The sequence below is a fragment of the Longimicrobium sp. genome (genome assembly GCF_048594345.1).
Classification (GTDB): Bacteria; Gemmatimonadota; Gemmatimonadetes; order Longimicrobiales; family Longimicrobiaceae; genus Longimicrobium.
This window is the reverse complement of the sequence record NZ_JBMDXM010000037.1, coordinates 1-53,769: the sequence shown is the minus strand read 5'-3', so window position 1 is coordinate 53,769 and position 53,769 is coordinate 1. Positions and strand designations below refer to the sequence as shown.

The window sequence follows — 53,769 nt, the reverse complement described above, 5'->3', positions numbered from 1 at the left end:
GTCGGTGCCGTCGATGATGGCGTTGGCCACGTCGCTGGCCTCGGCGCGGGTAGGGCGCGGGTTCTCGATCATCGACTCCAGCATCTGCGTGGCCGTGATCACCGGGCGGCTGGCGATGTTGGCCATCTGGATCATCCGCTTCTGCGCCAGCGGCACCCGCTCGAACGGCAGCTCCACGCCCAGGTCGCCGCGCGCCACCATGGCCGCGGAGGAAACCTGCAGGATGGCCTCCAGGTTCTCCAGCGCCATCCCCTTCTCCACCTTCACCACCACCAGCGGCCCGCCGGGGGGGATGCGGCTCACCAGGTCCTTTACGTCCTCGGCGGAGCGGACAAAGGAAAGGGCCACGTAGTCCACCTGCTGCTCCAGGGCGAACTCCAGGTCGCGCAGGTCCTTTTCGGTGAGCGAGGGGATGCTGACGGCGGTGCCGGGAAGGTTGATCCCCTTGTTGCTGGTCAGGGTGCCGCCGTGAATGACGCGCATGGCCACCCGCGGCGGCTGCACGTCTTCCACGATCAGCTCCATCAGCCCGTCGGCCAGCAGCACCACGTCGCCCACCTCCACGTCCTGCGACAGCCCCACGAAGGTGGTGGGCAGCTCGTCGCCCACGTGCTCGCCCTCGGGGGCAAACGTCAGGCGGTCGCCGGGATGCAGCTCCACCGGCGCCGGCAGCACGCCCACGCGGATCTTGGGGCCCTGCAGGTCGCCCAGCACCGCGATGGGGCGTCCGGCGCGCGCGGAGGCCTCGCGCACGTTGCGGATGGTTTCCGCGTGGCGCTCCAGGTCGCCGTGCGAAAAGTTGATGCGGGCCACGTCCATGCCGGCCGCGATGAGCGAGTCGATCCGCTCGGGCGACCAGCTGGCGGGGCCCAGCGTGCAAACGATCTTGGTGCGTCTATGCATTGCGTGAACGGACGTCCGTTTCTTTTTCTGGGCCTGTGGCGGCAAGGACCGGACCGCTGACCGTGCGCGTGCGTACGTGCGAGCCCGACAACTTGCCCCTTCTGTTCCGCCACGCAAGGGCGCGGCCGGACACCCGGCACGATTTCGTCAGAACCACTGACAAAAACGATGGCTCACACGGAGTCAACGGAGTCAACGGAGTTTGTTCGATCCGCATCCGCCTGTGCCGGTGCGAACCTCAGAATCCCGCAAAAGAGTGGCCTCACGCAGAGTTACCAGAGTCAAGTCAACACAGTTTGTTCGTGCCGTTTCCTCTGCACACGGGCGGGCGCGGGTTGATCGGGCGATCCTATGTCTCTCGCTTGCTCGGCAAGTTGCGCCGCTCCGTGCGGGGAGGCAGCGGCTTGATCTGGCCGCCGCTCGCACGGACCGCGCGTTCCAGCACCGCGTCGGGAAGCGCGCCATAAGATAGCCAGATGCAGCCGAGCGCCCAGCGGAACCGCGCGTCTTGCCGTGCCTCGGCTTCGATCTCATCGACCAGTTCCGCGCCCCGAAGGGCGACCAGGTCTTCCAGGGGCCCGGCTGCATGAAAGCTGAGCTCGTCGTCCTCCACCTGGCGCAGAAGGGTGCGGACCAGCTCCCAGACCACCGGCGCAGGGGCGCTGACGATGGCGTTGCGCACCGCATCGTCAGCGATCGTGTCTGGATGATCGTAATCGTATGCGTCGTCGTCGTCCCGAGGGCGGCGGCTGTAGCGCAGATAGCCGCTCACGACGGTTTCGATGTCCAGAGGACCCAGCCGCGATTCGAGCATCAACGCGGGGATGCTCCGGCGCTCCGGGCCCGCGCGACCGCTTCCACCAGGGCGGGAAGCACTTCGCCGGACGGGCCTTGCAGAAACACGTCGGCGGCGTGGGTGAGCTCGGAGGGCTCGGGGTTGACCTCGATGACGCGGGCGCCGTGGCGGCGGGCCACCAGCGGCAGCTCGGCGGCCGGCCACACCGTCCCCGACGTGCCGATGAGCAGCATGGCGTCGCACCGCTCCGCCAGCGACCACGCCCGCTCCGTCGCCTGCTTCGGCAGCATCTCGCCGAACCACACCACGTCCGGCCGCAGCGGCGAGTCGCAGATGGGGCAGGGCTGGGGATCCTGGTCGTCCGCGTACGGCGGCAGGGGGCCGTCGAAGGGGTGGCCGCGGTCCAGGCACTTTACGCGATGGATGCTGCCGTGCAGCTCTACCACGTCCGCCGATCCCGCCCGCGCGTGCAGCCCGTCGATGTTCTGCGTGACGACGGTGAGGCGGGGGACGATGTCCTGCAGCCGGACCAGCGCGTGGTGGCCGGGATTGGGACTCGCCTGGGCGATGCGCTCGCGGCGCCACGCGTACCACGTCCACACGCGGCGCGGGTCGGCGCGAAAGCCGGCTTCGGTGGCCAGCTGCTGCGGGTCGTAGTTGGCCCACAGGCCGTCCATGGCGTCGCGGAAGGTGGGGATGCCGCTTTCCTTGCTCATCCCCGCGCCGCTGCTGACGACCACGCGGTGCGCGCCCGCCAGGATCCGCGCCGCGCGCTCCATCCCCTCCGGCGTCATGCTCCCTCCCCGCGGAACTCCGCCACCACCTCGATCATGCCCACGATGGCGTCGTTGAAGGCGTCCATCTCCTCCGCCGGAATCCAGTACTCCTGGTGCTTCCGGGCGCCTGCCGTCTCGATTGGATAGCGCGCCAGGAAGTCGCTGCGCACCTCGAAGCGCGTGACGTATCCCACAAAGCCCGAAGCCGCGTCCTTTGCGTTCCAGTCGCGCGCGATCTGCACCGCGTACTCCTCGTTAAGGACGGGATAGAAGATCGGCTGATGCGCCAGCCGCGGCGGGAAGGCACGCCAGCCGCTCTGCTCGATCAGATCCAGCTCCGCCTGACCCACCGGACGCCAGAGAATCGTGGTTTCGGATGCGTCGTTCATCATTCTGCCACAAGCACTTCTATGAGGTTAAATAGATAGGATCAGCATGCTGATCTTATTCGGGTGTGAAGATCGATCGTTTGTTGTACGATCAGAATGTTGACCTTAGAGACAAAGTCTTCTATGTTGCCTAAGATCAGCATGGTGACCTTATTCTGGAGCTGTGGAGATGCGTACCATCTCGCGTGAGCAGGTCGTGAAGCGGCTCAAGGCCGAAAACCCCTGGTGGGATGCCAGGCGCACGGCATCGCTGCCGGCACGCGAGTGGAAGCCGCGGGCGTACTTCGACCTTTTCATGCCCCTGGTGACGCGCACCGAGATCCGCCGCGCCGTTGTGTTGATGGGTCCGCGCCGAGTCGGTAAGACGGTGATGATCCACCATTCCATCCAGCGCCTGATCGCGGACGGCATTCCCCCGCGCAGCATCTGCTACTTCTCCGTCGACCACCCTATTTACAACGGGCTTGGCCTGGAGGAACTCCTGGAGTTTTTCCGCGACGCCACCGGAACTGACTACGCGACCGAACCGAGCTTCGTGTTCTTTGATGAGGTTCAGTACCTCCGGGACTGGGAGATTCACCTTAAGAGCCTGGTGGATACCTACTCCCCACTCAAACTGGTCGCATCTGGCTCGGCCGCGGCAGCCCTCCGCCTGAAGAGTGGCGAGTCGGGCGCCGGTCGCTTCACGGATTTTCTGCTTCCACCACTCACCTTCTACGAGTATCTGGACCTCCTGGGTGAGGCCGACCGCGTGAAGGTCGAGGCCGGTGAGATGCGCACGGACGACATTCAGGGACTCAACGCCAGGTTCATGGACTACCTGAACTTCGGTGGGTACCCGGAGGTCGTGTTCTCAAAGGAAATCCAGGCAGATCCGGGGCGCTTCATCAAGAACGACATCATCGACAAGGTTCTGCTCCGTGACCTGCCGGGCCTGTACGGTATTCGCGACATCCAGGAACTCAACTACCTGTTCACCACGCTGGCTTTCAACACCGCCAACGAGATTTCGCTGGACGAACTCGCCAAACGCTCCGGTGTGGCAAAGAACACCATCAAGCGGTACATCGAATACCTGGAGGCAGCCTTTCTCATTCGCGTGGTCCACAGAGTGGATCGAAGCGCGAAGCGGTTTCACCGTGCCAACTTCTTCAAGGTATATCTTACCAATCCCTCCATGCGAGCGGCGCTGTTCTCTCCCATCTCAGCCGACGACGAGATGATTGGCGCACTGGCCGAAACCGCCATCTTCGCGCAGTGGTTTCACTCCAACCAGGCGTTGCACTACGCACGCTGGCAGGGAGGGGAGGTTGACATCGTGCTGCTGGGCCAGAAGCAGAAGCCCGAACTCGCGGTGGAGGTGAAGTGGTCGGACCAATACGCACGGAAACCCGGAGACCTTCGCAGCCTGCTTGCCTTCTGCGAGGCGAACGGGCTGACCGACGCCACGGTCACCTCGCGGACAAAGAGCGCCCACACGAACGTGCGGGGCGTTGACCTGACCTTCATCCCGGCCAGCATCTACTGCTATCTGATCGGAGCGCGAAACATCGCTGTCCGGTGGCTTGATGCGGAGCTAAGTGCCCGTGTGACAATCGATAACGCCACGTCTGAAGACTAAGGTCAGTATGCTGATCTTATCCAGAGACTGGTTTGCGGGTCGCATCAGGGGGCATCACACCCTCTGCACTACCTCGCCGCCCACCATCGTCAGCACACAGCGCATCTCGCGCACGGCGTCCGGCTCCGCTTCCAGGGGATCGACGTCCCAGGCGACCAGGTCGGCGTCGAAGCCGGGGAGCAGGCGGCCCTGGCGATGCTCCAGCCCGGCGGCGACGGCGGGGCCCTCGGTGTACGCGCGCAGCGCCTGCTCGGCGGTGATGGCGTTCTCCATCCACCATCCCTCCGCCGGCGCCCCGTCCCACCCCACGCGGCGCACGGCGGCGAAAAGGCCCAGGCGCGGATCGCACGATTCCACCGGCACGTCGCTGCCAAACGCCAGCGTCATCCCCGCGCGCCGCAGCGGCTCAAAGGCGTAGGCACCGCGGGTGCGGTCCCGGCCCCAGTGGCGCTCCGCGGCGGGGATGTCGGTCATCAGGTGGATCGGCTGCATCGACCCGATGACGCCGGAGCGGCCGGCGCGCTCCCACAGGTCCGGCGGGCACAGCTGCACGTGCTCGATGCGGTGCGGCATGGCGCGGGGCCGCGGCGTGGAGCCCAGCACGTCGATCGTCATCTCCACCGCCGCGTCGCCGATGGCGTGCACCGTCGAGGCGATCCCCGCGGCGGCGGCGCGGGCCACGTGCTCGCGAAAGTCCTCCGGCTCCAGCGTGCGGATCCCCACGTCGCCCACGGCGCCCTCGTACGGCTGCCGCATCCACGCGGTGCGCGAGCCCAGCGCGCCGTCCGTGAACATCTTTACCCCGCCGATGCGCAGCCACTCGCTCCCAAAGCCGCTGCGCAGGCCCACGGCGATGGCGTGGTCCAGCCGGGGGAGGGGGATGGACTGCAGCACGCGCAGCCGCAGCACGTCGTCCTGCTCCATCGCGGCAAAGTCCTCCAGCCCCGTGACCTCTACCGAGTGCACGCCGGTAAGCCCCAACTGGTGCGCCTCGGCCTGCGCCTCCAGCAGCGCCGCGCGCACCTCCTCGGCGGACGGATTGGGCAGGTGCACTTCCACCAGCCGCACCGCCTTTTCCAGCAGCACCCCCGTCGGCTCGCCCCGCGCGTCGCGGACGATCTCGCCGCCGGCGGGGTCGGGCGTGTCGCGGGTGATGCCGCAGCGGCGCAGCGTCGCGGTGTTCACCCACGCGGCGTGGATGTCGTGGCTCAGCAGGTACGCGGGGCGGTCCGGACAGACGCGGTCCAGCGGCTCCTTGCTGGGCAGCCCGCCCCAGCGGTGCTGGTCCCATCCCAGTCCGCGGATCCATCCCTCGCCCTCCCGCGCCGCCCGCGCCACCGCCGCCACGCCGTCGTCCAGCGTGGCGGCGGCGTTCAGGTCCACCTGCCGCCGGGCGAGCGCCCAGGTGGTCAGGTGCACGTGCGCGTCCGTGAGCCCGGGCGTCACGATGCCGTCCACGTGCTCCGTACGCGCGCCGGGGAGCGCCGCCGCGCGCACCTCGTCCGCCGTCCCCGCCGCGGCGATGCGCCCGGCGCGGATGAGCAGCGCCTGCACGGGCGCGCGGTCGCCCAGCAGGTGGATGCGGCGGGCGGTCAGGACCAGGTCGGTCGCGGCGTGCGAAGGCATGCGGATCGGGATCGGTTGGATGCGGAGGCTCCGTCGAGTCCGCCGAAGATGTGCCCGCGCCCCCGCGGCGTGCAACCCGCGACGGAAACAAGAAGGACGCAGGAGACCGGAATCGTCCCCTGCGTCCTTCACGTTGTCCGTCACGGCGTTGTCGATCCGTCCGCCGTCAATCCCCGTCAGGCGACCGGGCCCGCCGCGAAGTCAGGGCGTGAAGGAGAACACCAGGAACGGCGCTTCGCTGGCGGCCCTGGACTGGGCGATCTGCTCCGGCGTGTAGGTGGCCCGGTTGCCGGCGCCGTCCTCCACCTCCACCGACACCACGTCCCACGTGCCGCTTCCGGGCCGCAGCGGCAGAAGGCACACCCCTCCACCCACCTTGGCCAGCGCGCCGTACGAATGGGTCGCCTGGCAGCTGTGCGTTACCCCGCCCGGGCCGCGCACCGTGATCCGCGTGGCGCGCACGCCGGAGACGTGGTCGACGGTCCCGACGTCCAGGTAGTAGCGGTCCGGGTAGCGCGTACCCTGGTTGGGCCACAGCACGCGCACCAGCGGCGGCTGCGTGTCGGCGCCGGTGCCCAGCACGTCGAACTGGCGGCCCAGCGTGCCCATCGCCACCAGGTCCGCGTCTTCGAACACGGTGGTCTGCCCGTCGCGGGTGACCGTTACCCGGTCCACGCGCCACGTTCCCGGCTCCGATCCCCGGGGAAGGGTCAGGCGGCAGCGGAACTCGTTGCGGGACCAGCTCTCCGCGTCCATGTTGGTGCAGTCGATCGTCCGTCCCAGCGGGCTGCGGACGCGCATGGACATGGTGCTGACCTGGTACTGAGAGACGTGCAGCCACCAGTTGAGCTCCACGCTGCCTCTGGATGGGTCGATGCTGCCGCCGTACGACGCCACCCGCTTTTGCACCTGCGGGATGGTGAGCGCCCCTCGCGCCGGCCGCACCCGCACGGTCGTGGTGTCGGCGAGCGTGCCCCACCGCGCCACGATCCGGGCCGTGCCCGCCGCCACGGGGAGCAGGTTCCCACCTCCATCCACGAGCACCACCCCGTCGGCCAGGCTCGACCATTCCACGCGGTAGTCCACGATCGCCTCCCCGGACGCGTCGCGCGCCACGGGGAACAGCCGCCCCCAGACGCCGATGTCCAGCACCAGCGAGTCCGGCGAGATCTCCAGGCTGGGGAACCTGCCGCGCACCCGCACCGTGGCGGAAGCGGTGAGCGCGCCCACCCGCGCCGTCACCGCCGCCGTTCCGATGGCGATGCCCCGGACGTTGCCCTCCGCGTCCACGGCGGCCACGACGCAGTCGGAGGTGGACCACTGCGGCGTGTGCCCCGGCAGCTTTGCGCCGTTCTGGTCGCGCACCACCGCCGTGAAGCGGTCCGTCTGCCCCACGTCCAGCACCAGCGAGTCCGGCTCCAGGTGCAGCGTCGCGGGCTTGGGCACCGGCGTTCCGGGAACCGTGGCGGTGAACACCACGGAGTCGGCGCCCGGCGTGGACGCCACCACGGTGTGCACCCCCGGCTCCGCGCCCAGCGTCCACCGCACCCGCGCATCGCCCGCGCCGGTGGTGGCGGTGAGCGCGCTGTTCACGCGGCCGCCGCCGGCCGTCACCCGCCACGTTACCGGCGCCCGGGCCACGGCGGTGCCGTCGTCGCGCAGCAGTCGCACCTGCAGGTCCTCCGGCAGCCGCATCCCCGCCGTGCCCCGTTGCCCGTCGCCAGCCATCCGGACCAGCGTGAGGGTGCTCCCGTTCCCCGGCTGCGCCGTCGCCGTCACCGGCACCGTGCCGCCCACGCCGGACGCGCGCAGCTTCTGCGCGCCGCGAGCCAGCAGCGTCCACGTGGTGCGGGCGTAGCCGTCCGCGTCCGTGTCGGTCTGCCGCGGCTCCGCCAGCCCGCCCGCCTCGGCCAGAAAGTTGACGCGCGCGCCGGCGACGGGGGTGCCGCGCCGGTCCAGCACGCGCACCACCACGGGCTCGGCCAGCGCGTGGCCGGGCACGCCCACCTGCGCGCCGCCGCTCACCAGCACCAGCTGCACGCCGGTCTGCCGGGCGGCGAGCGCGTCGTCCGGCGGCGTGGCGGACGGGACGTCGTCGGCGCAGGCGGCAAGGAGGAGCAGGGAGGCCGCCAAGAGGCGGTGGATCCACGGAGCAGGCATGGAGGGGTGCGTCCGAGTGGGGAGTTGGGCCATGGCGAAACGCTGCCACCTGTCAGGGTAGCAGTGCCGTCATGCACGGCAACCGCCGCGCCACGCCACGGCCTTTTCCCAAATCCGCCTCGTTTTACAGCCAGTGGCGCAGCAGATGACAAAGAGGGCGGGGAGAATCTGTTCTCCACGCCCTCTCCGCAGATCCTCCTCGGCCGCCCCGTGCCGTGCCTCCGGCCCCGGAGGCGCGATCACATCCACGCGTAGCGAGCGGACCACGCCGTCGAACTGCGCCGGAATCCTCAGGAAATCGAGATTGGGGTCATCTGAAGGGCGGACTCTTCAACACCCTCTGGGGCCGCGCCCGCGCCTGGCCCGCACTTCACGGTCTGCCGAACTCCGGCGTACTCGAACGGCGATGAATGCGATGTGGAAACGGCGCATCACCGGGCCGTTGTGTGTGGGAAACAACGGCGGACGCGTGTTCTCGCTGCAACTGAGGATGGACAGCGCGCAGACCAGCGCACACCTTGGGGCAGACCCGTGCTTCCGGACAGCCCCCGCGGAAAGGAAAGGATGAGCGAGTCGTTCTACACACGGTCGGCGGAGTTCTACAACGTGATCCACGCGGGCAAGCCGTACGCGGACGAGGCGGCGACGGTGCACGCGCACATCCAGGCGCACGTGCGGTCGGGCGGCAACGCGCTACTGGACGTGGCGTGCGGCACCGGCAACCACGTGGCCCACCTGCGCCGGCACTACCGCGTTACCGGGGTGGACCTGGACGAGCGGCTGCTGCGCGTGGCCTCCGAGAGCATTCCCGACGCCACGTTCCACCAGGGCGACATGGCGAAGTTTGACCTGGGGCGCCGCTTCGACGCGCTGGTCTGCCTGTTCAGCGCCATCGGCTACGTGCGTACGGAGGATGCGCTGCGCCGCACGATCGCAAACTTTGCGCGGCACCTGCAGCCCGGCGGCGTAGCGGTGGTGGAGCCATGGCTCACGCCGGAGGTGTTCAAGCCCGGGATGCCGCGGCTGGACGTCACGGAATCCGCGGAGCTGAAGGTGGCACGGATGGGGCGCGCCGACTGGGAGGGCGACCTGTCCGTCATCGTCTACGTGTACATGGTGGGCCGCCCTGGCGGCATCGAGCACTGGGAGGACCGGCACCTGCTGGGCCTGTTCACCCATCAGCAGATGCTGGACGCGTTTGCGGCCGCGGGGCTGGAGGTGGTGGAGTACGATCCGCACGGCCTCATCGGCCGCGGCCTGTACGTCGCGCGCCGCCCGGAAGCCGGTCCATCCGCAAGGTCCTGAAGCCCGAGCGGAGTCATCCTGAATCCGGTGGCGGTGCCCACATCCTCACGCTCAAAGGGTGCGTTGCTGAAGCTCCGTAAAGCCAGTCATCCTGAGAGAGTGTTGAAAACCCCTGGAGGTCCCCACGGAAGCGCGGTGTCATCCCGAGGGGGCGCACATCCGCAACTTGCGCAACCACGGGAGCTTGCGCGCGACCAAAGGATCTCTGTCGGGTCGCGCGGGACCCAGCCCTCGGGAGCCGTTCAAGATTCCTGGTTCTGCGGGCAAGGTCCTTCGGCCGGCGCCCAGCTCTCGTGTACAGGCAGGCCGCGAAGCGGCGCCGGCCTCAGGATGACTGGTCGTCCGGGAACTCGGCGCATCCCCTGGCGCCGGGCGCGAGGGGATGGACAAGTCCGCGAAACGAGCCCGGACCTTGCGACTGCCGCGTCGCGCGGCGATTTTGCGGCTTCTTCGACGCCGAAAGCATGGATCACGAATACATCGAACGTCCAGACCGGCTGATCGCGCTGGTGGACGAGCTGCGGGGAGAGCCGCTGCTGGGGGTGGACACCGAGGCGGCGGGCTACCACCGCTACTTCGACAAGCTGAGCCTCCTGCAGCTTTCCTCGCGTACGCGCAACTACCTGGTAGACCCGTTCTCCGTTGGCGAGCTGGCGCCGCTGGGCGAGCTGTTCGCGGACCCCGGGATCGAAAAGATCTTCCATGACGCGGACTACGACGTCCGCATTCTGGACCGCGACGCGGGGCTGCACATCAGCGGGCTGTTCGACACGCAGATCGCGGCGGCGTTCCTGGGCGAGCGGCAGCTGGGGCTGGGCAACATCGCCGAAAAGTACCTGGGCCTGAAGCTTCCCAAGGAGTTTCAGCGCGCCGACTGGGCCGAGCGCCCGCTGTCGGCGGGGATGATGGAGTACGCCGCCACCGACACCGCCCACCTTCCCGCCCTGCGCGACCGGCTCAAGCAGGAGCTGGAGGCCAAGGGGCGGATGCACTGGGCGGAGGAAGAGTTCCTGCGCCGCGAGCAGACCCGCTGGACGGAGTCGGAGGACGGGCGCGAGGCGTACATGCGCACCAAGGGCGCGCGCGACCTCGCCCCGCGCGGCCTGGCCATTCTGCGCGAGCTGCACGAGTGGCGCGAGGGCGTGGCCAGGGAGCGCGACCAGGCCACCTTCCGCATCCTGGGCAACCAGGCGCTGCTGGAGATGAGCGCGTCGCCGCCCGCGGACGTGCGCGACCTGCCGCGCGTGACCGGCCTGTCGGAGGGGATGGCGCAGCGGCGCGGGCGCGAGATCATGGCCGCCGTCAAGCGCGGTCTGGCGGTGCCCGAAGAGGAACTGCCGCGCTGGCCCCGCTCGCAGCGCTGGGAGCGCGACCTGGAATTGGAGGCGCGCGTGGAGTCGCTCAAGGACGCGCGCACCCGCGTGGCGGAGCAGCTGGGGCTGGACCCCGGCTTCCTGATCTCCCGCGCCACGCTTGAAGAGATCGGCAAGGCGCAGCCGAAGACGCCCGAGGAGCTGGAGGCGGTGCCCGGTGTGCGCCGCTGGCAGGTTGAAGCCGCCGGCGAGGCGCTGCTCAAGGCGGCGCGGAGGAAGTAGGGGCAGGGGATAGCGGGCACGGCGAGGCGGCGACGGATTCCACGCACCGTGTGATTCCGAGGCTTGGCCGCGAAGATCCCTGCCCCGTTGCTCCGCCCGTTGCGGGCCGAGGAATCCAGCCTCGGAAGCAGCTCGCCACTATCATCGAAGAACCGATGCGCCGGTGGACGGCGATCAACAGGACCTGAGGATACGGACGATGCGCACCATCAACGACGACCATGGCCGCCCCTGGGAGGCCGTCGCCATCCCCACCAAGGTGGCGCACCTGCGCGACGGCGCGCAACTCGGCTTTCACCCCGGCGGCGATGCGGCCGCCGTGGTGACCGCGCCCATCGACTTCAACAGCATGGACGCAGCCGCCTTCGCCATCCGCACGATGAGCGAGAAGGAACTGCGCCGCCGCCTGGAACTCGCCAAGACCGCCGCCGGCGTAGTCTGAACGGCACCAATTGAAGTCAGCGCGGCGACGCGGGAAGAAGAGAACGAGGACGCAGTGGGAGCCAACCCGCTACGTCCTCGCTTTTTCTCCCAATCGATGCGGGCTACAGGGCCACGCCGGCCTGCCGAAGATGCGCCACCGTCTTCTTCAACCCGGTCCGGTCGAGCTGTTCGAGGTATTCGTCCACCGTCAGGGGCGGCTTGCGCAGCGCCGACCGGTGCGCGCGCACGGCCGCGTAAAGTGCCTCCGAATCGCGCGCCAGCAGTTCCACGACGAACGCATCGGGATCGCGGATCTGGATCCCGTGCCGGGCGACGGCTCGGGGCGGAAAGTCCTTTATGTTGAAGGTGACGATCACGTGCGCCTTTGCCTCGATTGCCGCGGCGAGCACGTGCCGGTCATCGGGATCGGGCAGATCGAGACTGGCGACGTGCCGCTCGAACCCTTCCACGACCGCGCTGGGAACGGCCGCATCCATCAAACGCCGGGTTCGCTCCAGTTGCTCCGCGGTCAGATCGGGGCGATTCACCAGCAGGTTGCGGATCCATTCATCATGAATCCGGTCCGACCATCGCGCACCCACCAGCCCTGACCTGGCGATCCGGACCAGAAAGTCGCGGAGCGAGGCGGGGTAGAGAACGTTGGCGTCGTAGACGGCGATGATCGGTGCGGAGACCGTCACTCGTAGCCCATCCCCAGTTCCTGCGCCTGCTCCACGAGCTCGGCGAACGCGCGCTCGGCTTCTGCGTCCATCCGCGCCTTGTATTCCAGCACGTCGGCAACCCGTACGCGCCGGTGCGAGCCGATCTTCCTGAACGGGATGCGACCCGACTCCAGCAGCTTGATCAGGTGCGGACGCGACACGTTGAGGAGATCCGCGGCCTGCTGCGTCGTGATCTCACGATCGACCGGCGACAGGGCGACGGCATGCCCCTGCGCCAGTTCGCTAAGGATCATCTCCAGCATGTGATACGCGATCGCCGGGATCTTCAGCTCTTCTTCCACTTCCCCCGCCCCCACCGTCAGCTTGAAGACGCGGCGGCCGTTCTTGAAGCGCCGGAGCTGCGATGCGCTTCGCCGCGCCAGGCGCACGTCCTGTTCATCGGGCCGTACCGGCGTCATCAGGGTTTCCGTCGCGGCGGCCATGGCTTCCTCACTGGTGGTTTGCTTCGGCACTCGGTTACGTCTCTCGAAAAGTAGCTGATAATCGAAATAAACGCAACGCATCGTGGCTCCATTCTCGCCGCCTGGGCGACGAAAAGACGAGGCGCGGAGATACTCCTCCGCGCCTCGCCTTTTTCTCCGCGCCTCCGCGTGAAATCCGCCGTGCGTTACCGGCCCGGGCGCACCAGCCAGCCGTCCATCACGTCGATGACGGCCTGCGAGGGTCCGCGCTCCCGCCGCAGACGCTCGGCCACCTGCTCGGCCTGGCGCATGGCGCGGATCAGGTTGCCGCCCAGCACCTTGCGTACGTCGTCGTCGCTGTAGCCGCGGCGCAGCAGCTCCGCCGTAAGGTTGGGGTAGCGCGACACGTCCTCCATCCCCACCGGAAGCGACGTCACGCCGTCGTAGTCGGAGCCCAGCCCCACGTGGTCGATCCCCGCGACCTTCACCACGTGGTCGATGTGGTCCGCCAGCGTGGCCGTGGTGCCGCGCGGGACGGGGTTGGCGCTGCGCCACTCGTCGTAGGCGCGCTGGGCGGCCTGCGGATCGTCCGGGTGCTGCTCGCGGAAGCGGCGCTGCACGTCGAACATCCCCCGCATCTGCCGCGCGGCCGCGGGCTCCACGAAGCCGGAGTAGAAGTTGATCATCACCACGCCGCCGTTGTCCCGCAGCATGGCCAGCACGTCGTCGGGGACGTTGCGCGGATGGTCCGCCAGCGCGCGCGCGGACGAGTGGGAAAAGATGACGGGCGCCGCCGAGGCGTTGATGGCGTCCTTCATCGACTCGGCGGAAACGTGCGACAGGTCCACCAGCATCCCCAGCCGGTTCATCTCCCGCACCACCTCTTCGCCGAACTTCGTCAGCCCGCCGTGGCGTGCGCTGTCGGTGGCCGCGTCCACCCAATCCAGGGTGTTGGCGTGGGTGAGCGTCATGTAGCGCACGCCCAGCTCGTGAAACTGGCGCAGCACGTCCAGCGAGTTCTCCATGGCGTGCCCGCCCTCGATGCCGATGAGCGAGGCCACCTTGCCGGAGCGGTGGATGCGGACGATGTCGTCGGCGGTGCGCGCGAACTCCAGCTCGGGCGACGCGTCCGTCATCCGCTTGATCAGCCCGATCTGCGCCAGCGCGAACGCCGCCGCCCCGTTGCCGATGCGGTCGACGGGGACGTACGCCGCCCAGAACACGCCGCCCACTCCGCCCGCCCTGAGGCGCGGCACGTCGGTGTGCTGCTGCGGCAGCGCCCCGTTGGGGTCCATGACGGACAGGTTGCCCTGCGCCTTTTCGCGGATCTCCCACGGCAGGTCGTTGTGCCCGTCGATGAGGGGCGCGCTGGCGTGGATGCGGCGCGCCCGCTCCAGCAGCGCGTCGTCCTGCGCGGCCGCGGGGTGAACGGCGGCGAGGGCCGCCGGAAGTGCGGCGGCCACGATCATCCGGTGCTTCATGCGATGGTGTCGGGAGCGAAGGGACGTCAACGCTGGATCATGCGGAGGAACACGGCGCCGGTGCGCAGGGCCAGCGTCTCGGAGCGGCCCACCCACTCCACCTCGGCCACCACGCGGCGCCGCTCCACGAAGTTGTCGTTCACCACCGGCGCGGCGGCGAACTCGTCGGCCTGCGCGGGGGGCACCAGCAGCAGCAGGTCTTCGCGGCGCGGCTCGCCGCTGGGGCCCCACTTGCACACCGCGGCGGGAACCTGGCCGCCCTGGATGAGCGTCGTCACCGAGGCCGGCGCCCGGTGGCCGGACACGATGGTGAAGTTCTGCGGGGTGGCGCAGAACAGCTCGGTGCGCACCGTCTTGCCCACGGCCGCCTCGCCCTCCACCACCAGCCGCTCGAAGCCGGCGGTGCCGTACGCGTCCTCCGGCCCGGCCGCGGCCACCCGCGGATCGGTGGGATCCACCTGCGTGGTCCCCTCGGCCGGGCGCTCCACCAGCGTTTCGTCGCGGGGCGCGGGGTCGTCGTCGCCGCCCAGGCCGTTCAGCAGCAGCACCAGCGCCAGCGTGCCCACCACGCCGTAGGCTACCAGCGCCCACGGCCTGCGCCAGGGCGGCACCGGCGCGCGGCGCTCCACCCGCCTGCGGTCGTTGCCGCGGCGGTCGCCCGCGCGCGGCGGGTGCTGCGGCCCCTCTTCGGTCTGCTGCGACATGCGGTGCCCGGTGCTGTGTGTATTCGGGAGAAACGGCCGGGTCCCGTGGAGACGCCCGGCCGCTGGTCTGCGTTGGATGCCCGCCACGCGGGCTTGGTTGTGTCCGCGGAGGAAACCAGGAAGACCGCCCCCCACCCTCCCCGTCATCCTTCCGTACTCCCGTACTCCCGTACTCCCGTACCTTCGTACCTTCGTACCCTCTACTCCCCCATCGACGCCGGCGGACGCGCCGGCAGCGTGAGCCGGAACGTGGTCCCCACACCCACGGCGGAGCTCATGTCCAGCGAGCCACCCAGGACCGCCGCCAGGCGCCGGGAGATGGGCAGTCCCAGGCCGGTGCCCTCGCGCCCGGTGGCCAGGTTGTCGCCGTGGCCCAGCTGCACGAACTCATCCCAGATGCGCGCCTGGTCTTCTTCGGGAATGCCGGGGCCGCCGTCGGTGACCTCGATCACCATCCCTCCGGCGCGCCCGTCGGACAGGTGCACCCACACGGGCGACCCCGCGCCGAACTTGATGGCGTTGGAGATCAGGTTAATCAGGATCTGCCGCAGCCGCCGTGCGTCCGTGCGAATGACGGGGATGTCGCCGTGGCGGATGAGGCGCAGCTCCGTGCGCGTTCCCTCGGCCAAGGGGCGCAGGTTCTCGAACAGCTCCTCCACCAGCTCCGTCCCGCGCACCTCCTCCGTCTGCACCTCGGGGCGGCCGGTTTCCAGGCGCGAGATGTCGAGCACGTCGTTCACCAGCTCGCGCAGGTGGCGCGCGGCCCGCTGCGAGCGCTCGATGGCCAGCTCCTGCTGCTCGTTCAGCGAGCCGTACACCTCCGCCAGCAGCAGGTCGTTGTAGCCCATCACCGCGTTGATCGGCGTGCGCAGCTCGTGGCTCATGGACGCGTAGAAGCGGTTGCGCGCGCCCAGGGCAATCTGCAGCTCGCGGGTGCGGCGCTCCAGCTGCTGGTTGGCGGTGAGCAGGTGGTCCTGGCCGGCGTGCAGCTCCTCCGTCATGGCCAGGAGCTCCTCGTTCTGCGCCTGCACCTCCTCGTTCTGCCCCTGCAGCTGGCGCGACAGGCGCTCGTTCTCGCGAAACTCGCGCTCCAGCTCGTCCAGCGCCCGCGCCAGCCGCGCCTTTTCCTTGGCCAGCTGCCGCTGCGTGTTGGCCTGCTCGGTGTTGGCGCTGGCCAGCTCCTCCAGCATCTGGTCAAAGCGGGGGTCGCGCGGCGCCTCCACCAGCCACATGCGCGCCCCCTCGTCGTCGCAGACGGGGTAGAAGGAGTGCGGATGCAGGGTGTCGCGCCCCTCCAGCATGAGCTCCCACGCGCCGCCGCAGCCGCCCTCGTCCGGGTCCACGCCGGGAAAGAAGGGGGCGCGGCTCAGGATGGTGTCCAGCTTGCGCGACGACGCCTCGTCCAGCACGCGGGCGAACGGAGCGCCCACCACCTGGCGCTCCAGCGCGCGCTCCAGGCGCCCGTTGGACTCCAGGACGGTGCCGTCGCGCGCCAGCTCCAGCACAAAGCCGGGAAAGCCGCGCAGCAGCGGGTGTATCCCCAGGGCCGCCACGTCCTTCATGCCGCGAACCTTTCCTTCAGTCGCTCCGCCACCTCGACCGCGTCCTTCGCGGTGAGGTCCGCGCCCATCCGCTCCGCCAGCGCCTCGTCGCCGGCGAACGCCCGCCCGCCGATGGCGATCACGGGCGCGCCCTCGGGCATGGCCTCGCGAATCGCCTGCACCGCCTCGCGCACCCGCGCCAGGTGCGGGGTGATGGAGGCGGAAAGCGCCACCACCTCGGGCCGGCGCTCCACCACCATCCGCACCAGGTCTTCCACGGGCACGCTGGCGCCCAGGAACACGGTGTCCCAGCCGTCCAGCTCCAGCAGGTCGCAGATCATCCGCAGCCCCAGCTCGTGCCGCTCGTCCTGCGCGCAGGCGGCGACGAGGAGGGGGCCGGCGTCCGCGCGGTCGCCGAACAGCTGCTCGTACAGCCGCGACATGGCCAGCTGGGTGACGGCCGTGGCCAGGTGCTCGTCCGCCACCGTGATCAGGTTCTCCTGCCACAGCCGGCCAATCTCGTGCATGGCCGGCTGAAACACCTGCAGGTACAGCGTGCGCGCGTCCATGCCGCCGGCCAGGGCCAGGTCCACCACGCCCAGCGCCTGGCGTCGGTTGCCGGCGCGGATGGCCGCCAGGTACAGGTCGTGCGCCTCGCCCGCCGTCATCCGCCCGCCGACTCGCGCAGCGCGACCACGCCTGCCTCCAGGCAGGCGGCGACGATCGCCGCCTCGTCCGCCCGCATCCGCGCCGCGGCGTCGCTGGCCCTCAGCTCGAAGGAGCGGGCCAGCTCGCCGGTGGGCACGTTGCGGGCGCGCAGCACGCCGTCCACCCAGCGGGCGTAGCGGACGAAGAGGGCCGGATCGTCCATCTCCACCGCGGGCGCCAGGTACTCCAGGTTGTACCGCATGTCCTGAAGGCACTTCAGGCGGCCGCGCTCGCCGTACTTGTCCACCAGCCAGGGCATCTCGGCGTACAGCAGCCCGGTGACGGAGCGGGCGATGGCTTCCTTTTGCTCCAGCAGCGCCACGGCGGCGCGCGCGCCCGGGCTCAACCCCGCCATTCGGGCGCCGCGCGCGAGTCCATCAGCACCTCGAACGCCTCGTGGCGCACGGCCGTTCGGGCCATGATCTCGCCCGGCTCGCGGCCGTGCGAGGTTGCGTGTTCCTGGCTTCCCATGTACTCCCGAAAGGCCTCGCGGCTCTCCCACGCGGTCAGAAAGGTGTGCGTGGCGGCACCCGCCTGCGGCCGCAGCAGCTGCAGGTACAGAAAGCCGGGAAAGCCGTCCACCAGCCGCGAGCGTTCGCGAAAGTGGCGCTCCAGCTCCGGCCCGTCGGCCTGGGGTACGGTCAGGTGGGAGATGAACACGAACATCGGCTCGCTTGCACGCACTTCCGGGGCAATTCAGCACAAATAAGCGCATGGCGGCGCCCTTGGCAAGGAATTCCGGCGCCGCCACCGCTCCCCTCATCCGTCCAGCTCCGCCTCGCGCCGCCAGAAAAAGGCGGCCAGCGCGGCCACGGTGGTGGCCGAGTCGATCTCTCCCCCAGCCACCATCCGCTTGACGTCCGCGACGGGCACGCAGCGCACGCCGGTCTCCTCGCCCTCGTCCAGCTCCTTTTCCCCTGCACGCCTCACGCCGCGCACGACCACGGCGTGCACGCGCGTGTTCTGCCACGACGGGTTGAGCGCGGCGGCGCCGATCCACTCCGGCTCGCTTCCCTCGTACCCCGTTTCCTCGCGCAGCTCCGGGGTGCCCGCGTCTTCCGGCCGTTCTCCTTCATCCATCGTGCCCGCGGGAAGCTCCAGGGTCACGCGCTGCAGCGGATGGCGCCACTGCTCCACCATCACCAGCTGGTCGCCAGGGGTAACGGCGATCACGGCCACGCCGTCCGGCGCGCACGCCACGTTGAACTCGTGCACCGAGCCGTCCTCGGGCGAGCGGGCGTGCATGGAACGTACGGTGAAGATGTCGAACTCACCCTTTTGCTCTTCGCGCATCACCTGCCACGGCCGCGGCCGCCGCTCCTTCACCATCCACCCCTCTCTGCGGGTCCGGGTCCGTGTCGATAAGACGCAATCTGTTGCAGGGCATATTGTTTGCCACCGTGTCAGCACTGCCCTAACGCGGGCAACCTGTACGCAACCAAGGAGGCAGCAATGGCGGATGACCTGACCGGCAAGGCCACCCACCTGGGCGGCAAGCTCAAGGAAGGACTGGGCGACCTGCTGGGCGACCGGGAGCTGAAGACGGAAGGGCGGCTGGAGCAGGCTGAAGGCGTGGCGGAGCAGGACGCCGCCCGCGCCGAAGAGGCGCTGCAGGAAGCCAACCTGCGCAAGGCGGCCGCGCAGCAGGCGCAGCGCAACACCGGCGTCTGATCGCTTTCGGCCCTGGCCGAGGAACGCCGCCCTCTCCGCGAAGCCGGGAGGGCGGTTTGCGTTTGGGGCGTTTCGGCTGGCATCGAACTGCGTCCGGCGGGGTGCCCCTCCCCCGGCCCCTCCCCGTTCGTTCCTCACGGAGAGGGGAGAACTTCGATCCCGCTTCGACCTGCTTCGAATCGCACCAGACCACCCCTCCCCCGAAGTTGGGGGAGGGGTCGACGGCCGTTGCGAGGAACGAGCAAAAGGTCCGTCGGGGGAGAGGGCCCGTCGGAGCGGGTGACACTTCGAAGAGCTGCCGGATCGCTCCCATCATTCGGTCACGCCACCTCTCCCCGTGGACGCTGATCAGGACCGGCGCACTCCATGCATCCGTGGCGACGCGGAAACGGGTGGACGGGGACGTAACCGGGAGATTGCCTGATGCACAGGGTGCGCGTGGTGCGGTCGTTCTACGACCAGTCGGAGCCGTTCGTCGGCAGGGTGGGGGAGGTGATCGGCCACTGGGGCGCCGACAACAACCAGGAGGGGCGCGACGGCTTCATGGTGCAGTTCGACGACGGTACCGTGGTCGGCTTTTCGGAGAACGAGGTGGAAGACGCGTCCGAGGAGCAGCCGGCCGCGGGCGGCGAAGAGGCGGCGGAAGCGCCGGTGTGACCCGCGCCCCGCGCCGCTCCCGATGAGCCCGCGTCCCATCCAGCCTACCATCCACACCCACGCCCACGGTCCGGACGACGACGACGCGGCGCTGCGGGACGCGTTCCGCGAGGCGCTGTCGGGATGGGCCAGCGGTGTGGCGGTGGTCGCCGTGCGCGAGGATGACGAGGTGGTGGCGATGACGGTGAGCGCCTTTGCCTCGGTGTCGATGTATCCGCCGCTGGTGCTGGTGTGCATCGACGAGAACGGGCACATCCTCCCCTCGATGCTGGCCGAGCGCCGCTTCACCGTCAGCCTGCTCGGCGAAGCCCAGAAGCGCCTGGCCGCCAGCTTCGCGGACAAGCTTCCCGCCGCCGATGATTTGTTCGCGGAGGGCGACCCGGTGCTCCACGGCTCGGTTGCCGCGCTGATCTGCACGCTGTGGGAGGCGTATCCCGGCGGCGACCACCGCATCGTCGTCGGCCGCGTGGAGCGCGCCGTCGCGGGTGAGGAGGATGCGCCGCTCGTCTACCACCGCCGCCGATACCGGGGGCTCTCCGGGTAATCCCCGAATCCGAAAACAGTGTGATTTCCTGAGAGAGGCGCTGCACTGCGGCTGGCCGTAACCCGGAAGCCAGGGCGCCGACCGAAGGATCTCGTCTGCCCGACGAAGGGACGTGAACGGCTCCTGAGGGCTGGGCTTTGCGCGACCCGACAAAGATCCTTCGGTCGCGCGCAAGCTTTGGTGGTAACGATAGTTGCGGGTGTGCGCTCCCTCAAGATGACGCCTGACCTCAGGTGAGTCTGGCGGCACCGTTCCGGGAAATCAGCATTTTTCCCCGGATAACGAGAACGACCCTCCCCGGTGACCGGGGAAGGGTCGTTCGCACATCAGGATCGGCGAAGCGTCAGTTCGGGATGCGCAGCTTTTGCCCGGGGCGGATCTGGGCGTCCTCGGCCAGGTCGTTGGCGCGGCGCAGGTTCTCGACCGTCGTCTCGTAGCGCCGCGCGATCCCCCACAGCGTCTCGCCGTCCGCCACCGTGTGCTCGCGGCGTGCGGGCATGCGGTTGACGGTCGACAGCGCCGGCCGCGACTCCGACGCCGTGCTGCCGCGCCGCTGTCCGGACGCCGTTTCGGTCGATGCTCGCCGCTCGCCGGTCGATCCGGACGATGCACGGCTGCCCGACTCCCGCGCGGTGCTGGATGATGCGGTCGATCCCGTCGATGCGCGGCTGCCCGACTCCCGCGCGGTGCTGGACGATGCGGTTGATCCCGACGATGCACGATTACCGGATTCCCGCGTGGTGGCCGATGCCGACGCGGTGGATGATGCGGACGAGGCGCGGGGGATACGCAGCGCCTGGCCGGGCTGGATGGTGTCGTCCTCATCCAGCCCGTTGGCCTCGCGCACGGCGACCACCGTCACGTCGAAGCGCCGCGCGATCCCCCACAGCGTCTCGCCGTCCTCCACCGTGTGCGTGCGCCCCGCCGCCCCGCCGCTCGCCGTCCCACTCCGCCGCGCCGACGAAGCGGAGGTGGAGGACGATGAAGACGCGCGCTCCGTCGCCCGGCTCGCCCCGCTCTCCTCCCGCGCCGCCGAAGACGTGCGCGATGAGGACGACGATGCCGATCCGCTCCGCCGCTCCGACGTGCTGCCTTCCGACGTCCCGCTCCGCTCCGACGTGCTCGATCCGCTGCGCCGCGTGGAAGCCGACGCCGTGTCGCGACGCGTGCTCGCCGCCGTCGTCCCGCTCCGCCGCTCCGACGATCCGCTGGTGCTCGACGACGCGCTCGACCCGCTGCGCCGCTCGGACGAGGAGGCGGATTCGCCGCTGCGGCGCTCGCTGGACGACGCCTCGCTCGACCGGGACGACGACGAGCCGCTGCTCCGCTCAGACGCACTCGACCCGTTGCGCCGCTCGCTGGATGACGCGCTCTCGCTCCGCCGCGACGACGACGACTCGTTCCGGCGCGCCTCCGTCGACGAGGCGGATTCGGCTTCGCTGCCGGGCGTGGGATCACCCAGCACACGGGGGCCGCGGCGGGAGGAACTGGCGACGCGCGGGGAAGGGCGCGCGTCGAGCACGCGGACGGCGTCGGCGTACAGGCGCAGGCGGTCGCCGGCGCGCAGGTTGTCAAGGTTGGTGGACAGGTTCATGGCGCGGATGCGGTCCGCCGGAACGCCGGAAAGCTCCGCCAGGCGCGACAGCGACTCGCCTTCGCGCACGCGGTACACGCCGAATCCCCCGCGCTGCCGGAACTCCGAGGTGGCGAACGCCTGCTGCAGCGGCGCGCCCTGCCCCAGCGGCACCCACACCTGGTAGTTGCGCGGCGCAATCTGCCGGAACAGGTGCGGGTTCAGGTCCAGCAACTCGTTCACCGGCAGGTTGCCCATCTGCGCCAGCACCGAAAGCGGCGTGGCCAGGTCCACCCGCATGCTGTCGAACGCGAACCGCCGTCCCGCCGGCTCCGGCGCCGGATAGCCGAATCGCACCGGGTCCTTGGCGATGATGGTGACCGCGTACAGCCGCGGCACGTAGCGCCGCGTCTCCTGCGCCAGGTTGCCCCGCGCCGCCACGTCCCAGAAGTCCGTGGCGCCGTACCGCCCCATCGCCCGGTTGATGCGCCCCTCGCCGGCGTTGTACGCGGCCGCCGCAAGCGCCCAGTCGCCGCGCATCTGGCGGTGCAGGTAGCGCAGGTGGCGCGCGGCGGCGTGCGTGGCGCGGATGGGGTCCATCCGCTCGTCCACCAGCGTGTCGATGCGCAGCCCCATCTGCCGCCCCGTCGCCGGCATGAACTGCCACATCCCCACGGCGCCCGCGTGGCTGCGCACCGTGGCGCGGTAGCCGCTTTCGATCATCCCCAGGTGGTGCAGGTCGCGGGGGATGCCGTACGAGGCAAAGACGTCGCGCACCCACTCGTCGTAGCGGTCCGCCGCGCGCAGCCATCCGCCCACCACCGCGTGCCGCTGACCCACCAGGAACTCCAGCTCCGTGCGCACCCACTCGTTGGGCACCACCGGCAGGTCGTACTGCTTGTCTCCCAGCAGGTCCGCGCCCACGGGTGCGGGCGCGCCGCGCAGCACCAGCCCCTCGTCCACGGGCGTCACCGTCTCCAGCACGGGCGCGGTTGGCGCTTCCCCGGTCCGCTGCGCGGGCGCGGGGGCGGACGCGACGGGCTGGCGGCCGGGCGAGCACGCGGCGCTCAGCGCAAGCAGCAGCAGACCTGCGGCGTGGGTACGGAACATCGGCACTTCACTTCCCGGATTGCGGCGGACGGGGGACGGCGACGCGGCCGTCAGCGGGCGAAGGTAGCGCGGCGGATGGAGTTAGGCCAGAAGAACGGGACGAGCGCTCCGACTGGCCCCCCAGCGCCCCCTCCGGGCTCGCACCACTCGCCCACCTCCCCCAAAAAAGACTGGGGGAGGTTGGGTGTGGGGCAGGCGACGGTGCGCTCCGGATGGGCCCGAGCAGGCCCCCTCCGGGCCGGCACCACCGGCCCACCTCCGCCGAAACTGCCGGGGGAGGTTGGGTGTGAGGCAAGCGGCGGTAAGCTGCGGATGGGGTCGCGCGGGATGGAGGGCCCGCCCCCCTCCCCAGCCCTCCCCCGCAAACTGCGCGGGGGAGGGAGGTGCGTCGCACCTCTCCGAAGCGGGACCGAAGTCCACCTCCCCCAGGGGTTTTTGGGGGAGGTGCGAGCCTAAGCGAGTAAGGGGGCGCTGTCGGACGCCAGTTCGATGCCCATCACCCGTTCACCCGTTCACCCCACCCGTCCGTGCTCGTACAGCTCGCAAAGCCGACGCACGTACTCCGCCTCGCGCTGGGCGTCCGCCTCGGGGCCGTGGCTCAGGCCGCGCAGCACGCGCCAGCGGTGGAACGCCAGCTCGCTGGCCACGCGGTGCAGCTCCCGCCGCGCGCGCCACCGCGCTACGCCGCCGCGCTTCCACGCTTGCGCGCTGGCGCGCATTCGCCTCCGCACCTCGCACAGGCACTCCAGCTCGCTGTGCGACAGCACGCCGTCGCCCACCAGCGGCGACAGGTGCTCGCGCAGCACGCGGCTCTCGCGGCGCAGGCTGAAGTAGATCAGCGCCAGCACGCCGATGAACGCCGGCAGCATCACCAGCAGGTACAGCGCGAAGAACCACCCTTCGAACGTGGCCGCCAGGTTCCACAGCGAGTGCAGCGCAATGGCCACCGTCAACCCCACGAACGGTGCCACCCAGCTGCGCGCCTCGCCGTGGCGCTCGCGCACCAGCCCCAGCCCGATGCCGAACATGCTGGTGAACAGCGGGTGCGCGAACGGCGACATCATCCCGCGAAAGAAGAACGTCACCGTGGAGCTGTCGCCCCCGTCGGCGATCGCTTCGCCGTAGTACTGCACGTTCTCGATCATGGCGAAGCCCAGGCCCACCATGGCCGCGTACACCACGCCGTCCACCACGCCGTCGAACTCGTCCTTGAGCTCGCGGAAAAGGACGAAGAGGGCAAAGCCTTTCGCCAGCTCCTCCACCACCGGCGCCGTCACCAGCCCGGCGAACAGCTCGCCCGCCCGGGGCCCGGCCAAGGCGCCCAGGATGTCGGTGCTGAGCATGTTGACCATCAGCGCCACGAACACCGCCACGCTGGCGCCCCACGCAAACGTCTGCACCAGCGTCAGGGGCGGCTCCGGCTCAAAGCGGTCCAGCCACAGGACAAGGATGATGTAGACGGGAACGGGGACGATGGCCACCAGAAAGCCCAGCCCGAACGCGCGCAGCCCCAGGTCGCCGGCGATCAGGCCCAGGCTCAGCACGCCGCACACCAGCGCCCCGCGCGTGAGCATGGGGTGCGGCTGCGCGGGAAGCTCGTGGGGATGGTACAGCAGGTCGAAGAAGCGGTGCTCTCCGGTGGACATCGGTTAGGATCAGGGGATGAGGTTCGGCTCTTTGTACACGCCGAACATTTCCTCGAGCACGCGGCGGCGGTGGTCAAAGATCACCTGCAGCCGCGGCGCGACCAGAAAAGGCGACACGGCCCGCGCCCGTTTGGGCAGCGCCCAGTGCACGATGTCACGCATGGCCACGCCGCCGGGGATCTCGCGGAACAGGTGCTGGTGGTGCCAGAAGCGGTACGGCCCAAAGCGCTGCTCGTCGACGAACATGTGCGGCTCGTCCACGTGCGTGATCTCCGTGACCCAGTCCACGGAAATCTTGAACAGCGGGCGGATCTTGTAGGTGATGATCATCCCCGCGTACATCCGCTCCGGCAGCGGCGAGGTGATCTTGAACCCCATCTCCGGCGGGGTGATGCGCGCCAGGTTGCGCGGATCGCTCACGAAGTCCCACGCCTGCTCGATGGAAATCGGCAGGCGGATCATCCGCTCCAGCACGTTCAGCTTCATCGTCCCCTTCTCCTCACCCGGTGGGCTCCATCGCGCCGTATTCGCGCCCCTTCCACCGCACCCGCCCGCCGCGTGCCAGGCTGCGCATCACGATCCCGCACATCACCAGCGCGCCCAGCGGGACGAGCAGCGCGTAGAACGGATTGTGCCCGTCGCGCCGGTACATGGCCGCCCAGAACGCCGTCGCCGCCGCCTGCGCCACGGCCGCCGCGGGCACCCACGGCCAGCCCACCATCCCCAGCGCGCCGCGCAGCAGGACCAGCGGCGGCAGCAGCCAGAAGAAAAAGATGCCCGCCAGCAGCAGCCAGGGCACCGCGCCCGCCAGCGCCCCCGCCGCCGTGCGCCGGGACGAGAGCGCCAGGTTCTTGCTCCACCCCTCCACGATCTCCGCCAGCGAACGGTACATCCGCACGCGCAGAAAGCGGTCGGCGCTCACCAGCAGGGTGCGATGCCCCAGCGCGTGGAAGCGTTGCGCCAGCGCCATGTCTTCCGACACCTCGTGCCGCACCGCGCGGTGCCCGCCGGCAGCTTCGTACGCGTCGCGCCGGATCAGAATGTAGCCGCCGAGCGCGATCTTGTCGCGGGTGCGGGGGGAGCGGTTCACGCGCTCCGGGTCCGGGTAGCGCGCCAGGAACAGCATCCCCACCTGCGCCATCACCACCCGCTCCCAAAAGCCGCCCAGCACCTGGTGCGGCATGGCGGAGAGCAGCGCCGCGCCGCGCGCCCGCATCACGCCGACGCTGCGCCCCACCAGCTCCGGCGCGGCGATCACGTCGGCATCCGCGAACGCCAGCAGCTCGCCGTTCGCCGCGCGGACGCCCTGCTCGCACGCCCACGCCTTGCCGAACCACCCCGCCGGCAGCGGATCGCTTTCGATGATGCGCACCCGCGGATCCCCCTCCGCCGCCCGCCGCGCGACGTCGCCGGTCCCGTCCGTGGAGCCGTCGTCCACCAGGATGATCTCCAGCCGCGGATACGACGAGGCGCGCAGCGACCGCAGGCACGCCTCCACGTTCAGCGCCTCGTTGCGCGCCGGGACGATCACCGACACCCGCGGCGCGTCGCCGTCCGCCGCCGCATTGCACTCCTCCAGCGCCGGCCGCCGCCGCACGAACACGGCGGCCAGCACGGGCAGCAGCAGCCAGGGAAGCGCGAGCAGCAGCGGTAGTGTCAAACCGGGTCGCCGTGGAGGTGGTTGCGCGGGTTCAACCTACGTGCATTTCGCGCACTCCGGTAGCCCCACATGCGAATTTTTTCGCACCGATGATGCCGCGGCTCTCTGCGGCGCCGACGGCGTTGATCCGACATCGGAGACTCCATTATGTTGATCATGTCCGGTTCTCGCGTGAGGTGATCTATGAACCAGCATGTCGTTCCCCGGGACGGCCGGTGGGCTGTTCGTGGGGCGGGGAACAGCAGGGCGACGCGCATTTTCGCTACGCAACGTGAGGCGATAAGCGCTGCCCGGGAGATTGCTCGCAAGCAGGGTGCGGAACTCGTGATCCATCGCGCGAACGGCACGATTCGCGACAAGCACAGCTATGGCCGCGATCTGTCATCTTCAAAGGGCTGACTGCGACCCAGCGGGTTGATCGCATGTCGAGAGGGCGGGCCGCCGTGGCTCGCCCTCTCGCGTTGTATGTGGATCATGACGGCAAGCCGAACTCGTCCGCGGCACTGGCTGTGAGTGTGAGTCCTTTCGCGCGCGCCCAATCTCCGGAAGCTGCGGTTGCCGAGCGCAGATCATTCGCGAATTTAAGAACGGCTTCGGCGACGAGCGGGTCCCTCGGAAGCTCTTCTTCAGAGACAAACCGGGCCAGCTTGATGGTAGAATTTGCAATCGCTTCGAATGCACCGAATCGATCCGACAGCATCTCCATCAGCCGCATCGGCGAGGTCTGGGGGTGCTGCTCTGCCATCGTGATCATCCGCCTGTCCTCCCTCACCCGGGTGATTCAGCAACTTGTATGATACTATAGTCTCTAGTACAAAAGTACCAGTCCGACCAATCTCCCCTGATCCTTCATCGGGGGAGCTATGGATTCTTTTGAGGCTGTGCTTGGACGGGTGATCGCGGAGCGGAGACGGGGCGCCGGCCTCTCACAGGAGGCGCTGGCGTTTCGATGCAAGCTCCACCCGACGTACATCAGCCAGCTGGAGCGCGGCTTGAAATCACCGACTGTGCGAGTTCTGCGAGCGATTGCGGAGGCGGTGGGGATGACGGCGTCCGCTCTGCTGCACGAGGCGGAGGCTCAGGCCAGCTAAGGCGGGAGCGTAATCGCCGGGTTGGCGCCCAGTACCCTGAATGAAAGGGCGGACCCAGCGGCCCGCCCTCACGGTTACCTGCCAACGCTTCCGTCGTCAGTATGCAGCCGCGGAAACGTCGGTCTGCGGAAAGTCATCTCCTTTGAAGAGAAGCGGCTCGCCGAGCGCAATGGCAGTCCCATAGGACAAGCAGTCGCCGTAGTTCAACACCGATGGCGAGCCCACGCCTTTGCCATACTGCCGATAAGCAGAGCGGGCATGATTTGCCGCGTCAGCGCTGAAGGGAACGATCCGAATATCGAGCCGATGTAGCAAAGCATCCAAGGCGATCTCACCTTGCGGACCTTTTCACCCAAGCATGTCTGCGGCAGCCTCGACGAGTGTGGCAGCCCCGACGAGACGATTGGGATCAGCCGCGATCGCGCTGGCCATGCGCGCAGCTTCCGGCTCGGCAAGCAGTATCGCAATCAGCGCCGACGCATCGATGACCATGGCGTTCAGCCCGGGAGGCCGAGTTCATCGTAGCCGATGATCTCTTCAGGCGTCCGGTGGTCGACGTCTGGGAGCGATGCAACGAACGCCTGGATCTGGCGGATGTCAGACATCAGTCCCATACGCTCGGTTTGTCGGCGAATGACGCTGAGCCGGTCTCGAAGGGCGGTGGTGACCACGTCTGTAAGGCTCTCACCGGTCAAATCAGCGATCTCGCGCGCCAACTGCCCGGCTTCACGGTTCTTGATGTTCAGTGCCATCGTTTCTCCAGCGGCGGGTTCCATGGTAGAATCTATTCTGCTATTCCACCACGCTCAACGCTTCCAGCAGACAATCTAACGCGTCACGTGCGCCCACACCGCGCGAGAGACGTCGGCGCCTGCGCGCGCTGCGGCGTCGGAGTCGGCGAAGCCGCGGGTGAAGACGACGAGCACGTAGGGGGCGCGGCCCGGCGGATAGACGATGGCGGCGTCGTGGTTGATGCGAGTGATGCTGCCGGTCTTGTTCGCCACGCGCGTTCCCTCCGGCAGCCCCGCCGGGATCATCTCCGTGAACTCCTGCCGCTCCAGGATGGCCTGCATCTCCCGCGCGGCGGGCTCGCCGACGACGGCGGGGTCCTGCACGGCGCGCATCACCCGCATCAGCGCGTACGCCGTCGTCGTGTTGTTCATCCCCGCGTCGTACGCCGCCTGGTCCTCCACACCGCGCAGCACGTGCATGTCGCGCGCGCCGATGCGCTCCATCGTCTCGGCGATGCGGGCGGGGCGCGCTTCGGCGATCAGTATGTTGGTGGCCAGGTTGCTGCTGCGCGTGATCATCCGCTCCACCAGCTCGCGCATCGGCACCTCGCCGCCGATGGCGCCGTACAGCCGGGTGTCGCTGTCGTCGCGGGGGCTCAGCTGGTAGCGGCCGCCGTCGGCGATGCTGACGAACTCGTTGCGCACCGGGATTGGCGCGTCGAACGACAGCTCGCCGGCGCCCGCGCGGCGGAAGAGTTCCATCATCACCGGCACCTTCATCGTGCTGGCGGCGTGCATCCGCACGTGCGCATCCACCAGCAGCGAATCGCCCGTCTGCAGGTCCATGAACGCCACGGACACCTCCGCCGTGTCGCCCGCCGCCGCGCGGATGATCCGCCGCACCTCCGCCTCTAATCCAGCCATCTGACTCGTTGGCGCGGGCGAGGCCGTGGACGGCGCGGCGGGGGCGCAGGCGGCCAGCATCAGCGGCAGGACGAGGATCGGTCTCATCGGATGGCTTGGCGGCGAGGGTAGAGGAATTATGGCCGGTCGCGGATCTGATCCCACGATCTTCCGGTAGCGGACGTACCGGTGCATGGGACGCCGCACACAGTCGGGCCGCCGAGTCCACGAAGGTGGACTTTGTGCAGTTGTAGCGGCGAATTTATTCGCTCCTGCAGGCGGGACGGCACGCTGCCCGCTCATATCAGATTCTCAAAAGATACCATTCGTTCACGTGGCCGGGCGGCACGTTATCGAATCAGAATCACCATCAGCATCCGCCGCAACGTAGCCGCCGCCGGTCGGGGGCGGAATCCCTCCGTTCGCATCCCCCGATCCGCCGTTCGCCTGCCGCGCCGTTCATCCGCCGCCTCTTGACCCGCATCCTTCCTCCCGTAAGCGACAAACGTCATCCACACGGATTTGAGGGAGATACGGACGATGAAGAGCGCGATGCTGCTCACCCTGGTGGCGCTGGCGGGATGCGCGGCGCAGGCGGCGCGGACGGCGGAGGTCTCGGCGGAGCCCGCGACGGTGCTGCGCGGGCGGCTGATCGACGGCACCGGCGCCGCGCCGGTGGAGAACGGCGTGGTGGTGATCCAGGCCGAGCGGATCACCTGCGCGGGCGCCGCATCGAGCTGCCGGATTCCCGCGGGCGCGGAGGTCATCGATGCGGCCGGCGGCACCATCCTGCCGGGCCTGATCGACCTGCACGCGCACGTGTGGGATGCGGGGATGCTGTCGATGTTCCTTCCCGCCGGCGTGACCACCGTGCGCGACCTGCACAACACGTTCGAGAACCTGGCGGTCCTGGACGCCGGCACCGGGCCCGCGCCTCGGCTGTTCCGCGCCGGTCCGCTGATCGACGGGCGCCAGAGCTGGCCCGGCGCCATGGTGGCCGCCGACGTCCCCGCCGCGGTGCGCGCGGTGGACACCGTCGCGGCCCACGGTGTGGACTTCGTCAAGCTGTACAGCGGGCTGTCGCTGGCGCAGGTGACGGCCGCGTCTGCGGAGGCGCGGCGGCTGGGCAAGCCGGTGACGGCGGACCTGCTGGCGAGCGAGGTTGACGCGCTGCAGGCGCTGGAGGCAGGTGTGCAGGGCTTTGAGCACGCGGGCGGCTTTGCCCAGGCGTACCGCAGGATGGGCGGCGATCCGGAGTCGTTTCCGCTGGACTCGGTGCGGATGGACAGCCTGGCGCGCGCGGTGGTGCGGCGGAACGCGTACATCGTCCCCACGCTGATCGTGGCACACCAGTACGCGGCGGAAACGCGGCCGTCGCTGGCGGGCGTGCCGCTGGCGGACCGGGTGCCGGACCACGTGCACGCCTTCTGGGCCCGCGGCGACGCGGCGCCGGCCAGCTTCAAGCACGTGTTCGACGTGCACGAGCAGTTCGCCACGCACCTTACCCGCCGAGTCGCCGCGCTGGGCGGCCGCGTGGGCGTCGGCTCCGATCTGCCGAACCCGTACGTGACACCCGGCGGCGCGCTGCACCAGGAGCTGGAGCTGCTCGTGGGCGCCGGACTGACGCCGCTGCAGGCGATCCGCGCGGCCACCGGCGGCGCGGCGGACATCCTGGGGCGCGCCGACCTGGGCGTGCTGGCGGCGGGGCGGGCGGCGGACGTGATCGTGGTCGGCGGCAACCCGGCGGCGGACGTGCGCGCGACCCGCGACGTGCGCGTCGTCATTCACAACGGCCGCGTGCTGCCGATGGAAACGCTGCTTGCCGCCGCACCGCCCGTCCGCGGCTCGCGCCCCGCCGCCCCCGCCGCGGACCCCGCGCCGGTGCCGGATGCGTCGAAGCTGGCGCTGGGCCGCATCGTCTACGGCATTGTCGTGGGCGCGGACACGACGGGGACCGACACGATGACGCTGGAGTCGCAGGGCGGCCGGTTGCTGCTCACCGAGACGTCGCGGACGCCCGCGTTCACCATGGACGTCCGGGCGGAGATGTCCGCGCCGGCAATGACGCCGCTGACGTCGGACGTGACGCAGGAGATGGGCGGCAACCGCATCCAGGTGCAGCTGCAGTACGGCGCCGGCCGGGTAACGGGGACGATGAAGATGCCGCCCGCGTTCGGCGGCGAGACGGCGCTGGACACGCCGTTCGAGGGCCCGGTGTACGAGTCCGCCGCCGTGCCGCAGGTGATCGCCGCGCTGCCGCTGCGCGAAGGGGCTGTCTGGACGCTCCCGGTCTACACCACCTATGTTCGCGCGGTGGCGCCGTACCGCGTGGAAGTGGGCGCGGTGGAGACGGTGCAGACCGGCACGGGGCCGGTGCGCGCCTTCAAGGTGCAGGTCAAGGCGGGCGCGTTCGCGCAGGTTCTGTGGATCAGCGAGGCGGAGCCGCGATGGCTGGTGGCGACGGAGATCGCGGCCTTCGGCATGCGCAGCGTGGCCCGGAGCCGCCTGCCGTGAGCGGCGCGGTCGCGGAGACCATCCCGGGGGTGCTGGGGGGCGCGTTCGCGCGCGTCCCCCGCCGCGCGCGCATCATGGGCGTGGTGGCCGTCGTCTACTTTATCGGCATGATGCTGTGGATGGTCGTCGCCTTCGGCCCGCGCGAGGCGTTCACGGGGCCGTACATGTGGGGCGGCTTCTGCGGCGGGCTGAGCGGGCTGCTGCTGGGCTGGACGGGCGCGCTGTACTCGCTGGCGCAGGACGGCCGCTGGTCCATGCGCTGGCAGTGGCGCATCGTTCCCACGCGGATGAACGACATGCTGCTGGCGGTGCCCACGCTCGCGCTCGTTGCCGCCGTGCTGGCGACCATCGGCGCGGCGATGATCTTTCCGCTGGTCTGGCGCGAGTGGTACCTGGTGGGCGGCCTGGTGTCGATGGCGGCCGTCATCATCTTCGCCGTGCGGCTGACGGCGGACAGCACGCGCTTTCTGTACCTGCACGCGCGCGAGCAGGCGGCCGCGGCGGAGCGCGCGCAGGCGGAGGCTGCGGACGCGCGGCTGGCGGCGCTGCAGGCGCAGATGAATCCGCACTTTCTGTTCAACGCGCTCAACACCATCGCCTCCCTGGTGCGTACCGACGCGCGCGCGGCGGAGGCGACCACGGAAAATCTCGCCGCCATCCTGCGCCGCACGCTCGACCGCTCCCGGTCCACGATGTCGACCGTGGAGGACGAGGCGGACTACCTGCGCGCCTACCTGGCCATCGAGCAGGAGCGCTTTGGCGACCGGCTGTCGGTGGAGTGGCAGATTGACCCCGCCGCGCTCCCGGTCAGCATTCCGCCGATGACGCTGCAGCCGCTGGCGGAGAACGCGTTGAAGCACGGCATTGGCGGGCGACTGGAGGGCGGCCGCATCCGCATCGCCGCGCGGCGGATGGACGGCGTGCTGCGGCTGGAGGTGCAGGACGATGGTGCCGGCTTCGTCCGCGGCGCGCGCGAGGGCACGGGGCTGGGCAACCTGCGCGCGCGCCTGGCCACCCTCTACGGTGACCGCGCGTCGCTCGACGTCGAACCACTCGCCCGAGGCACCCTGGCGACCGTGCTTCTGCCCGTGGAAGGTGCGTGAGTCGCTGCATCTTCGCGTAGGGCCAAACAAACAAGGTCTCACGCAGAGTCACCAGAGTGAGCAGAGTTTTACGAGGCGCGCGGAAGCCGGGTGACCCAGATCCACTCCTTTCCCTGGTCAAAGGTTGCAGGGGATCAGGAACGACATGACGAATCTTCCCTCTGCTAACTCTGGTAACTCTGCGTGAGACCCCGTCTTTGAAAGCATGCGGTTGCCTGGTACTCTGCCTCTTCCGTTGATGGGGATACGATGCGGGTTCTGATCGTGGACGACGAGCCGGCGGCGCGGCGGCGGCTGGCGCTGATGCTGGAAGAGCTGGACGAAGAGGTGGTGGGCCAGGCAGCCAACGGCATGGAGGCGCTGCAGATGGTGGCCGAGCGGCGCCCCGAGCTGCTGCTGCTGGACGTGGAGATGCCCGAGGTAGACGGCTTCGACGTGCTGCGCCACATCGGCGAGCCGCGCCCGCTGGTCGTATTCCAGACCGCGTACGACGAGTACGCCCTGCGCGCGTTTGAGCACGCGGCGCTGGACTACCTGGTCAAGCCGGTCACGCGCGCCGGGCTGGAGCGCGCCCTGGCCCGCGCCCGTGAGCGCCTGGCCGCGCCCGTGCTGCCGACCTTGGACGAGCAGGTGGCGCAGGCGCTGCGCTCCGCCGCGGGCGTGGGCGGCGGCGCCCAGCGTCGCCGCCTGCTGGTGCGCGAGGGCCGCGGCCACCGCCTGGTCGCCCTGGACGAGGTCGTCCGCTTTTCCGCCGAGGAGGGCCTGAGCCACGCCCACCTAACCGCCGGGACGAAGCACCTTACCGACTACACCCTCGCCGAGTTGGAAACGCGCGCCGGCGACGGCTTTGTGCGCGTGAGCCGCGCGGACCTGGTGCGCGTGGACGCCGTCGCCCGCGTTACCCGCAACGGCGACGGCAGCGCCACCCTGGGCCTCTCCGACGGCTCGGTCGTCCACGTCAGCCGCCGCCGCGCTCCGGAAGTGTGGGCGCTGCTGGAAGGATGACAAATCGGCATCCCGACGATCAACCGTCGGCGACTGCCTGAGGGAGCGCCACGGTAAAGCGTAAAGATCGCAACCACCTGCGCGCGGCTGAAGGATCTCGCCCGAACCACGACGGCCCCTCCACGAGGCACGTGCCCTGCCCGCAGGAGCAGGTGAAGCCCCGCACGGACGCGCCAGCGGCCGGGCGGGGCTTGTCGCTGTCCCAGCGGCGGGTTTACCCGCTCACGCGAGGCCGAGCGCAAGCGTGTGTCCAAACGGAACTCTGGACGCGGGTGTCGTCAGAGTAGCAGATTGATTTCAGCCGAATCTCCTGCGTCCCCACAATCCGGATTCTCCTCGCATGCCGCGCATCCCGCTCACGGCGCAGGCGCTTGCGGCCGCCATGAACGCCGAGCTGTACCGGCGCGGCGTGCCGGCCTTCGTGCGCGTGCTGGCGGTGGTGCGCGCGCCGGCTGGCGAGGGGGTGGACGGCGCGGACTGGACGTTCTCCCTGGAGCGCTCCCCGGTCCCACTGCACGACGACGGGACCGCCACGCGCTACGCCGAGGCGCTGTTCCGCTACGAAGACGAGGTGGATGCCGTCGCGCGATGGGCGGCCGAACGCTTCGACGCCGTGTGGGAGGCGGACGCGCCGCGCCTGGCGATCTTCATCCCCGCGCCGGAACCGGAAGCGCCACGCGTGCCGCGGATCGGCGAGCCGGTGGCCATGGAAAACGGAACGGGCGGGGACTGATCCCCGCCCGTTCGGCGTTTCAGACCAACTGGCCACGTTCACCACACCTGCTCACCTCGTCGAGGCTTCCAGTCCACGAAGGTGGACTTCGTGTGGTTGTTGCCGCGAATTCATTCGCCCTTGCTGCCTGACGGAAACCCCCTCAGACGCGCCCGTCCACCGGCCGTGCGTCGCGCGCATCGCTCTTGTCCGACGACTCGTCCGCATCGTCCTCACCGGCCGTGGAGCCGCCTTCACGGTGGCGCACGCGGTCCAGCAGGTCGCGTGACGACTCCAGCATCTCGCGCGTCTTGCGGATCACGTCGCGCGTGCGCTCCACCACTTCCGAAACGGTGCGGTCGGTGATCCGGGGACGGCTGTGCTCCTCGGCGGCCGGAGCGTCGGGCGTAGGGTCGGCGTCGTTCACGAGGGTCTCGAGGTGCAGTGGGGCGGTGGCGCGAAGCGGCGGGACGAAGGCAACGCCGGCGCGCGGCCGCCGGCCCCCCGCGCACCTGGGTACGTTAAGCGCCCTTCCGCGGTTTGGCAAACGCGGCGGATGTTGCCCGTGCTGCGCCGCGGCCCCGGACGGATGGCCCGCAACGTGCTTTCCCGGGCGCCGCACCCACCGCAACCGACGGGATTCACGGGGATGGAGATCACCATCAACTGCCGGCTGGCCACCTCGCTCGCGAGCAGAATGCGCGACGCGCGCGCAGAGCTTGCGCGCCGCTGGCTGGAGCGGATCGCCGCCCGCGTGAATCTGCACCCCAACGCGGTGTTTCCCACCGACGAGCTGCTGGACCACGTCCCGCTGCTCATGGACCACATCGCCGACTACCTGGAAGACCCGGCGGACGAGATCACCGCCGACGCGCCCGTCATCGGCAAAGCCCTGGAACTGGGTGAGCTGCGCCACTCGCAGGGGTTCGACGCGCACCAGATCCTCAAGGAGTACGAGCTGCTGGGCGGCGTCCTCTTCAACTTTCTGGTCCGCGAGGCCGACGAGATCGACGAGCCGTGCTCGCGCTCGGAGCTGCTGGCGTGCGCGCACCGGCTGTTCCGCGCCGTCGCCGTCATCCAGCAGTACAGCACCCAGCAGTACCTGCGGCTGGCCGCCGAGCAGGTGCGCGAGCGCGAAGAGCGGCTGCGCAGCTTCAACCGCATGGTCACGCACGAGCTCAAGAACCGCATCGGCTCCGTGCTGGGCGCGGGGCAGCTGCTGGAAGATCCCGAGATCTCGTCCGACCCCGCCCGCCGCGCCCGCTTCGCGAAGATGGTGACGCAGAACGCGGACGCCATGCAGGAGGTGCTGCAGAACCTGCTGGAGCTGACGCGGATGGACACCGACGCGCGGCAGCAGCGCAACGTGCCGCTGCCGCGGGCCGCCTCGGAGGTGTGCCGCCAGCTGCGCGAGATGGCGCAGTCGGCCGGGGTGCGGGTGCAGATCGACGAGCTGCCGGACGTGGAGGTGAACGCCGGCGCCGTGGAGCTGTGCCTGACCAACTACGTGTCCAACGCCATCAAGTACGCCAACCCCGCCCGTGAGGACCGCTGGGTGCGCCTGTGGAGCCGCACCGAGGCGGGCGAAGGGGGGTGCGAGCTGGTGATCGCGGTGGAGGACAACGGCCTGGGCGTGCCCGAGGACGCGCGCGACAAGCTGTTCTCGCGTTTTTTTCGCGCGCACGGCACGGTGACGGGGGTGGAGGGGACGGGGCTGGGGCTCAGCATCGTGCGCGACACGGTAGAAGGGCAGGGAGGGCGCGCCTGGGCAGAGTTCGACGGGGTGGAGGGCTCGCGCTTTCTTCTCGCGCTTCCCTGCCGCCGCTCCGCCGACCGGGAACGCCGCGGCGGCACGCCCGCGCAAGCAGAGGGCGCCGGGCCCGGATGAGCGGACAGCCTTTCGCCATGTCTGTTCGTCGGGCTAACATTCCTGATCCGACCCATGGGAACCCGGCTGTCCCGCCCGAGGTACGATCCAGCGTCCAAAACACTTGTTTTCCCGTGATAACGCCGTTTCGGCGGAAGCCGTGGCGACACGCCGCGCTCGCTCCGGCGGGGCCGTGACCCGTCATCCATCCCGTAGGGGGCGAATGGAAACGGGACGGATTCCGCGTCACCACGTTGTAGACGCCGGCACCGGGTTCCCGTTCTCCTGACCGTTCCGGACCGGCATCAGCAGATCAAATCGAATGAGCATCATCGACGCGGGGCGGCGCGTGACGCGCGTGGAGGCCCTGAAGCACGGCATCGAATCGCACGTGCGCCACACGCTGGCGCGCGACGGCGCGGCGGCCACCGAGCGCGACGTGTACATCAGCACGGCCATGGCCGTGCGCGACCGCCTGGCCGACCGCTGGGCGGCCACCAACGCGCGCTACCAGCACCGCGACGTAAAGCGCGTCTACTACCTGTCGCTGGAGTTTCTGATCGGCCGCACGCTGGGCAACGCGCTGCTTAACCTGGACGTGGAGGGCGCAACCGCCGAGGCGCTGCAGGAGCTGGGCTACCGGCTTGAGGAGCTGGAGGCGCGCGAGCCCGACGCGGGGCTGGGCAACGGCGGCCTGGGGCGCCTGGCCGCCTGCTACCTGGATTCCATGGCCACCCTGGAGCTGCCGGGGACCGGGTACGGCATCCGCTACGAGCACGGCATCTTTCGCCAGGCCGTGGACGAGCAGGCGCGGCAGATCGAAAAGCCCGACAACTGGCTGCACGACGTCAATCCCTGGGAGATCGCCCGGCCCGACCGCACCTTCAAGGTAAAGTTCTACGGCCGCGTGCAGCCCCGGCCCGACGAGACCGGCCGCATCCACTTTGACTGGGTGGATACGAACGACGTGCTGGCCATGGCGTACGACACGCCCGTCCCCGGCTACCGCAACAACACGGTCAACACGCTGCGCCTGTGGGCCGCCAAGGCCACGGAAGAGTTCGACCTCGAAGGCTTCATCAAGGGCAACTACATCGCCGCCGTCGAGGCCAAGTCGCAGACGGAAACCATCAGCAAGGTGCTGTATCCGCCCGACGACACGGGCGCGGGCAAGGAGCTGCGGCTCAAGCAGCAGTATTTTTTCGTCAGCGCCACGCTGCAGGACATCATCCGCCGCTACAAGACGGAGCGCACCACGTTCACGGACTTCGCCGACAAGGTGCAGATCCAGCTGAACGACACCCACCCCGCCGTCGCCATCCCCGAGCTGATGCGGCTGCTGATGGACGAGCACGGGCTGGAGTGGGACACCAGCTTCGACATCGCCCGCCGCACCTTTGCCTACACCAACCACACGGTGCTGCCGGAGGCGCTGGAGGAGTGGGAGGTGGAGCGCTTTGGCCGGCTGCTGCCGCGCCACCTGGAATTGATCCGCGAGATCGACCGCCGCTTCCGCGCCCGCGTGCAGGAGAAGTTTCCCGGCGACGCGGCGCGCGAGGAGCGCATGGCCATCATTGGCGGGGGCAAGGTGCGGATGGCGCACCTGGCCATCGTGGGCAGCCACCACACCAACGGCGTGGCGGCGCTGCACACGCAGATTCTCAAGGACCGTATCTTCCGCGACTTCAACGAGCTGTGGCCCGAGCGGCTGACGTCCGTGACCAACGGCGTCACGCAGCGGCGGTGGATGCTCAAGTCCAACCCGGGGCTGGCGAACCTGATCACCGACGCCATCGGCCCGGAGTGGATCACCAACCTGGAGCAGCTGGCCGGGCTGGAATCCTTTGCGGACGACGCGGCGTTCCGGGAGCAGTGGCGCAAGGTCAAGGCGGACAACCGCCGCCGCCTGGCGCAGCTGGTCCGGTCAGAGGCCGGGGTGCAGGTGGACCCGCGCAGCCTGATGGACGTGCAGGTAAAGCGCATGCACGAGTACAAGCGCCAGCTGCTGAACGCGATGCACTGCGTGGACCGGTATCTGGAGCTCAAGGACGCGCCGGGTGGGTCGATGCCGCCGCGCGCGGTGCTCTTTGGCGGCAAGGCGGCGCCCACGTACTGGACGGCCAAGCTCATCATCCAGCTCATCGGCCGCATTGCGCGCGAGGTGAACGGCGACGCGGCGGCGGGCAGGTCGCTGCGCGTGGCCTTTATCCCCGACTACCGGGTGTCGCTGGCGGAGCGGATCTTTCCCGGCAGCGACCTGTCGGAGCAGATCAGCACGGCGGGCTTCGAGGCGTCGGGGACGGGGAACATGAAGTTCGCGCTGAACGGGGCGCTGACCATCGGAACGCTGGACGGCGCCAACGTGGAGATCGCGGAGCACGTGGGGCGCGAGAACATGTTCATCTTTGGCCTGACGGCGGAAGAGGTGGAGGCCAGCCGCGCGTCGGGCTACAACCCCCGCGCCGAGTACGAGCGCAGCCCGCGGCTGCGCCGGGTGCTGGACTTCGTGGCCAGCGGCACGCTGTCGCCCGAGGAGCCGGGCCTGTTCCGGCCCCTGGTGGAGTCGCTGCTGCACCACGACCCGTACATGGTGCTGGCGGACTTTGACGCGTACCTGGAGGCGCAGGCGCTGGTGGACACGGCGTGGGCGGACCAGGAAGAGTGGACGCGCAAGGCGATCCTGAACGTGGCGCGCTGCGGCTGGTTCAGCAGCGACCGCTCCGTCAAGGAATACGCCGACCGCATCTGGAAGCTGGACCCGCCGGCGGTGGGGTAAGACGGATCCGGCAAACGAGCTAGCGTGATCGCGAGGTTCGAAAACTACATCGGGGGGTACAGAGGAACAGAGAACAGCAAGAGATACAGAGGACAACCGGTCTTCCTCTGTTCCTCTGGCTGTTCCCTGTTTCTCTGTACCCTTCCTCTTTTGTTCTCGGATTCGGTGTGATTGAGGCAGGAGGGAAGGGATGCTTGGCCCCGTGCTCTACTCGGCCGCCAGCTTTTTCTCCGCTTCTTCAAGCGCGTCCCAGCCCAGCATGGCGCACTTCACGCGGCGCGGCAGCTTGGCCACGCCGGAGAGAGCGCGCATGTCGCCCAGCGCCTTGTCGCGCGCGGCCGCCTCGTCGCCGTGAATCATGTCGCGGAAGCGGGCGGAGATGGCGTGCACCTCGTCCCACGACTTGCCGACGGCGTGCTCGCTCATCATCGACGCGGCGGCTTGCGAGATGGCGCAGCCGTGGCCGCTGAAGCGGATCGCCTCGATCTTTCCCTCGCGCACCTGCACCTGCAGCAGGATGTCGTCGCCGCACACGGGGTTGCGCATGGGCACCACCGCGTCCGGCTCCGCAAGCTCGCCGCGGAACTTCGAGCTTCGGTAGTGCTTCAGGATCAGCTCCTGGTACACCGAGTCCAGCGCAGACCGCTCCATTATCGCATCTCCAGTGCCTCGTCCAAGGCAGAGCCGAGGTTTTCGATCAGCTCGCCGCGCGTCTTTGCCTGCGAGTTGACCCCCGCGATCTCATCGATCCATCCGATCCACCACCCGCCGCGCTGACTGATCACACCCGTATATCCCAGCGCAATCCTGAGCCGTTCTGTTTCCACCGCGTTCGATCCCGGCGCCCGGTTTTTGTCCGCGCAGGCGGACAGCGTGACGTTGTTGCCGCGATTTCAATCGCTCTCGCAGAGCCAGTGGATCCCTCAGTACCCGAACAGCCCGCGCGCCTTGTGCAGCGCGTCCACCAGCGTGTCCACCTCGGCCGGCGTGTTGTACAGGTAGAACGAGGCGCGCGCGGTGGATCCCACGCCCAGGCACTTCATCAGCGGCTGGGTGCAGTGGTGGCCGGCGCGAATGGCGACGCCCTCGCTGTCCAGGATGGTCGCCAGGTCGTGCGGGTGGATGTCGGCCAGGGTGAACGAGACGACGCCCGAGCGCTCCTCCAGATTGCGCGGGCCGAGGATGGTCAGGTCCTCGATCTCGCCCAGCCGCTGCACCGCGTACGCCACCAGCGCCCGCTCGTGCGCCAGGATGGCGTCGCGTCCCAGCCCCGCCAGGTAGTCCGCCGCCGCGCCCAGGCCGACCGCGCCCGCCACGTTGGGCGTCCCCGCCTCGAACTTCGCCGGGATCGGGGCGTAGGTGGACGATTCCAGCTCCACCCACTCGATCATGTCGCCGCCGCCGTGGAAGGGGGGCATGGCCTCCAGCACCTCGCGCCGGCCCCACAGCCCGCCGCTTCCCGTGGGCCCGCACATCTTGTGGCCGCTGAACGCGTAGAAGTCGGCGCCCAGCGAAGGCACGTCGACCGGAAGGTGCGGGGCGGACTGCGCGCCGTCCACCACCATCAGCGCCCCCGCCGCCTTTGCCTTCGCCGCGATCTCCCGGATCGGGTTCACCGTTCCCAGCGCGTTGGATACGTGCGTCAAGGAGACGATCTTCGTCCGCTCCGTCAGCAGGTGGTCCAGCATCGACAGGTCCAGCCGCCCCTGGTCGTCGATCTCCAGGAACCGCAGCCGCGCGCCGGTCCGCTGCGCCACCAGCTGCCAGGGGACGAGATTCGAGTGGTGCTCCAGCACCGAAAGCAGGATCTCGTCGCCCTGGCGCAGGTTGTTCATGCCGTACGCGTACGCCACCAGGTTCAATCCCTCGGTGGTACCGCGCGTCCAGATGAGCTCCGCCGTGTCGGTGATCCCCAGCAGCGCCGCCACCCGCTGCCGCGCGTGGTCGTACGCGTCCGTGGCGCGGTTGCTGAGCTCGTGGATGCCGCGGTGCACGTTGGCGTTGTTGCGCTCGTAGTGCCCGCTGATGGCGTCGATCACCTGCCGCGGCTTTTGCGTGCTGGCCGCGTTGTCCAGGTAGACGATCGGCGTTCCCTGCGCCGTGGTCTCGCGCAGGATGGGAAAGTCCTGGCGGATGCGCTCCACGTCCAGCGGCGTCGCGGGCGCTTCGGGAAGGCTCAGGCTGCTCATGGCGATGTCTTGCTAAGGCTTGCTTCGGCGCGCCGCCGGCGGTCCCGCAGGCGCAGCACGCCGATCATCAGCAGGTTGGCGGCGGCGGCGGTGGCCATGGTGAGCGTGATCAGCGCCGCGAACGCCACCGCCAGCAGAAGCGCGGGCCGGCCCACGTAGCCGCTCACCAGCACGCCGGTAAGAAGCGTGATCAGGTTCAGGAACAGAACCACCCATGCGAGCTCCAGAAGATCGTGGATCAGCGGAGAGCTTCGCATGGGTGGATGCTTTCGTGTTGCGGTTTGTCGCGGACGCCTACGCCAGCTCCACCCAGACCTCGCTGTCCTCCACCTTCACCGCGTAGACGGCGATCGGCCGGAAGGCGGGCGGGCAGGTGGGTTCGCCGGTGCGGATGTCGAAGGCGGCGCCGTGCCACTCGCAGGTGACCGTGCAGCTTACCGGATCCACCTCGCCCACGGAGAGGGGAAAGTCGCGGTGCGAGCAGTTGTCGGCAAAGGCGTACACCTCGCCGTCCACCCGCGCCAGCGCCACCCGCCGCCCCTCCACCTCCGTCCCCAGCACCGCCCCCTCCTCCGGAAGGTCGGAGAGGGCGGCCGCTTTCACCCAGCCCAACGTCAGAGCGCGGGCGCCAGCTTGCGCTCCACCACGCGCAGCAGCTCCGCGCGCACCCCCTCCAGCGGCAACTGGTCCAGCACCTCGCTAAAGAAGCCGAAGACGACGAGGCGCACCGCCTCGGGCTTGGGGATGCCGCGGCTGAGCAGGTAGAACACCTCTTCCTCGTCCAGCTGCCCCACCGTGGCCGCGTGCGAGCAGCGCACGTCGTCCGCCTGGATCTCCAGGTTGGGGAGCGAGTCCGCGCGCGCCCCGTCGCTCAGGATCAGGTTGCGGTTGGTCTGGTACGCGTCGGTGCGCTGCGCCTTGGCGTGGACGCGGATCAGCCCGCGGAACACCGAGCGGCCCGTATCGTTCAGCGCGCCCTTGAACAGCAGGTTGCTGCTGGCGTGCGGCGCGATGTGGTCCTGCAGCGTCTGGTTGTCGAAGTGCTGCTTGCCGTCGGCGATGTACAGCCCCAGCATGTCCACGTGGCTTCCCGGCGCCACCAGCCGGCACTGCACGTCCGCCCGCGACACGTCCGCGCCAAAGCTGGTGTACAGCGTGGTGATCTTGGCGTCGCGCCCCGCCACCAGCCGGTCCGTCGCCAGATGGACCACGCCGCGCCCGTACCGCTGCACCTGCGTGTAGATGACGACGGCCGAGTCGTCGGCGAAGATCTCCGCCGCGCCCACCGAAAGCGCCATCTTCGCCACGTCGTCAGAGCCCAGCTCCTCCACCACCGCCACGCGCGCGCCCGCCTCGGCGATCACCAGCACCCGGCCCAGCGCCGTGGTGCCGCCCTCGCTGATCCAGCGGTAGACGCGCATGGGGATCTCCACCTGCACGTTCTTGGGCACGTACAGAAACGCGCCGCCGGTCCAGAACGCCGCGTTCAGCGCCGCGAACTTGCCGTCGTCGGGCGTGATGGCCGTGCCAAAGTGCTTCTGCACCAGTTCCGGGTGCTCGCGCGCCGCCGTTTCCAGCGAGGTAAAGATCACCCCCTGCGCCGCCAGCTCCTGGGGCAGCTCGCGCAGCACCACGGACGCGTCCACCTGCACCATGCGCGCGGACGCTTCGCCCGCCTCGTCCATCCGCGCGCGCAGCCCCGCCGGCAGCGCGTCCGCCGCCGCCGGACCGCGCTCTTCGGCGAACGAAAAGGCGTCCAGCTTCAGCAGCTTCTTGATGTCGGTGTAGCGCCAGTCCTCAAGCCGGGTCGTCGGCATGGGGGTGCCGGCGAACACGGCGTGCGCGCGCATGCGCTGGTCACGCAGCCAGTCCGTCTCCAGCTTGCGCGCCGTGAGCATCTCCACCTGGTCGCGCGTAAAGACGCCGACGTCGGCGGGGGTGATGGCGGTTTGTGTATCGGACACTGTCTTTCGGTTCCGTCAGGGTTCAGTCGCGCTGGCCTTGAGGGAATAGGTAATAGGGAATAGGGAATAGCGAGCAACTGCGCCCGGATCCCCAGGCTACCGAGCAGTCGTCGTTGTTTGCTATTCCCTATTCCCTGTTCCCTATTCCCTTCAGTTCCTGCCGTTATCCTACCGAGCCTTCCATCTCCAGTTCGATCAGCCGGTTGAGCTCCACCGCGTACTCCAGCGGAAGCTCCTTGGCGATGGGCTCGATAAAGCCGCGCACCACCATGGTGGCCGCCTCGTCCTCGCTAAGCCCGCGCGACATCAGGTAGAACAGCTGCTCGTCGCCGATCTTGCTTACCGTGGCCTCGTGGCCGATCTGCGCGTGCTGGTCCTCGATGTTGATGTACGGATACGTGTCCGTGCGCGCCTCTTCGTCCAGCAGCAGCGCGTCGCACTCCACGTTGCTGCGCGCGTGGTGCGCGCCCGGCTGCACGTGCAGCAGGCCGCGGTAGCTGGACCGGCCGCTGCCGCGCGAGATGGACTTGGAGACGATGCGCGACGACGTGTACGGCGCCGCGTGGATCACCTTGCCGCCCGCGTCCTGGTGCTGCCCGTTCCCCGCGTAGGCAATGGACAGGATCTCGCCGCGCGCGCGCTCGCCCACCAGGTAGCAGCTGGGATACTTCATCGTCAGCTTGCTCCCCAGGTTGCCGTCCACCCACTCCATGGTGCCCTCGCGCTCGACCCGGGCGCGCTGCGTCACCAGGTTGTACACGTTGTGCGACCAGTTCTGGATGGTGGTGTAGCGCATCCGCGCGCCTTCCTTCACCACGATCTCGATCACGCCGCTGTGGAAGCTGTCCTGGCTGTACGAGGGGGCGGTGCACCCCTCGATGTACTGCACCTGGGCGCCTTCCTCCACAATGATCAGCGTGCGCTCGAACTGGCCCATCGCCTCGGCGTTGATGCGGAAGTACGCCTGCAGCGGCATGTCCAGCTTTACCCCCTTGGGGATGTAGACGAACGATCCGCCCGACCATACCGCCGTGTTCACCGCCGCGAACAGGTTGTCGCGGAAGGGAACCACGGTGCCGAAGTACTGCCGCACCAGGTCCTCGTGCTCGCGCAGGCCGTCGTCCATCCCCTTGAAGATGACGCCCTGCTCCTCCCACTCCTTCTTGAGCGAGTGGTAGACGACCTCGCTCTCGTACTGGGCGCCCACGCCGGCCAGAATGCGGCGCTCCTGGTCCGGAATGCCCAGCCGCTCGAAGGTGTTCTTGATGTTCTCGGGGACCTCGTCCCACGTGCGCCCCGTCTTTTCGTTGGGGCGGATGTAGAAGTAGATCTCGTCGAAGTTGAGCCCCGACAGGTCGCCGCCCCAGGTGGGCCACGGCCGCGCCTGGGCGTGCTTGAGCGCCTTGAGGCGGGTCTGGAGCATCCACTCCGGCTCGCCCTTTTGCGCGCTGATCTCGCGAACGATGTCCTCGTCGAGCCCCTTGCGGCTCTTGAAGACGTAATCCACCTCGTCCTTGAAGCCGTACTTGTACTCGTCGAGGCCGAGTGCGGCTACATCTTCGTTGTAAGGCATCCTTGCCCCCTTCTGTCGTTGTACCGCGGCGGCAGTCCCGTCGCGGGCAGTGCGTTCGAACGTGAGTGCGTTAGTGCGGAACAGAACCAATCACGCACTCACGCACTTCCGCACTCACGCACCGACCTCTTCCTTCACCCAGTCGTATCCGCGCTCTTCCAGCTCCAGCGCCAGCTCGGCGCCGCCGGAGCGGATGATGCGGCCTTCCACCATCACGTGCACGCGGTCGGGCGTGATGTAGTTGAGCATGCGCTGGTAGTGCGTGATGAGCAGCACCGCCATGTCGCCGCGCTCGGCCTTGATCTTGTTGATCCCCGCCGTTACGATCTTCAGGGCGTCGATGTCCAGGCCGCTGTCGGTTTCGTCCATCACCGCCAGCGTGGGCTCCAGCATGGCCAGCTGAAGGATCTCGTTGCGCTTCTTTTCGCCGCCGCTGAAGCCGTCGTTCACGGAGCGCATGGCAAACGCCGGGTCCATCTCCAGCATGGCCATGCGGGACTCGAGTTCTTCCTGGAAGTCAAAGATGTCGACCTCTTCGCCGCGCTTGGCGTTCAGCGCCGTGCGCATGAAGTTGGCGACGGAGACGCCGGGGATCTCTACCGGGTACTGAAAGGCCAGGAACACGCCGGCGCGCGCGCGCTCGTCCGGCTGCATGTCCAGAACGCTTTCGCCGCGCAGCAGGATGTCGCCGTCGGTCACCTCGTACGCCGGGTGGCCGCTGATCACCTTGCTGAGCGTGCTCTTGCCGGAGCCGTTGGGGCCCATGATGGCGTGGATCTCGCCCGCGTTCAGCTCCAGGTCCAGGCCCTTGAGGATCTCGGTGCCGTCTTCGGCGATCTCGGCGTGCAGGTTGGTGATCTTGAGCAGCGGTTCCGCCATCCTGTCAGTCTCCTGGGGTCGTCCGGCGCGTGACGGCCGGCGTGCTTCGTTCGTCGGTCACGGTGTTCCCTCCATACACCGCAAACGGTGGGCGGGTCACCAAGAATGATTCTCCGTATCAACCGGCAACGTAGGCTTTGCCGGCCCTCGCGTCAAGGCTGTGCGCCGCGCGTGAGGCGCGGCGGGCCCGCAAATTCCGTGCGGTGCCCGGATCGCCCGTTTTCTCCATCCCGCACCCCGCGCGCCCGTTGAACGCCACCGCCGAAATGCCGTCCCGCGCCCCCGACGCTCGTCCGCGCACCGTGCTGGTGCTGGGGGGCGGGGGGATGAAGGGCACCGCGCACGTGGGCGTGTGGAAGGCGCTGGAAGAGGCGGGCATTCGACCCGACGCCATCGTGGCCTGCAGCATCGGCGCGCTCATCGGCACCGCCGTCGCCGGGGGAATGGGGTGGCGCGAGCTGGCCGAGATCGCCCGCAAGCTCACCCGCGAAGACATCGTGCAGATCAACCGCCGCGCGGTGTGGTTGGGCGGCGTGCGCGAAGAGGCCGTCTTCAACGGCGAGCACTACAAGGGGTGGATCCGCCGCAACCTGCCGCTCACGAACTTCGCCGACGCGCAGATCCCCGTGCGCGTGAACGCCGTGTCGCTCGTCGGCTGCGGCGAGGTGTGGTTCGGCACCGGGGCCATCGAGGACGTAGACCCGGTGGACGCCGTCTACGCGTCGTGCGCCATCCCCATCTACTATCCGCCGCTGCGCTGGAAGGGCGACTTTCTGGTGGACGGCGGCGTGCTGAACGTGGTGCCGGTGGACCAGGCGCTGGCGTGGGGCGCCGAGCGCGTGATCGCGGTGGACGTGGGCTCCGAGATCCAGCCGCCCGCGCCCGACTACTTTGACCGCGGGATGATCGCCATCCACGACCGCGTGCTCACGATGAACATCGCCGGCCAGCGGCAGCGCAGCCTGGAGGCGTGGAAGGACCTGCCGGTGACGCACGTGCGCCCGCGCATCGGCCACCTGGGCGCGTGGGACTTTACCCGCACGCAGTACTTTCTCGAAGAAGGCTACCGGGCCACACGCGAGGCACTCAAGACGATGCAAACGGCGGAGAGTGCGTGAGTGCGTGAGTGCGTGAGTGCGTGAGTGCGTGAGTGGGGCGGACCGAAGAGACGGCGAACATCCTCTTGACACGGTGCTCACGGTGAAGTATCTTCCCGGTACAAATGGACTGGGAATGCTCGGTCGGCGTCAGGCCTCGGCAATCTGCCGGGGCCTTTCGCTTTGTGTCATCAGGGAAAGACCTTCAGCCCCCACCCCTTCACCAGTCCGGTCGCCGGGTTCCGCCGGAGCTTGGTTTCCAGGATGTCGTAGGCGCGGTTCTCCTGGTCGGGCTTGATCACCTTGCGCCCGATCGGCCGAGCGATCAGGTCGGCCAGCTGCAGTCCCGACGAGTTGCAGGTCTTGCCCGCCATCACGATCTCGAACGGCAGCTTTCTCCCCATCGAGTTGTGCCCATCGCAGATGCGGCGGAACTCCGCCTCGGCCTCCGCGTCTTCCTTGGGCCCGCGCCGCTCGAACAGCACGTACGTCGTTCCGGTGCGGCAGCCAAGGCCCACCAGCTCGCGATAAATCCGCTCCAGCCCAAAGCTCATGCTGATGTGATAAGGGTTGTTTGGCACCTGGTACCGCGCCCGGTGCTTTTCCTTGTCGATCACGCTGGCGACGATCGTCATGGGCGCGCCGGCCATGAGGGCGTTCAGGTCCTCGTAGAACGGACCGCGCCGCTCGCGGTTCTGCAGAATCGAGAACGCGCCGCGCGATCTGCGGATGTCGAGCTCGTGCAGGATGACTTGATCGTGCCCAAAGTGCTTGAACTTGAACCGAAGAACTTCGGGAACGGCGTGTGCCGCGTAGTCGGCTTTGCGGAACAGGCAGAAGCCCAGCACGAACACGGGATACTCCCGGTCGATGCTGACGAGGCCGTGGTCGCCGCTTTCGTCCGAAAAGACGATGAAGTCGCTGAACTCCGGCACCGGAAGGCAGGCGTAAGGGGACAGAGTGAACGGCTCTAGTAATCGCATCGTGAGGGGTGAGCTGTCAACTCCGAAATCGATTCCGCGGGGGATATTCACTCGGGGCCCCGCGCCGGCCCTCGCCATCGCGCTTGCCTGTATCACACACCGGATCACCCTTTGCACCCCCGCGCTTCGACACTTCAACCGACACCCCGCGCCGATTTCATCATGCCGCACGTTGTTCTTCTGGGGGACAGCATCTTCGACAACGCGTCGTACGTGGCGGGCGGGCCGGACGTGGTGGCGCACCTTCGCGGCGAGCTGCCGAGCGGCTGGCAGGCGACGCTCGCCGCCATGGACGGCGCGACGACGGAGGATCTGCCCATTCAGTACGGCCGCATTCCCGCCGACGCCACACACCTGGTGCTGAGCATCGGCGGCAACGACGCGCTGATGAACGTCGACATCCTGGACCGCCGCGCCTCGTCGGCGGGGGAGGCGATCGGGATGCTGGCGGACATCCGCGACGCGTTCGCCGCGCGCTACGAGGGCGTGCTGCGTGAACTGATGGAGCACGGCCTGCCACTGACGGTGTGCACCATCTACGAAGGCAACTTTCCCGACGCGCGGATGCAGCGGCTGGCCGCGACGGCGCTCATCGTGTTCAACGACGCCATCCTGCGCCACGCCGTCCGCGCCGGCCTTTCCGTGATCGAGCTGCGCCTGGTGTGCAGCGACCCGGGCGATTACGCCAACCCCATCGAACCGTCGGTGCAGGGTGGCGCCAAGATCGCCCGTGTCATCGCCCGCGCCGTCGGCGCGAATGGAACGGACGGACCGCGCACGGAGATCATCACCGTCTGACGCGCGCCTGACGCATCGGAAGACCGACGAGCGGAAGTCTGACGCGCGCGAGAGCCTGTCACCTCCTGGCCCGCACACCCGCACCTTCAGTGCACTCGATAAGTCGCAGGCCGAGGAGTCGACTTTCGGGTTGCTCGAACGCGACGCGGCAGCCCGCCCGGTGGGTGGCGACGACGACGGCGCCAGGCAGTGCCTCCGTGAAAGCGCACCCCAGCGGCGGAAACGCGAAGCGGGCCAGACGATTTCTCGTCTGACCCGCTTCTACGGCTGGCTTTGTCCGGCGGGCGGGTTGCCGAGACATCACGCGGGCTGCCGCGTCCGCCGGCCGAGAGGCAGCTCGTCCGCCAAGATCCCGCCCGGTCAGGCGTCGTCGGATTCGGCGAGGTCGTAGCGCAGGCGGGCGAGCTCCACAGCCTGCCGTGCGCAGCCCAGGGCGCGGGTGCTGGGGCCGTGCGCCACGCGCAGCTGCAGGCCGTTTGGACGCCAGTTGCAGCCGTCCATGTCCGGAAGCGCCGGCGCCAGCGTGCCGATGCAGAACTCCAGGCCTTCGCACTCCGGGCGCCCCGCAAGCATCCGGTTGATGACGTCGACCAGCTCGTCCGGCCGCAGCGCCTGCCGCGCGGAGAGCTGCGCCGCGCGCGTCCGGGCGCTGAGCGGCTCCGCTGGGCGAGCGCGCGCGCCGGCGGTGAACATGTGAGACGTGGCGATCATGGCGGCTCCTTTGTGGATGAGTCCGGCATCCACCCCAAGGCAAGCGCGGTGCTCGCTGTGTGATTTGCTCTATCCTGTTGTGGATGATGTAGTTAGGTGATTTTGAAATCCGCGGGAAAGCCGATTTTTCCGCCCGGGATCGCGACAGTGTGCAGATTCCGGACGCTGGAGGGCAAACGCGGAGGGGCGGCCCGCGATGGGACCGCCCCTCTTCGACGTCGGCCGATGGGTTCCGTGGATCAGGACAGCTGGTCGTCCGCCTGCGGGCCGTGGGCGCGCAGCGAGTCCAGCTGCTGCAGGTCTTCTGCCCACACGGACTTGAGCACGGGGTGCCGGTCCACGTACGCGCGCAGGCCTGAGACCAGCGCGTCCAGGTTCACCCCCTCGAAATCCTCCGCAAAGCTGCCCATCCCGGCCGCCGCGCCATCACCCGCGGGTGATGCGTCGCCCAGCCAGACGACGCGGCCGTCGGCGTACTGAATGCCCACGCGCTCGCCGTCCGTGGCGTAGGCCACGGCATCCTCCCACGGCATCACGTCGTGCACCTCGCGGCCGCTGCCATCGGTGCGGGAGAGGTAAAAGCGGTCCGGTAGTCGGATCTGGCGCGCTGCCATGGTCTGCATGCCGCGTTCGGTTCCGCCGGGGCACTGCCCGGCCGGGGAAGGTTGCGAGCCGAAAAAAAGGGGCGCCGCTCGGCGCCCCCCGGGGTCAGGCCAGTGAAGCCGCGGCCTTGCGGCGCGCGGTTCCGGCGGTCTCGGCCGCGGTATCGATGCCGTCCGGATGAATGCGCTCCAGCTGCGCGCGCACCTCCACGAACCGCTGCGCCTGCGCCACCAGCCCGCGCCGCTCCAGAAACGCGTTCAGGTGCTGCAGCACGGCGCACACCATCTCATGCCGCTCCTCCACCCGCCTCAGCCGCCGGATCTCGCGCACCAGCCGCAGCGCCGCGTCGGGGTGCATGGCCGCGATGTACGCCTGGTCCGCCTCGGCCATCTCGTGCTCGCGCTCCACCACGTACTGCATCTCGTCGGCCTGCCCGTGTACCACCACGCGCGCGCTTTCGCCGGTGAGGTAATCGAGCACCACCTGCGGCTCCCAGGGACCCGGAGTGGCGTCGCAGGCAAGGGACTCGATCTCGAACAGCTCGCGGTCGGTCAGCGGAACGTGCTTGGCCATGGCTGGGCGGTGCGGCCGCGGTGCTGCATACGGCGCGGTGGATGAGGATGCGTGCGCGGGTCCGGTCGGACGCGGTGCGCGGAGAAATGGGATTGGAACGATGGAAGGTTGCAGCCCTGTCCGCAAGTGTTTCGGGCCCGATTCGGGACAGATCGTGAAATTCGCCGCCAGGCCTGGGACAAAGGTGGTACGAGGGATGCGGAGGGGCCCGCGTCCGTGCCGTACCCCCCAAACCGTGATCCCCGCGAATCGACGATGCTCAGGCTGCGTCTGCTTTCCCTTGTGTTCATCAGTGCCGCACTCGCTGTGGCGTCTTGCGACGGCTCTGGCGAGCACAACACCCCGGACGAATCCGGTGAAACGACGGGCTCGGACTCCCTCTCCGCCGGCACCGCCGTGCCCGGCACGCTGCCGCCCGAGGGGACGGTGAACCCCGCCGCGCCCGCCGGCACCGGCAGCTATCCCGACAGCGCGTCGCCGGCGGCGGTGGGCCCGTCGCAGGGCGCCACCCCCGGCTCGCCGAACCCCGCGGACGCCGTGCAGTCGGGCGTCGCTTCGGATTCTTCGGACTGATCGGCCGGGAAAGAAAGCCTCACACCGGAGTCAACGGAGTTCGCTCCCGCTGATTCCGCTGGCCCGGTGTGAGGGCTTCTTTATCCAGGATTCACTGGATGATGAGCGTTTCGCCGTGCTTCAGGACGTGCAGGTCGTCCGGCGGCAGGCCGGCGTCGGTCCAGGCGCCGCGGATGCGGACGGGGGGCTCCAGCGGGTCCTCGTCCGTCAGGCGAAAGGTGCCCCAGTGCATGGGGACAAACGCGCCGCGGCCGCCAAGCTCGCGGTAGGCGCGCACCGCCTCTTCCGGGTTCATGTGCGCGGGGGCCATGAACCAGCGCGGCTCGTACGCGCCGATCGGCATCAGCACCGCGTCGAAGGGCCCCAGCCGCTCCCCGATCTCCGCGTAGCCGCGAAAGTATCCGCTGTCGCCCCCAAAGTAGACGCTTCGCCCGCCCGCCGTCCGCAGCGCGAACGATCCCCACAGCCGGTCGTTGAACTCCCGCAGCTTGCGGCGCGTCCAGTGCTGCGCGGGCGCGCAGGTCACCGTCAGCGCGCCGTCCGCGCCGGGGAGATCGACCGCATCCCACCAGTCCACGTCCGCCACGTTGCGGATCCCCCGCGCGCGCAGCCACGCCTCGTGCCCCAGCGGCGCGATCCACCGTATGGCATCGCCGAAGCGCCGGTGAAGCTGGCGCACGCTCCACTCGTCCAGATGGTCGTAGTGGTCGTGCGACAGGAGGACGGCGTCGATGGGCGGCAGCGCGTCCAGCGCCAGCCCGGGCGGGCCGAACCGTTTGGGGCCCATGAAGCGGAACGGCGACGCGCGCGAGCCAAAGTGCGGGTCCAGCAGCACGTTGCGCCTGCCGATCTGCAGCAGAAAGCTGGCGTGGCCGATCCAGGTGATGCGGATCTCGCCCGGGTCGGCGTGCGGCCGCGCGACGTCGCCGGCCACCAGGGGAAAGGCGGAGGCGGGCGGCGTGGGCGGCAGCTTCGTCCGTAGCCGCTCCATCTGCCAGCGGAGCACGCCGCCGCCGCCGCGCTGGTCGCTGGTCTCCAGCGGCCAGGGGGTGCGGTACTTTCCGTCCGGACCGTGGTGCGCGGGACGCTCGCTCATCGGCGCGCCGCTCCGTCGCCCGCGGCGGGGCAGGGGCGGATGGCGCCGGGGCGTGGCCCTGCCCCCGCCGTGGGCTTGAAGATCGCCAGGTATCCCGATCCGCCGCCCAGGTCGTGAAAGCCGGCCGGTTCGTAGCCGGCGGCCGCCATCTCGCAGCGCAGGAGGGGGCCGGGTGTGCCGTGGCGGCTGGTAGGCCGGTCCAGGTCCACCACGGCCACCCGCCCGCCCTCGCGGAGCGCCGGGCGCAGGTTGTACAGGAACGCGTACGGCTGCTCCACCTCGTGGTACATGTGCACCAGCAGCACCAGGTCGGCGGAGGCGGGGGCCAGCCGCGGGTCGTGCGGCTCGCCCAGCGCCAGGGTAACGTTGCTCAGCCCGGCGCGGCGGACGCGGTCGCCCAGCCCCTCCAGGTAGCGCGGCATGATGTCCTGCGCGATCACCCGGCCCCGCGGCCCCACCTGCGGCGACAGGCGTACGGTGTAGTATCCGCTCCCCGCGCCCACGTCGGCGACGGTCATCCCGGGGCGCACGTTCAGCAGGTCCATCACGCGGGCGGCCTCGCGGGCGGTGTCGCGCACGGCCTCGTTGCTCCACGTGTCGGTGACGATGGACGCCACCGGCCGCGACGGCTCCGCGAACGAATCGGCCGGCATCCCCGCCGGCCCCAGCGGCTGGATGCCCCCGGCCCGCGGCGCCCCCCGCTCCGGCGCGCGCCCGCAGGCAGCCGCCAGCAGCATCGCGAGCAGAATCCCCCACGTCGTCCGCATCCGCCTCATCCCGTGTCCATGTCCCCGGAGTGCCGCGCGGGCTGCACGCATGGGAATTGTCATGCCGAGGTCCGCAGGGATGACGGGTCGCCGCCGTGCGCGCGGACAAAGTGGTCGATGAGCGCGCGGGCCAGGCTGATGGTCGGCGGGACGATGGGGATCTGGTCCACCGCGTACCACGCCGCGGCCTCGATCTCCGCCGGGTCCGGCGCCAGCTCGCCCCCCGCGTGCTCCGCGGTAAAGGCGACCATCAGCGAGCTGGGAAAGGGCCATGGCTGGCTGCCGAAGTAGCGCACGTTGGCGATCTCGATCCCCACCTCTTCGCGCACCTCGCGGACGACGGTCTCTTCCAGCGATTCGCCGGGATCCACGAACCCCGCCAGCGTGCTGAACATCCCCGGCGCAAAGTGCGGCGACCGGGCCAGCAGAATGCGGTCGCCGCGCGTGACGGAGACGAGCACGGCGGGGCTAAGCCGCGGAAAGTGCAGCGATCCGCACTCCGTGCACCGCCGCGCCAGCGGCTCGCCGCACGCCTCCGTGCGTCCGCCGCACCGCCCGCAGAAGCGGTGCGCGCGCTCCCATTCCACGATCTCCGACGCGCGTCCCGCCATCCGGAACGCGTCCGCGCCCAGCACGCCGTACGAGGACCGCAGCGGCATCCACGCGCACCCGTGCGGCGCCGGCAACTCCGCGCCCACGCCGACGGCCACGCACCGCATCCCGCCCAGCTCCCCCACCTCCAGCAGCCGCTCGGGATCCACCCGGACGCGGTTGATGGAGGGAATGCGCCCGCGCCCGTCGTCCGTGTCGGCGATCAGGATCTCGTTGCCGCGAAAGGCAAAGCAGAGGGTGGGGGACGTGGATGGATGGGGACCGCTCATCGTTCTCCGGGCGCGTGGTGGTCCGGGAACGATAACGCGCCGCGGCGGCCCCTGTCATCTACGCAGACCCGCAAACGGCTTGACCTCACACAGAGTTAACAGAGTCAACAGAGTACGGGCCGCGAGAGTGCTTCCGACTCCTTTCCCACCCGCAATGCATGGGGGGGATGATGGAGGCACTGACTCTCGGCTGCCTCGAACAAACTCTGAGTCCAGTCTAAAAAGCCTCTTGGGTTTCTGCAGATTCTTCTTGGATATTGCCTAAGTCAATGATATATTGTGATTTAGACATCGTTCCCCCTCTCCCCGCCGCCCCTGCACCTACCGTGTTTCGTCCGAACGAGGCG

General features: G+C 69.2%; 58 protein-coding genes (1 of these 58 only partly in view). 18 read left to right on the top strand and 40 right to left on the bottom strand.

Translation table 11 applies throughout. From position 1 onward, the window contains the following. From pyk to ACOJUJ_RS04280, 4 genes are all read right to left on the bottom strand, one after another. Positions 1–903, bottom strand: partial view of a pyruvate kinase gene (pyk, locus tag ACOJUJ_RS04295; RefSeq protein ID WP_420125614.1) — the 5' portion only. It extends 516 nt beyond the left edge of the window; only the first 903 of its 1,419 coding nucleotides appear in the window; the start codon lies at positions 901–903; its stop codon lies beyond the left edge, outside the window. Between the two features lie 349 nt (positions 904–1,252). Continuing rightward, on the bottom strand, positions 1,253–1,717 hold the full coding sequence (locus ACOJUJ_RS04290; RefSeq protein WP_420125618.1) for a DUF6869 domain-containing protein: 465 nt from the start codon (positions 1,715–1,717) through the stop codon (positions 1,253–1,255). After that, the gene (locus ACOJUJ_RS04285; protein WP_420125613.1) at positions 1,717–2,493 is read right to left on the bottom strand and encodes an SIR2 family NAD-dependent protein deacylase; all 777 of its coding nucleotides are present in this window, start codon (positions 2,491–2,493) and stop codon (positions 1,717–1,719) included. The genes ACOJUJ_RS04290 and ACOJUJ_RS04285 overlap by 1 nt, the downstream gene beginning before the upstream one ends. Next, positions 2,490–2,864 carry a hypothetical protein gene (locus ACOJUJ_RS04280; protein WP_420125612.1) on the bottom strand — a complete coding sequence of 125 codons (375 nt, stop codon included), beginning with the start codon at positions 2,862–2,864 and terminating at the stop codon, positions 2,490–2,492. The genes ACOJUJ_RS04285 and ACOJUJ_RS04280 overlap by 4 nt, the downstream gene beginning before the upstream one ends. Before the next feature lie 169 nt (positions 2,865–3,033). Between ACOJUJ_RS04280 and ACOJUJ_RS04275 the strand changes: the two genes are divergently transcribed. Next, on the top strand, positions 3,034–4,485 hold the full coding sequence (locus ACOJUJ_RS04275) for an ATP-binding protein (RefSeq protein WP_420125611.1): 1,452 nt from the start codon (positions 3,034–3,036) through the stop codon (positions 4,483–4,485). A 54-nt stretch (positions 4,486–4,539) separates the two neighbouring features. Here ACOJUJ_RS04275 and ACOJUJ_RS04270 read toward each other — a convergent pair whose 3' ends face one another. Both ACOJUJ_RS04270 and ACOJUJ_RS04265 read right to left on the bottom strand, forming a co-directional pair. Beyond that, positions 4,540–6,111, bottom strand: coding sequence for an amidohydrolase (locus ACOJUJ_RS04270; RefSeq protein ID WP_420125610.1), 1,572 nt, complete (start codon positions 6,109–6,111; stop codon positions 4,540–4,542). A gap of 201 nt (positions 6,112–6,312) precedes the next feature. Then, positions 6,313–8,271, bottom strand: coding sequence for an Ig-like domain-containing protein (locus ACOJUJ_RS04265; protein ID WP_420125609.1), 1,959 nt, complete (start codon positions 8,269–8,271; stop codon positions 6,313–6,315). A 564-nt stretch (positions 8,272–8,835) separates the two neighbouring features. Between ACOJUJ_RS04265 and ACOJUJ_RS04260 the strand changes: the two genes are divergently transcribed. The 3 genes from ACOJUJ_RS04260 (at position 8,836) to ACOJUJ_RS04250 (ending at position 11,613) form a co-directional block, all read left to right on the top strand. Further along, positions 8,836–9,576: a class I SAM-dependent methyltransferase gene (locus ACOJUJ_RS04260; protein WP_420125608.1), complete on the top strand. Its 741-nt coding sequence runs from the start codon at positions 8,836–8,838 to the stop codon at positions 9,574–9,576. Positions 9,577–10,040: 464 nt separating this feature from the next. After that, the gene (locus tag ACOJUJ_RS04255) at positions 10,041–11,171 is read left to right on the top strand and encodes a ribonuclease D (RefSeq protein ID WP_420125607.1); all 1,131 of its coding nucleotides are present in this window, start codon (positions 10,041–10,043) and stop codon (positions 11,169–11,171) included. A gap of 199 nt (positions 11,172–11,370) precedes the next feature. Further along, on the top strand, positions 11,371–11,613 hold the full coding sequence (locus tag ACOJUJ_RS04250) for a hypothetical protein (protein WP_420125606.1): 243 nt from the start codon (positions 11,371–11,373) through the stop codon (positions 11,611–11,613). A gap of 103 nt (positions 11,614–11,716) precedes the next feature. On the opposite strand, the gene ACOJUJ_RS04245 is transcribed toward ACOJUJ_RS04250, so the two are convergent. From ACOJUJ_RS04245 to ACOJUJ_RS04205, 9 genes are all read right to left on the bottom strand, one after another. Next, the gene (locus ACOJUJ_RS04245; RefSeq protein WP_420125605.1) at positions 11,717–12,295 is read right to left on the bottom strand and encodes a PIN domain-containing protein; all 579 of its coding nucleotides are present in this window, start codon (positions 12,293–12,295) and stop codon (positions 11,717–11,719) included. After that, entirely contained in the window at positions 12,292–12,759 is a 468-nt protein-coding gene (locus ACOJUJ_RS04240) for a helix-turn-helix domain-containing protein (protein ID WP_420125604.1), read from the bottom strand. The genes ACOJUJ_RS04245 and ACOJUJ_RS04240 overlap by 4 nt, the downstream gene beginning before the upstream one ends. A 185-nt stretch (positions 12,760–12,944) precedes the next feature. Beyond that, on the bottom strand, positions 12,945–14,219 hold the full coding sequence (locus ACOJUJ_RS04235) for a dipeptidase (RefSeq protein WP_420125603.1): 1,275 nt from the start codon (positions 14,217–14,219) through the stop codon (positions 12,945–12,947). Between the two features lie 26 nt (positions 14,220–14,245). After that, a complete protein-coding gene (locus tag ACOJUJ_RS04230) occupies positions 14,246–14,923 on the bottom strand; it encodes a hypothetical protein (RefSeq protein ID WP_420125602.1) in 678 nt (225 codons plus the stop codon). 200 nt (positions 14,924–15,123) lie between these two features. Next, positions 15,124–16,485, bottom strand: a complete 1,362-nt coding sequence (locus tag ACOJUJ_RS04225) for a sensor histidine kinase (RefSeq protein WP_420125601.1) — start codon at positions 16,483–16,485, stop codon at positions 15,124–15,126. Beyond that, positions 16,482–17,132, bottom strand: coding sequence for a cobalamin B12-binding domain-containing protein (locus ACOJUJ_RS04220; RefSeq protein ID WP_420125600.1), 651 nt, complete (start codon positions 17,130–17,132; stop codon positions 16,482–16,484). Before ACOJUJ_RS04220 ends, ACOJUJ_RS04225 begins: the two co-directional genes overlap by 4 nt. Beyond that, positions 17,129–17,527 (bottom strand): hypothetical protein, encoded by a 399-nt coding sequence (locus ACOJUJ_RS04215; RefSeq protein WP_420125599.1) that lies wholly within the window; start codon positions 17,525–17,527, stop codon positions 17,129–17,131. Before ACOJUJ_RS04215 ends, ACOJUJ_RS04220 begins: the two co-directional genes overlap by 4 nt. Then, complete coding sequence (locus ACOJUJ_RS04210; protein WP_420125598.1) at positions 17,515–17,832, bottom strand: antibiotic biosynthesis monooxygenase family protein; 318 nt, start codon at positions 17,830–17,832, stop codon at positions 17,515–17,517. Before ACOJUJ_RS04210 ends, ACOJUJ_RS04215 begins: the two co-directional genes overlap by 13 nt. A gap of 99 nt (positions 17,833–17,931) precedes the next feature. Further along, the gene (locus ACOJUJ_RS04205; RefSeq protein ID WP_420125597.1) at positions 17,932–18,501 is read right to left on the bottom strand and encodes an NUDIX hydrolase; all 570 of its coding nucleotides are present in this window, start codon (positions 18,499–18,501) and stop codon (positions 17,932–17,934) included. Positions 18,502–18,624: 123 nt separating this feature from the next. Between ACOJUJ_RS04205 and ACOJUJ_RS04200 the strand changes: the two genes are divergently transcribed. From ACOJUJ_RS04200 to ACOJUJ_RS04190, 3 genes are all read left to right on the top strand, one after another. Next, a complete protein-coding gene (locus ACOJUJ_RS04200) occupies positions 18,625–18,843 on the top strand; it encodes a CsbD family protein (RefSeq protein ID WP_420125596.1) in 219 nt (72 codons plus the stop codon). Between the two features lie 423 nt (positions 18,844–19,266). Then, on the top strand, positions 19,267–19,500 hold the full coding sequence (locus ACOJUJ_RS04195) for a hypothetical protein (RefSeq protein ID WP_420125595.1): 234 nt from the start codon (positions 19,267–19,269) through the stop codon (positions 19,498–19,500). 22 nt (positions 19,501–19,522) lie between these two features. Further along, positions 19,523–20,044, top strand: coding sequence for a flavin reductase family protein (locus ACOJUJ_RS04190; protein WP_420125594.1), 522 nt, complete (start codon positions 19,523–19,525; stop codon positions 20,042–20,044). 343 nt (positions 20,045–20,387) lie between these two features. Here the strand turns inward: ACOJUJ_RS04190 and ACOJUJ_RS04185 are convergent, their stop codons facing one another. From ACOJUJ_RS04185 to ACOJUJ_RS04170, 4 genes are all read right to left on the bottom strand, one after another. After that, entirely contained in the window at positions 20,388–22,727 is a 2,340-nt protein-coding gene (locus ACOJUJ_RS04185; protein WP_420125593.1) for a LysM peptidoglycan-binding domain-containing protein, read from the bottom strand. Positions 22,728–23,239: 512 nt separating this feature from the next. Beyond that, entirely contained in the window at positions 23,240–24,373 is a 1,134-nt protein-coding gene (locus ACOJUJ_RS04180) for a PrsW family glutamic-type intramembrane protease (RefSeq protein ID WP_420125592.1), read from the bottom strand. Between the two features lie 9 nt (positions 24,374–24,382). Continuing rightward, complete coding sequence (locus ACOJUJ_RS04175) at positions 24,383–24,859, bottom strand: SRPBCC family protein (protein ID WP_420125591.1); 477 nt, start codon at positions 24,857–24,859, stop codon at positions 24,383–24,385. Positions 24,860–24,872: 13 nt separating this feature from the next. Continuing rightward, on the bottom strand, positions 24,873–26,033 hold the full coding sequence (locus ACOJUJ_RS04170; RefSeq protein WP_420125590.1) for a glycosyltransferase: 1,161 nt from the start codon (positions 26,031–26,033) through the stop codon (positions 24,873–24,875). 183 nt (positions 26,034–26,216) lie between these two features. Between ACOJUJ_RS04170 and ACOJUJ_RS04165 the strand changes: the two genes are divergently transcribed. After that, the gene (locus ACOJUJ_RS04165; protein ID WP_420125589.1) at positions 26,217–26,432 is read left to right on the top strand and encodes a DUF2188 domain-containing protein; all 216 of its coding nucleotides are present in this window, start codon (positions 26,217–26,219) and stop codon (positions 26,430–26,432) included. Between the two features lie 73 nt (positions 26,433–26,505). On the opposite strand, the gene ACOJUJ_RS04160 is transcribed toward ACOJUJ_RS04165, so the two are convergent. Continuing rightward, a complete protein-coding gene (locus tag ACOJUJ_RS04160) occupies positions 26,506–26,787 on the bottom strand; it encodes a hypothetical protein (RefSeq protein WP_420125588.1) in 282 nt (93 codons plus the stop codon). 109 nt (positions 26,788–26,896) lie between these two features. Between ACOJUJ_RS04160 and ACOJUJ_RS04155 the strand changes: the two genes are divergently transcribed. Then, positions 26,897–27,124 carry a helix-turn-helix domain-containing protein gene (locus ACOJUJ_RS04155; protein ID WP_420125587.1) on the top strand — a complete coding sequence of 76 codons (228 nt, stop codon included), beginning with the start codon at positions 26,897–26,899 and terminating at the stop codon, positions 27,122–27,124. 96 nt (positions 27,125–27,220) lie between these two features. Here ACOJUJ_RS04155 and ACOJUJ_RS04150 read toward each other — a convergent pair whose 3' ends face one another. The 4 genes from ACOJUJ_RS04150 to ACOJUJ_RS04135 form a co-directional block, all read right to left on the bottom strand. Then, a complete protein-coding gene (locus ACOJUJ_RS04150; RefSeq protein WP_420125586.1) occupies positions 27,221–27,448 on the bottom strand; it encodes a PIN domain-containing protein in 228 nt (75 codons plus the stop codon). 24 nt (positions 27,449–27,472) lie between these two features. Next, positions 27,473–27,616 (bottom strand): type II toxin-antitoxin system VapC family toxin, encoded by a 144-nt coding sequence (locus ACOJUJ_RS04145; protein WP_420125585.1) that lies wholly within the window; start codon positions 27,614–27,616, stop codon positions 27,473–27,475. A 5-nt stretch (positions 27,617–27,621) separates the two neighbouring features. Beyond that, positions 27,622–27,876, bottom strand: a complete 255-nt coding sequence (locus ACOJUJ_RS04140) for a type II toxin-antitoxin system VapB family antitoxin (protein WP_420125584.1) — start codon at positions 27,874–27,876, stop codon at positions 27,622–27,624. 75 nt (positions 27,877–27,951) lie between these two features. Further along, entirely contained in the window at positions 27,952–28,866 is a 915-nt protein-coding gene (locus ACOJUJ_RS04135) for a serine hydrolase (protein ID WP_420125583.1), read from the bottom strand. Positions 28,867–29,298: 432 nt separating this feature from the next. Between ACOJUJ_RS04135 and ACOJUJ_RS04130 the strand changes: the two genes are divergently transcribed. The 4 genes from ACOJUJ_RS04130 to ACOJUJ_RS04115 all read left to right on the top strand — a co-directional run bounded on the left by ACOJUJ_RS04130 (position 29,299) and on the right by ACOJUJ_RS04115 (position 34,113). Next, positions 29,299–31,272, top strand: a complete 1,974-nt coding sequence (locus ACOJUJ_RS04130; protein ID WP_420125582.1) for an amidohydrolase family protein — start codon at positions 29,299–29,301, stop codon at positions 31,270–31,272. Continuing rightward, positions 31,269–32,375, top strand: a complete 1,107-nt coding sequence (locus ACOJUJ_RS04125; protein ID WP_420125581.1) for a sensor histidine kinase — start codon at positions 31,269–31,271, stop codon at positions 32,373–32,375. The genes ACOJUJ_RS04130 and ACOJUJ_RS04125 overlap by 4 nt, the downstream gene beginning before the upstream one ends. Before the next feature lie 249 nt (positions 32,376–32,624). Beyond that, complete coding sequence (locus tag ACOJUJ_RS04120; protein ID WP_420125580.1) at positions 32,625–33,380, top strand: LytR/AlgR family response regulator transcription factor; 756 nt, start codon at positions 32,625–32,627, stop codon at positions 33,378–33,380. 340 nt (positions 33,381–33,720) lie between these two features. Beyond that, positions 33,721–34,113, top strand: coding sequence for a hypothetical protein (locus ACOJUJ_RS04115; RefSeq protein ID WP_420125579.1), 393 nt, complete (start codon positions 33,721–33,723; stop codon positions 34,111–34,113). A 142-nt stretch (positions 34,114–34,255) separates the two neighbouring features. Here the strand turns inward: ACOJUJ_RS04115 and ACOJUJ_RS04110 are convergent, their stop codons facing one another. Continuing rightward, positions 34,256–34,519 carry a hypothetical protein gene (locus ACOJUJ_RS04110; RefSeq protein WP_420125578.1) on the bottom strand — a complete coding sequence of 88 codons (264 nt, stop codon included), beginning with the start codon at positions 34,517–34,519 and terminating at the stop codon, positions 34,256–34,258. 222 nt (positions 34,520–34,741) lie between these two features. On the opposite strand from ACOJUJ_RS04110, the gene ACOJUJ_RS04105 reads away from it, so the two are divergent. Both ACOJUJ_RS04105 and ACOJUJ_RS04100 read left to right on the top strand, forming a co-directional pair. Then, complete coding sequence (locus ACOJUJ_RS04105; protein ID WP_420125577.1) at positions 34,742–35,980, top strand: ATP-binding protein; 1,239 nt, start codon at positions 34,742–34,744, stop codon at positions 35,978–35,980. A 301-nt stretch (positions 35,981–36,281) separates the two neighbouring features. Next, the gene (locus tag ACOJUJ_RS04100) at positions 36,282–38,735 is read left to right on the top strand and encodes a glycogen/starch/alpha-glucan phosphorylase (protein WP_420125576.1); all 2,454 of its coding nucleotides are present in this window, start codon (positions 36,282–36,284) and stop codon (positions 38,733–38,735) included. A gap of 207 nt (positions 38,736–38,942) precedes the next feature. On the opposite strand, the gene sufU is transcribed toward ACOJUJ_RS04100, so the two are convergent. From sufU to sufC, 8 genes are all read right to left on the bottom strand, one after another. Next, the gene (sufU, locus tag ACOJUJ_RS04095; protein ID WP_420125575.1) at positions 38,943–39,386 is read right to left on the bottom strand and encodes a Fe-S cluster assembly sulfur transfer protein SufU; all 444 of its coding nucleotides are present in this window, start codon (positions 39,384–39,386) and stop codon (positions 38,943–38,945) included. Further along, complete coding sequence (locus ACOJUJ_RS04090; RefSeq protein WP_420125574.1) at positions 39,386–39,562, bottom strand: type II toxin-antitoxin system HicB family antitoxin; 177 nt, start codon at positions 39,560–39,562, stop codon at positions 39,386–39,388. The genes sufU and ACOJUJ_RS04090 overlap by 1 nt, the downstream gene beginning before the upstream one ends. A 96-nt stretch (positions 39,563–39,658) precedes the next feature. Continuing rightward, positions 39,659–40,924, bottom strand: a complete 1,266-nt coding sequence (locus tag ACOJUJ_RS04085; RefSeq protein ID WP_420125573.1) for an aminotransferase class V-fold PLP-dependent enzyme — start codon at positions 40,922–40,924, stop codon at positions 39,659–39,661. Next, the gene (locus ACOJUJ_RS04080; RefSeq protein WP_420125572.1) at positions 40,921–41,181 is read right to left on the bottom strand and encodes a hypothetical protein; all 261 of its coding nucleotides are present in this window, start codon (positions 41,179–41,181) and stop codon (positions 40,921–40,923) included. Before ACOJUJ_RS04080 ends, ACOJUJ_RS04085 begins: the two co-directional genes overlap by 4 nt. A gap of 37 nt (positions 41,182–41,218) precedes the next feature. Beyond that, positions 41,219–41,527: a non-heme iron oxygenase ferredoxin subunit gene (locus ACOJUJ_RS04075; RefSeq protein WP_420125571.1), complete on the bottom strand. Its 309-nt coding sequence runs from the start codon at positions 41,525–41,527 to the stop codon at positions 41,219–41,221. Positions 41,528–41,538: 11 nt separating this feature from the next. Next, a complete protein-coding gene (sufD, locus tag ACOJUJ_RS04070; RefSeq protein ID WP_420125570.1) occupies positions 41,539–42,888 on the bottom strand; it encodes a Fe-S cluster assembly protein SufD in 1,350 nt (449 codons plus the stop codon). A gap of 163 nt (positions 42,889–43,051) precedes the next feature. Then, complete coding sequence (sufB, locus tag ACOJUJ_RS04065) at positions 43,052–44,461, bottom strand: Fe-S cluster assembly protein SufB (protein ID WP_420125569.1); 1,410 nt, start codon at positions 44,459–44,461, stop codon at positions 43,052–43,054. A 114-nt stretch (positions 44,462–44,575) separates the two neighbouring features. Further along, on the bottom strand, positions 44,576–45,340 hold the full coding sequence (gene sufC / locus ACOJUJ_RS04060) for a Fe-S cluster assembly ATPase SufC (RefSeq protein WP_420125568.1): 765 nt from the start codon (positions 45,338–45,340) through the stop codon (positions 44,576–44,578). Positions 45,341–45,588: 248 nt separating this feature from the next. Between sufC and ACOJUJ_RS04055 the strand changes: the two genes are divergently transcribed. Next, entirely contained in the window at positions 45,589–46,458 is an 870-nt protein-coding gene (locus ACOJUJ_RS04055; protein ID WP_420125567.1) for a patatin-like phospholipase family protein, read from the top strand. Positions 46,459–46,628: 170 nt separating this feature from the next. On the opposite strand, the gene ACOJUJ_RS04050 is transcribed toward ACOJUJ_RS04055, so the two are convergent. Beyond that, on the bottom strand, positions 46,629–47,420 hold the full coding sequence (locus ACOJUJ_RS04050; RefSeq protein ID WP_420125566.1) for a DUF3800 domain-containing protein: 792 nt from the start codon (positions 47,418–47,420) through the stop codon (positions 46,629–46,631). A gap of 162 nt (positions 47,421–47,582) precedes the next feature. On the opposite strand from ACOJUJ_RS04050, the gene ACOJUJ_RS04045 reads away from it, so the two are divergent. After that, positions 47,583–48,218, top strand: a complete 636-nt coding sequence (locus ACOJUJ_RS04045) for an SGNH/GDSL hydrolase family protein (protein ID WP_420125565.1) — start codon at positions 47,583–47,585, stop codon at positions 48,216–48,218. A 360-nt stretch (positions 48,219–48,578) separates the two neighbouring features. Here ACOJUJ_RS04045 and ACOJUJ_RS04040 read toward each other — a convergent pair whose 3' ends face one another. The 3 genes from ACOJUJ_RS04040 to ACOJUJ_RS04030 all read right to left on the bottom strand — a co-directional run bounded on the left by ACOJUJ_RS04040 (position 48,579) and on the right by ACOJUJ_RS04030 (position 50,105). Continuing rightward, entirely contained in the window at positions 48,579–48,929 is a 351-nt protein-coding gene (locus ACOJUJ_RS04040; protein WP_420125564.1) for a hypothetical protein, read from the bottom strand. A gap of 239 nt (positions 48,930–49,168) precedes the next feature. After that, positions 49,169–49,552, bottom strand: coding sequence for a hypothetical protein (locus ACOJUJ_RS04035; protein ID WP_420125563.1), 384 nt, complete (start codon positions 49,550–49,552; stop codon positions 49,169–49,171). 85 nt (positions 49,553–49,637) lie between these two features. Beyond that, complete coding sequence (locus ACOJUJ_RS04030; RefSeq protein ID WP_420125562.1) at positions 49,638–50,105, bottom strand: hypothetical protein; 468 nt, start codon at positions 50,103–50,105, stop codon at positions 49,638–49,640. Between the two features lie 255 nt (positions 50,106–50,360). On the opposite strand from ACOJUJ_RS04030, the gene ACOJUJ_RS04025 reads away from it, so the two are divergent. Then, positions 50,361–50,678: a hypothetical protein gene (locus tag ACOJUJ_RS04025; protein WP_420125561.1), complete on the top strand. Its 318-nt coding sequence runs from the start codon at positions 50,361–50,363 to the stop codon at positions 50,676–50,678. Positions 50,679–50,769: 91 nt separating this feature from the next. Here ACOJUJ_RS04025 and ACOJUJ_RS04020 read toward each other — a convergent pair whose 3' ends face one another. Genes ACOJUJ_RS04020 through nudC form a run of 3 tightly spaced genes read right to left on the bottom strand, consistent with a single transcriptional unit; the run spans position 50,770 to position 53,422 of the window. Further along, positions 50,770–51,774 carry an MBL fold metallo-hydrolase gene (locus ACOJUJ_RS04020; protein WP_420125560.1) on the bottom strand — a complete coding sequence of 335 codons (1,005 nt, stop codon included), beginning with the start codon at positions 51,772–51,774 and terminating at the stop codon, positions 50,770–50,772. Then, entirely contained in the window at positions 51,771–52,541 is a 771-nt protein-coding gene (locus ACOJUJ_RS04015) for a class I SAM-dependent methyltransferase (RefSeq protein WP_420125559.1), read from the bottom strand. The genes ACOJUJ_RS04020 and ACOJUJ_RS04015 overlap by 4 nt, the downstream gene beginning before the upstream one ends. Before the next feature lie 59 nt (positions 52,542–52,600). Next, positions 52,601–53,422 carry an NAD(+) diphosphatase gene (gene nudC / locus ACOJUJ_RS04010; protein ID WP_420125558.1) on the bottom strand — a complete coding sequence of 274 codons (822 nt, stop codon included), beginning with the start codon at positions 53,420–53,422 and terminating at the stop codon, positions 52,601–52,603. Positions 53,423–53,769: the final 347 nt, after the last annotated feature.

Bases quoted from the DNA above. Each gene is read 5' to 3' on its own strand.
- ACOJUJ_RS04225 (WP_420125601.1), bottom strand. From the start codon at position 16,485: ATGAAGGACGTGGCGGCCCTGGGGATACACCCGCTGCTGCGCGGCTTT.
- ACOJUJ_RS04220 (WP_420125600.1), bottom strand. From the start codon at position 17,132: ATGACGGCGGGCGAGGCGCACGACCTGTACCTGGCGGCCATCCGCGCC.
- ACOJUJ_RS04155 (WP_420125587.1), top strand. From the start codon at position 26,897: ATGGATTCTTTTGAGGCTGTGCTTGGACGGGTGATCGCGGAGCGGAGA.
- ACOJUJ_RS04285 (WP_420125613.1), bottom strand. From the start codon at position 2,493: ATGACGCCGGAGGGGATGGAGCGCGCGGCGCGGATCCTGGCGGGCGCG.
- ACOJUJ_RS04270 (WP_420125610.1), bottom strand. From the start codon at position 6,111: ATGCCTTCGCACGCCGCGACCGACCTGGTCCTGACCGCCCGCCGCATC.
- ACOJUJ_RS04230 (WP_420125602.1), bottom strand. From the start codon at position 14,923: ATGTCGCAGCAGACCGAAGAGGGGCCGCAGCACCCGCCGCGCGCGGGC.
- sufC (WP_420125568.1), bottom strand. From the start codon at position 45,340: ATGGCGGAACCGCTGCTCAAGATCACCAACCTGCACGCCGAGATCGCC.
- ACOJUJ_RS04215 (WP_420125599.1), bottom strand. From the start codon at position 17,527: ATGGCGGGGTTGAGCCCGGGCGCGCGCGCCGCCGTGGCGCTGCTGGAG.
- sufU (WP_420125575.1), bottom strand. From the start codon at position 39,386: ATGGAGCGGTCTGCGCTGGACTCGGTGTACCAGGAGCTGATCCTGAAG.
- ACOJUJ_RS04165 (WP_420125589.1), top strand. From the start codon at position 26,217: ATGAACCAGCATGTCGTTCCCCGGGACGGCCGGTGGGCTGTTCGTGGG.
- ACOJUJ_RS04030 (WP_420125562.1), bottom strand. From the start codon at position 50,105: ATGGCCAAGCACGTTCCGCTGACCGACCGCGAGCTGTTCGAGATCGAG.
- ACOJUJ_RS04145 (WP_420125585.1), bottom strand. From the start codon at position 27,616: ATGGTCATCGATGCGTCGGCGCTGATTGCGATACTGCTTGCCGAGCCG.
- ACOJUJ_RS04250 (WP_420125606.1), top strand. From the start codon at position 11,371: ATGCGCACCATCAACGACGACCATGGCCGCCCCTGGGAGGCCGTCGCC.
- ACOJUJ_RS04085 (WP_420125573.1), bottom strand. From the start codon at position 40,924: ATGAGCAGCCTGAGCCTTCCCGAAGCGCCCGCGACGCCGCTGGACGTG.
- ACOJUJ_RS04115 (WP_420125579.1), top strand. From the start codon at position 33,721: ATGCCGCGCATCCCGCTCACGGCGCAGGCGCTTGCGGCCGCCATGAAC.
- ACOJUJ_RS04290 (WP_420125618.1), bottom strand. From the start codon at position 1,717: ATGCTCGAATCGCGGCTGGGTCCTCTGGACATCGAAACCGTCGTGAGC.
- ACOJUJ_RS04280 (WP_420125612.1), bottom strand. From the start codon at position 2,864: ATGAACGACGCATCCGAAACCACGATTCTCTGGCGTCCGGTGGGTCAG.
- ACOJUJ_RS04025 (WP_420125561.1), top strand. From the start codon at position 50,361: ATGCTCAGGCTGCGTCTGCTTTCCCTTGTGTTCATCAGTGCCGCACTC.
- ACOJUJ_RS04190 (WP_420125594.1), top strand. From the start codon at position 19,523: ATGAGCCCGCGTCCCATCCAGCCTACCATCCACACCCACGCCCACGGT.
- ACOJUJ_RS04235 (WP_420125603.1), bottom strand. From the start codon at position 14,219: ATGAAGCACCGGATGATCGTGGCCGCCGCACTTCCGGCGGCCCTCGCC.
- ACOJUJ_RS04020 (WP_420125560.1), bottom strand. From the start codon at position 51,774: ATGAGCGAGCGTCCCGCGCACCACGGTCCGGACGGAAAGTACCGCACC.
- ACOJUJ_RS04140 (WP_420125584.1), bottom strand. From the start codon at position 27,876: ATGGCACTGAACATCAAGAACCGTGAAGCCGGGCAGTTGGCGCGCGAG.
- ACOJUJ_RS04275 (WP_420125611.1), top strand. From the start codon at position 3,034: ATGCGTACCATCTCGCGTGAGCAGGTCGTGAAGCGGCTCAAGGCCGAA.
- sufB (WP_420125569.1), bottom strand. From the start codon at position 44,461: ATGCCTTACAACGAAGATGTAGCCGCACTCGGCCTCGACGAGTACAAG.
- ACOJUJ_RS04080 (WP_420125572.1), bottom strand. From the start codon at position 41,181: ATGCGAAGCTCTCCGCTGATCCACGATCTTCTGGAGCTCGCATGGGTG.
- ACOJUJ_RS04240 (WP_420125604.1), bottom strand. From the start codon at position 12,759: ATGGCCGCCGCGACGGAAACCCTGATGACGCCGGTACGGCCCGATGAA.
- ACOJUJ_RS04260 (WP_420125608.1), top strand. From the start codon at position 8,836: ATGAGCGAGTCGTTCTACACACGGTCGGCGGAGTTCTACAACGTGATC.
- ACOJUJ_RS04195 (WP_420125595.1), top strand. From the start codon at position 19,267: ATGCACAGGGTGCGCGTGGTGCGGTCGTTCTACGACCAGTCGGAGCCG.
- ACOJUJ_RS04160 (WP_420125588.1), bottom strand. From the start codon at position 26,787: ATGATCACGATGGCAGAGCAGCACCCCCAGACCTCGCCGATGCGGCTG.
- ACOJUJ_RS04130 (WP_420125582.1), top strand. From the start codon at position 29,299: ATGAAGAGCGCGATGCTGCTCACCCTGGTGGCGCTGGCGGGATGCGCG.
- ACOJUJ_RS04200 (WP_420125596.1), top strand. From the start codon at position 18,625: ATGGCGGATGACCTGACCGGCAAGGCCACCCACCTGGGCGGCAAGCTC.
- ACOJUJ_RS04205 (WP_420125597.1), bottom strand. From the start codon at position 18,501: ATGGTGAAGGAGCGGCGGCCGCGGCCGTGGCAGGTGATGCGCGAAGAG.
- ACOJUJ_RS04035 (WP_420125563.1), bottom strand. From the start codon at position 49,552: ATGCAGACCATGGCAGCGCGCCAGATCCGACTACCGGACCGCTTTTAC.
- nudC (WP_420125558.1), bottom strand. From the start codon at position 53,422: ATGAGCGGTCCCCATCCATCCACGTCCCCCACCCTCTGCTTTGCCTTT.
- ACOJUJ_RS04040 (WP_420125564.1), bottom strand. From the start codon at position 48,929: ATGATCGCCACGTCTCACATGTTCACCGCCGGCGCGCGCGCTCGCCCA.
- ACOJUJ_RS04100 (WP_420125576.1), top strand. From the start codon at position 36,282: ATGAGCATCATCGACGCGGGGCGGCGCGTGACGCGCGTGGAGGCCCTG.
- ACOJUJ_RS04185 (WP_420125593.1), bottom strand. From the start codon at position 22,727: ATGTTCCGTACCCACGCCGCAGGTCTGCTGCTGCTTGCGCTGAGCGCC.
- ACOJUJ_RS04175 (WP_420125591.1), bottom strand. From the start codon at position 24,859: ATGAAGCTGAACGTGCTGGAGCGGATGATCCGCCTGCCGATTTCCATC.
- ACOJUJ_RS04015 (WP_420125559.1), bottom strand. From the start codon at position 52,541: ATGCGGACGACGTGGGGGATTCTGCTCGCGATGCTGCTGGCGGCTGCC.
- ACOJUJ_RS04255 (WP_420125607.1), top strand. From the start codon at position 10,041: ATGGATCACGAATACATCGAACGTCCAGACCGGCTGATCGCGCTGGTG.
- ACOJUJ_RS04135 (WP_420125583.1), bottom strand. From the start codon at position 28,866: ATGAGACCGATCCTCGTCCTGCCGCTGATGCTGGCCGCCTGCGCCCCC.
- ACOJUJ_RS04120 (WP_420125580.1), top strand. From the start codon at position 32,625: ATGCGGGTTCTGATCGTGGACGACGAGCCGGCGGCGCGGCGGCGGCTG.
- ACOJUJ_RS04265 (WP_420125609.1), bottom strand. From the start codon at position 8,271: ATGCCTGCTCCGTGGATCCACCGCCTCTTGGCGGCCTCCCTGCTCCTC.
- ACOJUJ_RS04105 (WP_420125577.1), top strand. From the start codon at position 34,742: ATGGAGATCACCATCAACTGCCGGCTGGCCACCTCGCTCGCGAGCAGA.
- ACOJUJ_RS04180 (WP_420125592.1), bottom strand. From the start codon at position 24,373: ATGTCCACCGGAGAGCACCGCTTCTTCGACCTGCTGTACCATCCCCAC.
- ACOJUJ_RS04045 (WP_420125565.1), top strand. From the start codon at position 47,583: ATGCCGCACGTTGTTCTTCTGGGGGACAGCATCTTCGACAACGCGTCG.
- ACOJUJ_RS04050 (WP_420125566.1), bottom strand. From the start codon at position 47,420: ATGCGATTACTAGAGCCGTTCACTCTGTCCCCTTACGCCTGCCTTCCG.